Genomic DNA, 47,964 nt, shown 5'->3' with positions numbered 1-47,964 from the left:
ATCATCATCCATCGCCTCCGCGAACGCCGGCGGCACCTCCACAGCCGGCTCCACCGGCCCGGCCTTCTCCACGACCCGCTGGATGAAACCCTCGATCCGCGCGAACGCCGACTCCGCCTCGCGCAGCGCTTCCTCGCTGTACTCGATCATCGACCGGTAATGCGGGGTGCCCAGGTAGTAGCGCAGCACGATCGGCCGCCAGTGCTTGACCATCTCCGAGACCAGCACGGAGTTGCCCAGGGACTTCGACATCTTCTCGCCGCTCATGGTCACCCACGCGTTGTGGGCCCAGTACCGGGCGAAACCGTCGCCGAAGGCCTTCGCCTGAGCGATCTCGTTCTCATGGTGCGGGAAGATCAGGTCCAGGCCGCCGCCGTGGATGTCGAAGTCCTCCCCCAGGTACTTGTGGGCCATCGCCGAGCACTCCAGGTGCCAGCCCGGCCGCCCACGGCCCCACGGCGTCTCCCACGACGGCTCACCCGGCTTGGCGGCCTTCCACATCGCGAAATCACGGGGGTCACGCTTACCCGTCTCACCCTCACCCGAAGGCTGGAGGAGGTTGTCCAGCTCCTGGTTGGACAGCTCCAGATAACCGGGGAACGAACGCACGTCGAAGTAGACGTTGCCGTCCACCGCGTAGGCGTGGCCGCGCTCGATCAGGCCCCGCATCATCTCGATCATCTCCGGCACATGGCCGGTCGCACGCGGCTCCACCGTCGGCCGCAAGCAGCCCAGCGCGTCATAGGCGGCATTGAACGCGCACTCGTTCTCGTAGCCGATCGACCACCACGGACGGCCCTGATCGACCGACTTCGCGATGATCTTGTCGTCAATGTCGGTCACATTGCGCACGAACGTCACATCGAAGCCACGGTAGGTGAACCAGCGACGCATGATGTCGAAGTTCAGACCCGAGCGAATATGCCCGATATGCGGCGCGGCCTGCACGGTCGCGCCACACAGGTAGATCGAGACACAGCCCGGGACGAGCGGGGAGAAGTCGCGGATCTGCCGGGCGCTGGTGTCGTACAGGCGAATGGTCACGGCACCAGGGTAGTGGGCCGCGAGGGGTGCCCAGGGCAAAGCCCGGCCTGCAATAAACGGAGCGAACCCTACCGATGCCCTCCGTATGCGTTCCGCATCCATGAAGCGGCGCGCTTTGCCCCTTATCTGCTTTATGCGCCGTAAATACGATCACTTCTGGTAGCTTCCCGGGCACACCTCGACTTCGGCTTTCCCGACCTCCCGGCAGCCGCCGCGGACCCAGGAGGGGCGTTGCACTCCACTCTGCCGGTACAGCAGGAGCATCCGGACCGACGCCCGCCGCCGGCCCCCGGAACGCGTCCGGCCGGGGGCGGCGGGCAGGGCGGCAGGCTGCCGGCGCTGGACGGGCTGCGGCTGTGCGCGGCGCTGATGGTCGTGACCTACCACTACGTCGCCTTCGACAGCGGCGCCTGGCCGCGGCCCGCACGGACGATCTTCCCCGTGGCACACCTGCCCGCCGCCTACGGCTGGCTCGGCGTCCAGCTGTTCTTTCTGATCAGCGGCTTCGTGATCTGCATGAGCTGCTGGGACAAGAGCGTCGGCGACTTCGCCGTCTCACGCGTCACCCGGCTCTACCCCGCCTACTGGTTCGCCGTGCTGGCCGTCACGCTCGTGGTCTCCCTCTGGCGGTCGCCGGTGAACGCGGTGCCCTCCCTGCGGAACGTCGCCGTCAACCTGACGATGCTGCAGGACCCCCTGGGAGTGGAGCCGGTCGACGGGGTCTACTGGACCCTCTGGATCGAGCTGCGCTTCTACCTCCTGTTCGCGCTCGTCCTCCACAAGGGGCTGACGTACCGGCGGGCCGTGGGCTTCTGCGCGGTCTGGGCCTTCGCCGCGGTCGTCGCGAAGGCGTCCGGCGACCGCGCGCTCGCCCTGGTCCTGATGCCGCACGACTGCTGGTACTTCATCGCGGGCATCGCCTTCTACCTGATGTACCGCTTCCGGCCCGACCCGGTGCTCTGGCTGATCGTCGTGGGCTGTCTGCTCATCGCCCAGCACGACCTGCTGGGCGCCCACGCGCGGGCGGAGGGCTACATGGGCCACCACGTCCCGCGCTGGCCGACGACGCTGCTGCTCACCCTGTTCTTCCTGGCCCTCGCGGCGATCGCGCTGGGCTGGACGCACCGCGTGAGAGGGCGCTGGCTGTCCACGGCCGGGGTGCTGACGTATCCCCTCTATCTGATCCACGAGCGCATCGGCTGGGCCGTCATCCACCGGGCCGACGGCCATCTGCCGCGCTACGTCCTGCTGCCCGCCCTGGTGGCGGCCATGCTGCTGGCCGCCTGGCTGGTGCACCGGCACGTGGAGCGCCCGCTGGCCCGGCTGCTGTCGCGCGGCCTCCAACGGGCGACGGCGCAGGCCCGGACGGCCGACAGGGAGGTACGGACCGGGTAGCGGGCAGGGAAGGGAAAACCCGGAGGAGACAACCGTCACGGCCCGCGCGAGCGCATTCTGTGTCAGCATGCCAGCGCGACGGCCCCGCATAGGATGAGCCGACAAGGCAACCGGAGAGGACGACATGCGTTTCGCCAGCCGAGGCCAACTCGATGGCGGCCGGACAGCCGTCCGACAGCAGTCCACCCCCAGACCGAGGTTGTACGTCCTGGACGGGCTCCGCCTTCTGGCGGCCCTCATGGTCGTCGCCTTCCACTACACCGCCCTGCGCGGCGGCTGGGGCCGGCCCGCTCACGAAGTCTTCCCCCACCTGGAGATCGTCACCCGCTACGGGTGGACGGGCGTGGAGGTCTTCTTCCTCATCAGCGGCTTCGTCATCTGCATGAGCACGTGGGGACGCTCGCTGGGCGACTTCGTGGTGTCACGGGCCTGCCGGATCTACCCCGCGTACTGGGTCGCGGTCCTGCTGACCGCCGGTGTCGTCGCGCTGTGGCCGCAGGTGCGCAGCGTGAAGAACTGGGACGTCGTCCTCACCAACCTCACGATGCTCCAACAGGGCATGGGCGTCTGGGACGTCGACGGCGTCTACTGGACGCTGTTCGCCGAGCTCAAGTTCTACGTGCTCTTCGCGATCGTCGTGGCGACCGGCGTGACCTACCGCAAGTGCGTGCTGTTCTGCGGCCTGTGGACGGTGGCGGCCGTCATCGCGCCCTCCGCCCACATCAAGTTGCTCGACATCTGGGCGATGCCGCTGTTCTCGCCGTACTTCGTCGCCGGCATCGCCTTCTTCCTGATGCACCGTTTCAAACCCACGGCGCTGCTGTGGGGCATCGTGGGCCTGTCCCTGCTGCTCGCCCTCCACGGGGTGCCGAAGCGGGTCGCGGACAACGCCGACGGGGTCGTCCCGACCTGGCCGGCCACGCTGATCATCGTCCTCGCCTTCGTGCTGATGGCCCTGATCGCGAACGGCGCCCTGGACCGGGTGCAGTGGCGCTGGCTGGCCACGGCGGGCGCGCTCACCTACCCGCTGTACCTGCTGCACCAGTACATCGGCATGACGATCATCTACGGGCTGCGCAGCCATGTGCCGGCCGCGCTGCTCGTCGGCGCGCTGACGGCCGTGATGCTGGGGGCCGCCTATCTGATGCACCGCTGTGTCGAGCAGCCGCTCGGCAAGCGGCTGCGCACGGCGCTGCTCAAGGGCATGGAGGAGATGCGCCGCGAGTCCGTCGCGCCCGGTGCCGGCCGCGGCCGGGGGCCCGCCGCGCTGCGCGACAGCCTGCCGCTGCTGAAAGAACCCCGCCGGTACGACCAGCCCGAGCCGGACCGCGTCGGCGCCGCCAAGTCCTCCGACGGCGCCTGAGGCGGACCCCTACAGGGAGCCGACGACCTTGCGCGCCGTGATGCGGACGACGACGCGCTCGGCGTCCTCGGCCGCAGCGGGGTTGAAGTCGGCGTAGTCCTTGCCCGTGTACTTGCGTGCGAGCTCGTTGATGAGCGCGTCGCCGCCCTCGAAGGTGATGTCGGCGGTGCCGCGCACCTCGGCGTAGGTGTAGGGCGCGTTCGGCGGGTTGATCAGGACCGTCACGCGCGGGTCGTGGCGGAGGTTCTTCTCCTTGCGCCGCCCCAGCGTCGTGGAGACGAGCAGGTCGTCACCGTCGCGCTTGATCCATGTGACGGACAGCTGGGGGCTCCCGTCGGGCTGGATGGTCGCCACGGTGGCGAAGACGGGGTTGTCGTCGATGTACTTCTTCAGATCCTCGGAGAGCTCGGCTGGCACGGTCGGGTCCTTCCGTCGCTGACATCGCGTCCAAGCGCACCGTATTCCCGGCGGCGGGGATACGGTGCGCGGACGCGCGGTGCCTTAAGCGGCGGAGGGGTAGACCAGGGCGGTGGCGATGGCCGCGAGGCCCTCCGCGCGGCCCGTGAGGCCCAGTCCGTCGGTCGTGGTGCCCGAGACGGAGACCGGGGCGCCGACGGCCGCGGAGAGGGCCTTCTGGGCCTCCTCGCGACGCTTGCCGATCTTGGGTCGGACGCCGATCACCTGAATGGCGACGTTGCCGATCTCGAAGCCGGCGGCGCGCACGATGCGGGCGGCCTCCGCCAGAAGGGTGACGCCGGCCGCGCCCGACCACTCGGGCCGGTCCGTGCCGAAGTGGGCGCCGAGGTCGCCGACGCCGGCCGCCGAGAACAGCGCGTCACAGGCGGCGTGCGCGGCGACGTCGCCGTCGGAGTGCCCGGCGAGGCCGTGGCTCGCGCCCTCCCAGAGCAGGCCCGCGCACCACAGCTCGCGGCCCTCCTCGAAGGCGTGGACGTCCGTGCCGACGCCCACCAGGGGCAGCACCGGGCGGTTGGTCTCAGAAGCCATCGTTGGCCCTCCTGCGGGCGAGTACGGCCTCGGCCAGCACCAGGTCCAGCGGCCGGGTGACCTTGAAGGCCTCTTCATGGCCGGGGACGACCACGACCTGGACGCCGAGGCGCTCGACCATGCCGGCGTCGTCCGTGGCGCCCTCGCCCTCCAGGGCGACCTTCTCGTGCGCCTCGACGAGCGTGGCGCGGTCGAAGCCCTGCGGGGTCTGGACGGCGCGCAGCAACGAGCGCTCCGGCGTGCCCACCACGGGCTCCGGCTCACCGGCGCGCTCGCCGGTGCGGGGCTCGACCTGCTTGACGGTGTCCGCGAGCGGCAGCGCCGGTACGACCGCGGGCGCGCCGGCCCGTACGGCCGCGGCGACGGCGTCGACCGTGTCGACGGGCACCAGCGGGCGTGCGGCGTCGTGGACGAGGACGGCGGTGATGTCGTCGGGGAGGGCCGCGAGGCCCAGCCGGACGGACTCCTGGCGGGTCTGCCCGCCGGGGACGACCACGACCTCGGTGCGGGTGCTGTCGCGGTCGGCGAGCGGGTACTCGTCGAGGAGGTTGCGGACCTCGGCGGCGCCGTCGGACGGGGCCACCACGACCACGAGCGAGACGGCGCGGGAAGCCGTCATGGCCCGGACCGCGTGGACGAGCATGGGGGTGCCGCTGAGGGCGCGCAGCGCCTTGGGGGCGCCCGGCCCGAGCCGTACGCCCCGGCCGGCGGCCGGAATGACGGCGGCGGTGCGCTCAGGGGGCCCCGAGGTGACGTGGGTGACCGGTGCGGCGGCTCGATCAGACATTGCGTTCGCGTTCAGGTTTGCTTCCTCGGCCGAATTGGGTATGGCCTCAGCGTGCCGGGCACGATGCCCCGACCAGCCCCTTCCGTGACGACTGGCCGGGACGGCTGCCCGGGCCCGGCACGCCAAGTACGGCGATACGGACGACAGGTACGTACAGAGCTAGAGATGCCAGAGCAGAGATGCCGCAGCGCCCGGCGGATGACTGACGTCATCGCGCGGGCACCGCGGCACTTCTATACGTCCGGTTGTGTCCGGCCTCCGGCGGCCGAAGACGTCCCCGTCCCGGCCGGACAACCGACACCTGGGTGCGTCAGGACGCGAGAACCTCGTCGAGCAGGGCCTCGGCCTTGTCCTCGTTGGTGTTCTCCGCGAGGGCCAGCTCGCTCACCAGGATCTGCCGCGCCTTGGCGAGCATGCGCTTCTCACCTGCGGAAAGACCGCGCTCACGCTCGCGGCGCCACAGGTCGCGAACGACCTCGGCGACCTTGATCACGTCGCCCGACGCGAGCTTCTCGAGATTTGCCTTGTAGCGACGGGACCAGTTCGTCGGCTCTTCCGCATACGGTGCGCGCAGCACCTCGAAGACCCGGTCAAGCCCGTCCTGGCCGACCACATCGCGAACACCGACGAACTCTGCATTGTCCGCCGGCACCCGAACCGTCAGGTCACCCTGGGCGACCTTCAGCACCAAGTAGGTCTTGTCCACGCCTTTGATCTGGCGAGTTTCGATGGCCTCGATCAGCGCGGCCCCGTGATGGGGATAGACCACGGTGTCGCCAACCTTGAACGTCATGTGACAGGTACCCCTTCCGTGGCTATCCAGTCTAACACGGGCAGAGCATGTTCTGAATGGCGTTTCCGCAGGTCAGGGCATATCTCGGGGCTTGACAACAGCAACCGGAACGTGCTGCGGGAGCCTTCCGGAAGCGGGTATTCGCAGGTCGGAGCGGTTGTCCGGGCAAGGCGAAAGCCACACGTTACACGTGTCGGACAGGCCCCGCGAGCGGCTGAACGTCCCGTTTTGCCGGGGTCCGGTCGGCGGACTTCCGGTACTCCGTTCGGGGCCCGCCCGTCTTCCCCACGGGTAATCCCGAATTGATCAAGCCCGACTTGATCAATTCCGGAACTCCTTCCCCGCCCCTTCCCTTCCTCTTCCCGCCCCGTTCCTCATCCGCCTCCGCATTCCGCGCCGATAATCCGACGCGACGGCTTCCGGGGCCTTCCCCGGGGTGCAAGATCGACCGGTGGTTCATATTCGGCCGCGCCGCCGCCGGAGGAGCGAGTTGACCATGGGGGCGGGTCGGGTGCGGCGGCCGCACGACGGCTCGGTAACCTAAGCCCGCTGACACAGACCCTTATCTCGTGCGTACCTCGTACTCGTACTTCGTCAAGGAGATGCCGCCGCCGTGAGCAGCAGCCTTCGACGCGGCGCTCTCGCCGCTTCCGCCCTCGTGCTCTCGATCGCCTCGCTCACCGCCTGCGCGGCGGGCAACAGCGCGCAGACGCTGGAGGTCAAGCCGGACAACGCCGCCACCTCGGTCGGCGACGTGAAGCTCCAGAACATCAACGTGATCACCCAGCCGAAGCAGGACGCCACCGGTCCCGCGGTGATCACCGGCCAGATCTTCAACAACGGCCGCAAGGACCAGACGCTCCGCTCGGTCAAGCTGCCCGGCAAGAACGTGGACGTGAAGCTCACGCCCGCCAAGGGCAAGTCCGGCGAGATCGTGGTGCCGGCGGGCGGTTCGGTGCTGCTGGGCGGCAAGGACAACGCGTCCGCCGTGCTGCCCAAGGGCCGTGAGGGGCTCAAGGACGGCGAGTCGCAGCCGCTGGTCTTCAACCTCAGCTCCACGGGCGACGTGAAGATCTCCGCGTTCGTCGTGCCCGCGACGAGCTACTTCAAGGAGTGGGGCCCGGAGGAGATGCCGGCCCAGAGCAAGCCGGGTGGCAAGCCCGCCAAGCCCGGCAACGGCGCCACGAGCCCGTCCGGCGCGGACGGGGGCCAGCAGAACGGCCAGACCGGCCAGCCGGCCCCGAACGGCCAGCAGAACGGCCAGAACGGCGCCGCCAACCCGGCCACGCCCGCCGCGGGCCAGCCGTCGCAGCCGGCCGGCGGCCAGCACACCGCCGGTCACTGAGAACGGGCGAGGGGCCCGGAAGCTTCGGCTTCCGGGCCCCTCCGCATATGGGCCGCGGCACGGGCCGCGGCTCGCGCGCCGCGGCCTACGGCTCGAACTTGTATCCGAGGCCGCGGACCGTGACCAGGTAGCGCGGCGCGCCCGGGTCCGGCTCGATCTTGGCGCGCAGGCGCTTGACGTGGACGTCCAGCGTCTTGGTGTCGCCCACGTAGTCGGCGCCCCAGACGCGGTCGATCAGCTGCATGCGGGTCAGCACGCGCCCGGCGTTGCGCAGCAGCATCTCCAGGAGGTCGAACTCCTTCAGGGGCAGGTCGACCTTGCCGCCGGAGACGGTGACGACGTGCCGGTCGACGTCCATGCGGACGGGGCCGGCCTCCAGCGCGGCCGGGGTGACCTCCTCCGGCTCGCCGCGGCGGCGCAGGACGGCGCGGATGCGGGCCACCAGCTCCCGGGACGAGAAGGGCTTGGTGACGTAGTCGTCGGCTCCTATTTCGAGCCCGACGACCTTGTCGATCTCGCTGTCCTTGGCCGTCACCATGATCACGGGCACGTTGGAGCGGCCGCGCAGCTGCCGGCAGACCTCGGTGCCGGGCAGGCCCGGCAGCATGAGGTCGAGCAGGACCAGGTCGGCGCCGTTGCGTTCGAACTCGTCCAGCCCGTCGGGCCCGGTGGTCGCGATGGCGACCTCGAAGCCTTCCTTGCGGAGCATGTAGGACAACGCGTCGCTGAAGGATTCTTCGTCCTCGACGACGAGCACTCGGGTCACGGGATGACCTCCGGTCGGGTCTTTGGGGTACACAGCGCGGTGGGGATATAGGCGGCGGTCTCGTCCACGGCGACGAGGGTCACGGGAGGGCCCGCCGGGACGGCCCGGCGGGAGCGGGGTTGTCGGGGAGTGCGGGGGCGGCGTACGCCTCGTCGTCGAGTTCGCCCTCGCCCTCGTCGGCCCCGGGGTCGCCGGGTCCGAGCAGCGGGCGGTTGCGTTCGCGCAGGTCGCGCTCGCGGTCGCGGACGGCACCGGCCTCGGGCAGCCGCAGGGTGAAGGTGGAGCCCTGGCCCTCGGCGCTCCAGACGCTGACCTCGCCGCCGTGCGAGGCGACCACGTGCTTGACGATGGACAGGCCCAGGCCCGTACCGCCGGTGGCGCGGGAGCGCGCGGGGTCGACGCGGTAGAAGCGCTCGAAGACGCGCTCGCGGTCCTTCTCGGAGATGCCGATGCCCTGGTCGGTGACGGCCAGCTCGATGAGGTCGCCGCCGGGTGCGGAGACGCGGCGGGCCGCGATGCCGACGCGCGTACGGGCGGGGCTGTAGTTGACGGCGTTCTCGACGAGGTTGCCGAGGGCGGCCGCGAGCTGGCCGCGGTTGCCCCAGACGTGCAGGTCGGCGGTGCCGCCGGCGGCCATGGTGATCTGTTTGGTGCCGGCCTGGTGGCGGCAGCGGTCGATGGCCTCGGCGACGAGCTCGCCGACGGGCACCGGCTCGGCGTCCTCCAGCGGGTCGTCGTTCTGCACCCGGGACAGGTCGATGAGCTCCTGCACCAGGTTGGTCAGCCGGGTCGCCTCGATCTGCATCCGGCCTGCGAAGCGGGTGACCGCCTCGGGGTCCTGGGAGGCGTCCATGACGGCCTCGGAGAGCAGGGACAGGGCGCCGACCGGCGTCTTGAGCTCATGGCTGACGTTGGCGACGAAGTCGCGGCGGACGGCCTCGATGCGGCGGGCCTCGGTGAGGTCCTCCACCAGCAGCAGCACGAGCCGGGAGCCGAGCGGGGCGACCCGGGCCGAGACCGCGAGGGCGTCGCCGCGGCCGGTGCCGCGCCGGGGCAGGTCGAGCTCGACCTGGCGTATCTCGCCGTCGCGGCGGGTGTCGCGGGCCATCTGCAGCATGGGCTCGACGGCGAGCTTGCCGCCGCGCACGAGCCCGAGGGCGTACGCGGCCGAGCTGGCCTTGACGACGGCGTCGGCCTCGTCGAGGACGACGGCGGAGGAGCGCAGCACCGACAGGACGGTGTCCACGCCGGGCGGCAGCACGGCGTCGGTGTGCAGGGAGCTGCGGGTGGGCCGGGCCTGGTCGCGCTCGCTCCAGCGGAACGCCAGCATGGCGATCACGCCGGTGCACACTCCGGCGATCGCTGCTGCTGCGGCGACGGCCGCGTCCACGTTCATGAGTCCAGGTTATGCGGGGGCGCCGACACGGCCACAGCCAAATGGGGGCCGTCTCGAACATACGTTGCCGAGAGTTCACCTTGACGTCGGTGGTGGTTCACTCCGGCGGTCGGCGGCCGTCGCGTTCCGGCCGGAACGTGGCAGTGTGAACGGGCGGAGACCCCCCGGCCACCGGTAGTACTCAAGGCGAGAGAAGGTCAGGCAATGCGGGACGCGTACCACGAGGAGCTGGATTCGATCGGCGAGGGCCTCGTCGAGATGGCCCGGCTCGTGGGCTCCGCGATCGGGCGCGCCACCACGGCGATCCTGGACGCGGACCTCAAGCTGGCGGAGTCCGTGATCGCTGCGGACACCAAGGTCGACGATCTGCAGCGGGACCTGGAGGCGCGGGCGATCGCCCTGCTGGCCCGGCAGCAGCCGGTGGCCACCGACCTGCGGATCGTCGTCACGTCGCTGCGCATGAGCGCCGACCTGGAGCGCTCCGGCGACCTCGCCCAGCACGTGGCCAAGCTGGCCCGGCTGCGCTTCCCGGAGACGGCGGTGCCGCGCGACCTGCACGCCACGATCCTGGAGATGGGCCAGCTGGCGCAGCGGCTGATGGCGAAGGCCGCCGAGGTGATCATCACCAAGGACGTGGACCTCGCGCTGCAGCTGGAGCAGGACGACGACGCGATGGACCTGCTGCACCGGGCACTGTTCCAGCACCTGATGGACGACCGCTGGCAGCACGGCATCGAGACGGCCGTCGACGTGACGCTGCTGGGCCGCTACTACGAGCGCTTCGCCGACCACGCGGTCTCGGTGGCCAAGCGCGTGGTCTACCTGGTGACGGGCGAGCACGCGGACGAGCTGACCCAGTCGGAGGGGCGGCAGGGCACGCCGGAGGCTCCGTAGCACCGGCGCCCCGCAGCGTCCTGCGTCCCGAATGCTCCAATGCGCCTCCATGCGCCCGTACATACGTACGCGAGGGGCATTGACGGTCGGCCCGGGCGGTTCTTGACTGGGTGGGAAGGCAGACACCCTTCTAGGAGGAAACCGAATGAGCGGCTGTCAGTGTGGTCCCGGGTGCTCGTGCGGCTGCCAGAGCGGCGGCTCCTGCCAATGCGGCGGCAGTTGCAGCTGACACGTCCCGCATGTCACTCACACGCAGAAAAGTCGGCCCCCGTCCGGTAGCTACCGGACGGGGGCCGACTTTCTGTGCACGTGAGTGGGGCTACTTCTTCTTGCCCTGGTTCTTCACGGCCTCGATGGCGGCCTTCGCGGCCTCCGGGTCGAGGTAGGTGCCACCCGGCTTGACCGGGCGGAAGTCGGCGTCGAGCTCGTAGGCGAGCGGGATGCCGGTGGGGATGTTCAGGCCCGCGATGTCGGCGTCGGAGATGCCGTCGAGGTGCTTGACCAGGGCGCGCAGGGAGTTGCCGTGCGCGGCGACCAGGACCGTGCGGCCGGCCAGCAGGTCCGGGACGATGCCGTCGTACCAGTACGGCAGCATGCGGACGACGACGTCCTTGAGGCACTCGGTGCGCGGGCGCAGCTCGCTGGGGATCGAGGCGTAGCGCGGGTCGTCGCTCTGCGAGAACTCGGTGCCGTCCTCGAGCGCCGGCGGCGGGGTGTCGTACGAGCGGCGCCAGAGCATGAACTGCTCCTCGCCGAACTCCGCGAGGGTCTGGGCCTTGTCCTTGCCCTGGAGGGCGCCGTAGTGGCGCTCGTTCAGCCGCCAGGAGCGGTGGACCGGGATCCAGTGGCGGTCGGCGGACTCCAGTGCGAGCTGCGCGGTGCGGATCGCGCGCTTCTGCAGGGAGGTGTGGACCACGTCGGGGAGCAGGCCGGCGTCCTTGAGCAGCTCACCGCCGCGGACTGCCTCCTTCTCGCCCTTCTCGTTGAGGTTGACGTCCACCCAGCCGGTGAACAGGTTCTTCGCGTTCCATTCGCTCTCGCCGTGGCGGAGGAGGATCAGCTTGTACGGTGCGTCGGCCATGCCCATGAGCGTAATCGACCGCCCGAGCGGCTCGCGCCCGGGACGTTTGACGGCGACCGTCAATTGATTGGCATGCACAAGATCAGCCAAGTAAGTTGCGAATCACAGGTTGGGGACTTACGCACGGGGGACAACGCATGTCGATCGCCAGCATCCGCACAGCCGCGAGGCAGAGCGTCTCGGGGCTGCCACGGGAGTTCTGGTGGCTGTGGACGTCGACGCTGATCAACCGGCTGGGTTCCTTCGTCGCCACATTTCTGGCCCTCTACCTCACCCTCGACCGCGGCTACTCCGCCTCCTACGCGGGTCTGGTCGCGGCCCTGCACGGGCTCGGCGGAGTGATCTCCTCCCTCGGTGCCGGCGTCATGGCCGACCGGTTCGGGCGGCGGCCCACGCTGCTGATCGCCCAGGTCTCGACCGCCCTCTCGGTGGCGCTCCTGGGCTTCATGCAGCAGCCCGCGACCATCGCCGCCGTCGCGTTCGTCGCGGGCATGGCCGCCAACGCCTCGCGGCCGGCCGTGCAGGCGATGATGGCCGACATCGTGCCCGCCGAGGACCGCGTCCGCGCCTTCGCCCTCAACTACTGGGCGATCAACGTCGGCTTCGCCTTCTCCTCGCTCGCGGCCGGTCTGATCGCCGAGCACAGCTACCTGATCGGCTTCCTCGGCGAGGGCGTACTGACCCTCGTCTGCGCCCTGCTGGTCTTCTGGAAGCTGCCCGAGTCCCGGCCGGAGCCGACGGACGCGGCGGGTGCCGGGGCCGGGGGCGAGCCCGCCGTCAGCCTGTGGACCGTGCTGCACGACCGGCGCTTCATGGCCGTCGTCGGCCTGTCCTTCCTGATGGCCTTCATCTTCATGCAGCACTCGGTGGCCCTGCCGGTGGCCATGGGCGCCGACGGCTTCTCGCCGGGCGACTACGGCACCGTCATCGCGGTCAACGGCGTGCTGATCGTGGCCGTGCAGATCCCCGTCACCCGTCTCCTCGAGCGCCGCGACCCGCGGGCGCTGCTGACGATCTCCGCGCTGCTCGCGGGCTACGGCTTCGGGCTCACCGCGTTCGCCGGGTCGATCGGCGTCTACATGCTGACCGTCGTCGTCTGGACCCTGGCCGAGGTCGTCAACTCCCCCACCCAGATGGGGCTCGTGGTGCGCCTGTCGCCGTCCCACGGCCGTGGCCGGTACCAGGGGATGTACACCATGTCGTGGTCCGTGGCCGCGCTGGTGGCCCCGCTGGTGGGCGGAGCGGTGATCGACCGCTTCGGGGCGGACGTGCTGTGGGGGATCTGCGCGGTGGTGGGGACCGTGGCGGCGGCGGGGTACTGGCTGCTGATGCGGGGGCTTCCGACGGATGCCGCCGAGGGGGCGGTGGCCCCGGAGCCGGCCCCCAAGGAGACGGAGCCGGCGGCGGCGTGAGGGAACGGGGCTCCGGTCACTCCTCGCGCGTCAGGCGCGTGAACGCGTCGAGGTTGCGCGTCGATTCGCCGCGCGAGGTGCGCCACGCGTACTCCTTGCGGATGGCGCTCGCGAAGCCCATCTCCAGCAGCGTGTTGAAGCTGCCGTCCGCGTGCTCCAGCACCGTGCCGAGGATCCGGTCGATCTCCTGCGGCGTCACGGCGGCCAGCGGCAGCCGGCCCACGAGGTAGACGTCGCCGAGCCGGTCGACGGCGTAGGCCAGGCCGTAGAGCTTGGTGTTGCGCTCCAGCAGCCAGCGGTGCACCGCCTCGTGGTTCTCGTCGGGGCACCGTACGACGAAGGCGTTGACCGACAGGGAGTGGTTGCCGACGACCAGGGAGACGGTGGTCGACAGCTTGCGCGTGCCGGGGAGCTTCACGACGTACGTGCCGTCGGACGGGCTCTCCCATTCGAGGCCCGCCTCGTCGAGCGTCTGCTCGACGGTGGTCTTCGCGTCAGACATGTGCCGAGCGTAGGCGACGGCGGCGCTCGCCGATCGCCGCGGTGTACACCTCGGCGGTCGCGGCGGCGGCCGCGCCCCAGCCGAAGGACTGGGCGTGCCGGGCGGCGGCCGCGCCCATGCGGTCCGCGAGCTGCGGATCCTGCGCGAAGCGGCCCAGCGCCGCGGCGTAGCCGGCCGGGTCGTGACCGTCTATCAGGAAGCCGCTGACCTCGTCGCGCACGGCCACGGGCAGGCCGCCGACGGACGCCGCGACGACGGGCGTGCCGCAGGCCTGCGCCTCGATGGCCACCAGGCCGAAGGACTCGCTGTAGGACGGCATGACCAGCACCGACGCGGCCCGGTACCAGTCGGCGAGCTGGTCCTGGCCGACCGGCGGGCGGAAGCGGACGACGTCGGCGATGCCCAGGCGGGCGGCCAGCTTCTGCAAGCCCTCGGGCTTGGCCATGCCGCTGCCGCTGGGGCCGCCGACGACCGGCACGACGATGCGCGAGCGCAGGGCGGGCTGCTGGTCCAGGAGCTCGGCGACGGCGCGCAGGAGGATGTCGGGGGCCTTGAGGGGCTGGATGCGGCCGGCGAACAGCGGGACAAGGGCGTCGGCCGGCAGGCCCAGGCGTTCGCGGGCCGCGGCCCGGCCGTCGGCGGGCCGGAAGCGGTCGAGGTTGACGCCCGGGTGGACGACGGCGACCTTGGCGGGGTCGGCCTCGTAGTGGTGGACCAGCTCCTGCGCCTCGCCGTCGGTGTTGGCGATGAGCCGGTCGGCGGCCCGGACGATCTGCGTCTCGCCGATCACGCGGGCGGCGGGCTCGGGTGTGTCGCCGGCGGCGAGGGCGGCGTTCTTGACCTTGGCCATGGTGTGCATGGCGTGGACCAGCGGCACCCCCCAGCGTTCGGCGGCGAGCCAGCCGACGTGCCCGGAGAGCCAGTAGTGGGAGTGGACGAGGTCGTAGTGGCCGGGCCGGTGGCCGGCCCACGCCTGCATCACGCCGTGCGTGAAGGCGCACAGCTGCGCCGGCAGCTCCTCCTTGGCCAGGCCCTCGTAGGGGCCGGCGTCGATGTGCCGGACGAGCACGCCGGGGGCCAGCTCGACGGTGGGCGGGAGGGCGCCGGTGGTGGCGCGGGTGAAGATCTCGACCTCGATGTTGATGTCGGCCAGTCGCTTGGCGAGCTCGACGATGTAGACGTTCATGCCGCCCGCGTCGCCCGTGCCGGGCTGGTGCAGGGGGGAGGTGTGCACGCTCAGCATCGCCACCCGGCGGGGGCGGCGGGCGGTGCCGAGGCGGCGCAGCTGGGGCTTGGGGAACGTGCCGAGCGTCCGGCCGCGGCGGGCGCCGAGCCTGGATGCGTACTGGCTCACCGTATGTCCTCCGTCTGCCGAGGGTCCGTCCCTGGGGGCACTCACCACCTGTCAACCAGTGTGAACAACGCGGAGGCGGGCTCCCCTTCCCACTTTGCCAAACAGTGACCCAGCCCTCTTTTCCGGCCTTAGCGCCTGGTCAGCGCGGCTCCGACGGCGAGCTGCGCGCCGGCCGTGACCAGGAGCGCGGTCATGGGGGCGGCCCAGCCGCCGGTGGCGCCGTGCAGGAGGCCGACGGCCAGGGGGCCGAGCGCGGCCAGGAGGTAGCCGGCCGACTGCGCCAGCGTGGACAGGGCGGTGGTCTCCGCCGGGCTGCCGCCGCTCTGTGCGATCACGGCGAGCACCAGCGGGAACGAGCACAGCCCCAGCCCCACCAGCACCGCCCATACCCAGGCCAGCGCCACGGGAGCCACCAGCAGTCCGCCGAACCCCGCGAGCATCGCCAGCGACACGGCGACGAACGCGCCGCGCAGCCGGTCCGGGCTCCCCGCCCCCTTGGTCGAGGCCAGCATCACGAACGACATGGGGATGCCCACGGCCTGGGTGAGCGCCAGCACGGCGCCCGCGCCGGACTCCGACATGCCCTGGCCGGACAGGAGCGAGGGCAGCCAGCCGACGACGGCGTAGGCGTTGAGGGCCTGGAGCCCGAAGTAGGCGGTGACCAGGACGCCCGTCCGGGTGCGGGCCACGGACCGCAGCGGGATCCGCTCGGCGGGCCCGGGGGCGCCTGGGGCGCGCGAGGGGGCGCGTACGCCCGCCCACACCGCCGTCGCCACGAGCGCGGGCAGGGCCCAGACGGCGAGCCCGAGCGAGGGCGAGCCCACCGCGTCGGCCACCGGAACGGCCACGGCGGAGGTCAGGGCCGCGCCCAGGGCCAGGGCGGTGGTGTAGAGGCCGGTGAGCAGGCCGGTGCGGTGGGGGAAGTGGGTCCGTACGAGCGTGGGCAGCAGGACGTTGCACAGGGCGAGCCCGGACATGCCGAGCACCGTGCCGGCGAGCAGCGCCCCCGTGTGCGGCACGGCCCGCACGGCGAGCCCGGCGGTCAGCGCGAGGAGCGCCAGCAGGACGGTCCGTTCGGCGCCGAACCGCCGAGCGAGGGCTCCCGTGCCGGCGCCGGCGGCGGCGAAGCAGAGGGTGGGCAGGGCGGTCAGCAGCGCGGCGCCGGTGGCCGGGAGGCCGGGCGAGACGCGCAGGGCGTCGAGCAGGGCCGAGGCGCTGCTGATGCCCAGGCGCAGGTTGAGGGCGACGAGGACCACGGCGAACGCGGTGAGCAGGCCCGCCCTGGTGCGGGTGGTGGGCACGGTGGCTGCGGGCGTCGTGGCAGTGTCGGTCATGACATCAAACGTAAGACGTCTGACGTTTGATGTCCATGCCGATCGGGCGGGTACGGTGTCGGCATGACTCTGGAACCGGTGCGCCGTCCCGCGCTGTCCGACGAGGTCATCGACCGGATCCGGGCCCGTATCGCCTCCGGCGAGTGGCCCGTGGGCACCCGCATCCCGCCCGAGCCGGAGCTGATGCGCCAGCTGGGCGTGGCGCGCGGCACGCTGCGCGAGGCGGTGCGCGCGCTCGCCCACACCGGCCTCCTGGAGGTGCGGCGCGGCGACGGCACGTACGTCCACGCGACCAGCGAGCTGTCCGGCGCGGTGAGCCGCCTCTACGGCGGCAGCGGCCTCGGCCAGCTGCTCGAGGTGCGCGAGGCGCTGGACGCGCAGGCCGCGCGCCTGGCCGCGGTGCGGGCCGACGACGCGGCGCTCGACGCGCTCGCGGCGTGCCTGGAGCGGCGGGCGGCGGCCTGGCGGGCCGGGGACTTCGAGGCGTGGGTCGCCGCCGACTGGGACTTCCACGCCGGCGTCGCCGACGCCTCCGGCAACCCCCTGCTGGCCGAGCTCTACCGCGACCTCGCCGGCCCCCTGCGCTCGGCCATGGCCGGCACCTGGTCGACGCCCGGGTTCCAGGGCGCGGACCCGGTGGGCCACGAGACGCTGCTGGCCGCCCTGCGCGAGCGCGACCCGGCGCAGGCCGGCCGGCAGGCTGGGGCCAACGTCGCCGACACGCGGGAGTGGGACGCCCGCGGGCGGGCTTAGGCTCTATGCCCATGGCCGCCCGTACCACCCCGCCCCACCGCCCGATCGGTTCGGCGACGCGCGGCACCACCAACCCCAACCGGCTGCGCCGCATGGACCGCTGGATCGCCGCCGCCCACGCGGGCGCCCTGCGGCGCAGCGCGGACCCGGTCGCCGTGGACCTCGGCTACGGCGCGGCGCCGTGGACGGCCGTCGAGTTGCTGGAGCGGCTGCGGACGGTACGGGCCGACGCGCAGGTCGTGGGCATCGAGATCGACCCGGCGCGGGTCCTGGCTGCCCGACCGTACGAACGCCAGGGCCTGTCCTTCGCGCACGGCGGCTTCGAGGTGCCGCTGCCGGGGGGCCGCCGCCCGCTGCTGATCCGGGCCGCGAACGTCCTGCGGCAGTACGACGAGGGCCAGGTCGAGGAGGTCTGGGACCGGCTGTGCGGCCGGCTCGCCCCGGACGGGCTGCTCGTCGAGGGCACGTGCGACGAGATCGGCCGCCGCCACGTCTGGGTCGCGCTCGGCCCGGAGGGCCCGCGCACGATCACGTTCGCGGCCCGGCTGGGCTCGCTGGGCACGCCGTCCGACCTCGCCGAGCGCCTTCCGAAGGCGCTCATCCACCGGAACGTGCCGGGGGAGCCGGTGCACGCGTTCCTGCGGGACTTCGACCGGGCGTGGGCGGCGTTCGCGCCCTACGGTGCGCTCAGTGCCCGTCAGCGCTGGATCCGCACGGCGGCCGCGCTGCGGGCGGACTGGCCGGTGACGGACGGGCCGGGGCGCTGGCGGCAGGGCGAACTGACGCTGGCCTGGTCGGCCCTGGCCCCGAACGGCTGAGTTTCCCCTACCCGCCCCTTCCCGTAACCGGGGCTCCGCCCCGGACCCCGGTCCTCAAACGCCGGACGGGCTGGATTTCAGAAACGCATCCACCAGCGGCCGGTCCCGGTCATGCGTGAGCCACACCCGCGCCTCCGCAGGCGGCAGCCACAGGATGCGGTCCACCTCACGGCTGGGCTCGAAGGAGCCCCCGAGCGCCTCGGCCACCCAGTAGTGGACCTCCTTGGGGCGCCCCTCCACCACATAGCGGGCGGTCGGCAGCGCCTCACCCAGCACGCAGCGCATCCCCGTCTCCTCCAGCACCTCGCGCACCGCCCCCGCCCTCGCGCTCTCGCCGCGCTTGAGCTTGCCCTTCGGCAGCGACCAGTCGTCGTATTTCGGTCGGTGGACGAGCGCTATCTCGACCCGCCCGCACCTGCGCCACAGCACGCACCCCGCCGCCAGCACGGTCCCCGTCCCGGCGCCGTTCACGGCGTCGCCACCGTCAGCCGCTGCCAGATCCGCCCGAAGGCGTAGCGCGCCGCCTCCACCTCGTGGCGCTGGTCGGCGTGCAGCACCCCGAGCGCGTAGGCCGTGGCCGGGGCGATGCGGGGCGTACGGGCGGCGGCAGCGGCGGCGGCCGCCGCCTCGGCGGCCTCACGGTGCCGGTCCAGGGCCTGGCCCGCGCCCAGCAGCCGCACCGACAGCGAGGGCTCCACCTCGTCCTGGTGCTGCTCGTCGAGCACCTCCTGCGCGTACCGCCGCAGCCGCACCAGCCGGCGCACGTGGTGCCAGGGAGCGTCCTGCCGCCCCTCCGCGGGCGGGGCGTCGGCGGCCGGCGTCGCGGCGAGGCCGCAGGCCAGCGCCTCGGCGTTGTACGGCAGCCCCGCCACCGACAGCGGCAGGGCGTCCACCGCGTCCATCAGCCGCCGGTGCGTCTGCTCCGCCAGGCAGGGCAGCGCCTCCCGGGCCAGCAGGTCGTGCGCGGCGGGGTCCAGCGGCACCTCGGAGGCCAGCACGGCGACCGCGTCCGCCACCGCGTGGAAGCGCGAGGTGCCCAGGGCCTGCAGCGCCGCCGAGTGCGCGCGCGTACGGGCCAGGGTCAGCTGCCGGTCCAGCAGCGCACCGGCCCGCGCCGCACCGACCGTCAGCCCTCCCCCGGCGGCCGCACCCGGCGCGGGCTCCACGCCGTCCGCCCCCGACAGCCGGTGCAGCGCCCCCCGCAACCGCGCCAGGCGGGCGGCGTACGCGTACTCGCGCCCCAGCACATCGGTCAGCCACACCAGTTCGCCGCGCAACGGATCCGTCCACGCGGTATCCGTCAGCGGCCGGTACACGTGCAGCGCCCCGGCGATCCGGCGCGCCGAGCGCCGCAGCAGCCGGACCGCCTCGCCCGCGTCCTCGGCGTCGGAGCCGCTCTCCGCGTGCAGCCGCAGGCTCCGCAGGAACTCCGTGGCATGGGCCTGCAGATAGCCGGCGAGGACGTTCGCCGCCGTCATGGCGCCGCCCTCCGGGGCGTGCGGGCCCGCCACCGCGGGCGCCCCGGACCGTTTCGTCGTCATCGTTTCCTGCCCCCCGGGCGCGGTGACCGTAACCGGAGGGTCATGGGGTCGCTGAGCCACGCCGGCGCCTCCGGGCGTCTATGAGCATCTCCTGCACGTTCCGCAGCGGCTGCCCCTCGGCGTCCGTGGCCTGCCGCGTCCAATTGCCGTCCGGGCCGAGGTGCCAGGACGCGGTGCGGTCGGACACCCCGAGCTCCAGCAGCCTGCTGAGCGAGGCCCGGTGCCCGGGATCGGTGACGCGCACCAGCGCCTCTATTCGCCGGTCGAGGTTGCGGTGCATCATGTCGGCGCTGCCGAGCCACACTTCGGGCTCGCCGCCGTTGCCGAACGCGAAGACCCGCGAGTGCTCCAGGAACCGCCCGAGGACGCTGCGCACGCGGATGTTCTCCGACAGGCCCACCACGCCGGGGCGCAGCGCACAGATGCCGCGCACCCATATGTCCACCGGCACCCCGGCCTGCGCCGCGCGGTACAGGGCGTCGATGACGGCCTCGTCGACCATCGAGTTGACCTTGATGCGGATGGAGGCGGGACGGCCCGCCCGGTGGTGCGCGGCCTCCTTGGCGATGCGCGAGATCAGCCCGTCGCGCAGCGATCTGGGGGCGACCAGCAGCCGCCGGTAGCTCTCGCGCCGCGAGTAGCCGGAGAGCCGGTTGAACAGGTCGGAGAGGTCGGCGCCCACCTGCGGGTCGGCGGTCAGCAGCCCGAAGTCCTCGTACAGGCGCGCCGTCTTGGGGTGGTAGTTGCCGGTGCCCACGTGCGCGTAGCGGCGCAGCGTCTCGCCCTCCTGCCGCACCACCAGCGACAGCTTGCAGTGCGTCTTGAGGCCCACCAGCCCGTAGACGACGTGGCAGCCGGCCTCCTCGAGCTTGCGGGCCCACTTGATGTTGGCCTGTTCGTCGAAGCGCGCCTTGATCTCGACGAGGACGAGCACCTGCTTGCCGGACTCGGCCGCGTCGATGAGCGCGTCCACGATCGGGGAGTCGCCGGAGGTGCGGTACAGCGTCTGCTTGATCGCCAGGACGTCCGGGTCGGCGGCGGCCTGCTCCAGGAAGGCCTGCACGGAGGTGGAGAACGAGTCGTACGGGTGGTGCAGCAGGACGTCCCGCTCCCGCAGCGCCGCGAAGACGTCGGGGGCGGAGGCCGACTCGACCTCGGCGAGATCACGATGGGTCCCCGCCACGAATTTTGGGTACTTCAGCTCCGGCCGGTCCAGCGCCCCGATGGCGAAGAGGGCGGTGAGGTCGAGCGGGCCGGGCAGCGGGTAGACCTCGGCGTCGGAGATCTTCAGCTCGCGCACGAGCAGGTCCAGGACGTACGGGTCGATGGTCTCCTCGACCTCCAGCCGCACCGGCGGGCCGAAGCGGCGCCGCATGAGCTCCTTCTCCAGCGCCTGGAGCAGGTTCTCCGCGTCGTCCTCCTCGACCTCCAGGTCCTCGTTGCGCGTCACCCGGAACATGTGGTGCGCGAGCACCTCCATGCCGGGGAACAGCTCCTCCAGGTGGGCCGCGATGACGTCCTCCAGCGGGACGTAGCGCTGCGGGGACGCCTCCAGGAAGCGCGGCAGCAGCGGCGGCACCTTCACGCGCGCGAAGTGGTCGTGGCCGCTGACGGGGTTGCGCACGACGACGGCGAGGTTGAGGGAGAGCCCGGAGATGTACGGGAAGGGGTGCGCGGGGTCGACGGCCAGCGGCGTCAGCACGGGGAAGATCTGCTGCCGGAAGAGGGTGAAGAGCCGCCCCTGCTCCTTCTCCGTGAGCTCCGGCCAGCGGATCAGGTGGATGCCCTCCTCGGCGAGCTCGGGGGCGACGTCCTGCTGGTAGCAGGCCGCGTGCCGGGCCATGAGCTCGCGGGAGCGGGTCCAGATCAGCTCCAGGACCTCGCGGGGCTGGAGCCCGGAGGCGGAGCGGGTGGCGACGCCGGTGGCGATGCGGCGCTTGAGGCCGGCGACGCGGACCATGAAGAACTCGTCGAGGTTGCTGGCGAAGATCGCCAGGAAGTTCGCTCGTTCGAGCAGGGGCGTGGCCGGGTCCTCGGCCAGCTCCAGCACCCGCTCGTTGAACGCCAGCCAGCTGCGCTCGCGGTCCAGGAAGCGCCCCTCCGGCAGCGCCTCCCCGTCCACGGCGATCTCGCCGTCGTAGGCGCCCAGGCCCTCGGTCAGGTCGGGTACGCCCGCCACGACAGCCGCCTTCGGCCGGTGGGCTGCGATGAACCCCACCGAATCGGAGGTGTCGCGTGCCTGGGCGCTGGCGCCGGACGACTGGCTCATGCCTCCATTGTTCCGCGCCGGGGGCGGTACGGGCGCGTCGGAACGGGACGCGGGGGCGGCGCGTAGCCTTCGATCGGTTGCTCGGGGCGCGGCGGGCTGCATTGGGCAAGGCTCGCAACCGAGGTTGAATCGCGGGTAACGCGCACGTGACGCCCGGGGGTCGCCCCCATCAAGAGCGCCGGGGCCCGCTCACGGGCACTGCCGCCGCACCAGCCGGAAGGCGAGGGCGCCCACCAGTACGGCCAGGGCCACGGCGATACCGGTCTCCAGCCACTGCATCGGCCACAGGTGGGAGGCGGGGTGGTAGTCCAGGTACCAGCCGGTGGCGTCGTGCCGCGCCACGCACTCGTCGGGGCTGACGCCCACCCCGCAGTCCGGCTCGGGGATGCGCCCGCCGCTCCGGCCGATCATGCCGCGCTCGACGATCCAGTCGTCGGCGTCGCCGATCAGCCCCGGCATCTCCCTGGACAGCTCCGTGACCGGGCCGGTCAGCTTCTGCCGCAGGGGTTCCAGCACCACCCCCGCCACCAGGGAGGTGGCCAGCGAGGCCACGACCATGGCCGCCACCGTGCGCCGCAGCAGCAGGCCGGCCACGGCTCCGACGGCCACCCCGAGCAGGCACTGCGCGACGGGAACGGGCCCGATCATCTCGTACGACCGGAACCACCACTGTCCCGGCGCCATCCGCACGGGCAGCTGCCGCCACGTCCAGGTGTAGACGGCCGCCAGCAGCGAGACGCCGGCCAGCACCGCCGCGCCCGGTACGGCGAGCTTCACCGCGAGCCAGCGCCCCGGCGAGACGGACTGCGTCCACGCCAGCTTGTACGTCCCGCTCTCCAGCTCGCGCGCGATCAGGGGCCCCGCGACGAACGCCGCGACGACCATCGGCAGGAACTCGATGACGATGCCGCCGTAGTGCAGCGGATCGGCGAGGTTGTCGCGGAAGAAGTCGAGGGTCTTCTCCGAGGGCCTGCAGTCCGCAGTCAGCGTGCACGCGTCCTTCAGGTCGTGCGCGCGGACGTAGTCGGTCATCTCGGAGCGCAGCACCACCAGCGCCGCGAGGAAGGCGGTCAGCAGCCCCAGCGCGGCCCACGCCGTGACGCGGTGCTGGCGCAGCACCAGCCAGATCATGCCGCGCGGCCTGAAGCCGCGTCGTGCCTCCCGTGCTTCGGTCACCGTCGTGGTCGTCATGCCGCCGCCTTCGGGGAGCCCTCGCGCGGCTCGGCGCTGGGCGCGACGAGCGCGGGGGCGCCGGACGCGCGGAGGTGGGCGAGGACCAGTTCCTCCAGGGACGGCTCGGCGGTCTCCCAGTGGCCCCGTACCGGGCCGTCGGGCCGTATGAGGGCGGTGAGCTGGCGTCCGGTGGTGCGCGCCTCGACGATGGTGTGGGGCGCGAACTCCCGTGGCGTGCCGGCGTCCTCGTACCGGCCCATGACCAGGCGGTGCGCGGAAAGGAGGTCCTCGACCTCGCCCGCGAGGCGCACCCGGCCGTCGGCTATCAGCAGGAGGTAGTCGCAGACGCCGTCGAGCTCGGCCAGGACGTGGGAGGCCATGACGACGGTCGTGGAGTGCTCGGCCGCCTCGGCCATCAGGGCGGCCGCCGTCTCGTGGCGCACGAGGCGGTCGAGGTCGCCCATCGGCTCGTCCAGCAGCAGCAGTTCGGGCCGCTTACCGAAGGCGAGGGCGAGCGCCACGCGGGTGCGCTGACCGCCGGAGAGGGAGCCGACGCGTGCGGACGTCGAAAGGTTTCCGCTGCGTACGAGCCGCTCCGCGGCGGCCTGGTCCCAGCGGCCGGGGTTGAGCTCGCGGCCCATCCGCAGGGTGTCGGCCACGGTGAGGTTCGGGTACAGCGGCCTGTCCTGGGCGAGGTAGGCCACGCGGGGGCGCACGCCCGGGTCGCCCGGCGCGCCGCCGAGGACGCCCAGCCGGCCCCGGGTGGGCCGGCGCAGTCCGGCGGCCAGCGCCAGCAGGGTGGACTTGCCCGCGCCGTTGGGCCCCACGAGCGCGCAGACCCGCCCGGCGGGCAGCCGGAACGAGCAGTCGCGCAGCGCCCAGCCGCGCCGGTGCTTCACCCCCAGGCCGACGGCCTCCAGGGCGGTCCGGTCGGGGAGATAGGTCAGGTCGGTCATGCGGTCCCCTCGCTCGTGCGGTGCCGTTCCCGGGCCGCCGGATCCCCACCGCGGTGGTCATCGCGGTGGTCATCGCGGTCGTCGAAGCGGATCTCGTCGAGGAGGGAGGCGACCAGCGCGGCCACGTCCTCCCGGTCGAGTCCGGCGGCGCGGGCCCGGTCCATCCAGTCGGCCAGTTCGGCGCGCAGCGGCGAATCGGCGGCGGCTCCGGGCCGCGCCAGCGAGCGCCGTACGAACGTCCCCAGTCCGGGGCGCGCCTCGACCAGGCCCGCGCGGTCGAGCTCGCGGTAGGCCTTCAGGACGGTGTTGGGATTGATGGCGGTGGCCGCGACGACCTCTTTGGCCGTGGGCAGCTTGTCGCCGGGCCCGAGCAGACCGAGCCGCAGGGCCTGTTCGACCTGCCGGACGATCTGCAGATAGGTGGCGACACCACTGCGCCGGTCGATGCGGAACTCGACCACGCACCTCACCCTTCCACTAATTGAATAGTGAAAGGGTGATGAGGCGATCTTGACGCTGTCAACCGACGAGGGGCAGGACGAGGAGATCCACTGGGGATCTCCTGGAGATCTACCGAATAGGCGTCAGCTCTCGGTCCGGTACATCAGGTCCGTCTCGTGCGTGGCGAACCCGAGCCGCTCGTACACCGCCACGGCCGGCAGGTTGTCCGCGTCCACGTAGAGCATCGCCGTCGGCAGGGCCTGCGCCGCGAGGTGCCGCAGCCCCACCGCGGTCAGCGCCTTGCCCAGGCCGCCGCCCTGCGCCCCGGGCCGTACGCCCAGCACGTACACCTCGCCGAGGCCCTCGTCGGCGTGGATCTTCGTCCAGTGGAAGCCGATGATCTCCCCTGCCCGCTCGGCCAGGAAGAAGCCCTTCGGGTCGAACCAGGCCTCGGCCTTGCGGTCGTCCAGGTCGCGCTGGGTCAGCGAGCCCTGCTCGGGGTGGTGCGCGAAGGCCGCCGCGTTCACCGCGAGCCAGGCCGCGTCGTCCTCGCCGGAACGGAACGTGCGGACCGTCACGCCCTCGGGCAGTACGGGATCGGGCAGGTCCAGGTCGTGCAGCGTGCGCCGCATCTGCCGCAGTTCGCGGAACAGGCTCAGCCCCAGCACCTGGGCCAGGTGCCGGGCGGCGGGGTGGCCGCCGTGCGCCCACACGCGCAGCCGCTTGCCGGATTCGGTCAACAGGGCGACACCCAGCGCCCGCCCGTGCCCGCGCCCCCGGTGGTCGGGGTGGACCACGAGCTCCCCCGCCGGGGCCTCCACCGGGTCGCTGTCCTCCAGTTGGCCGTAGCCCACCAGCACCTTGTCCGCGTCGCTCAGCAGGACGTGCCGCACGCCCTCGCGCCGCCCCTTGAGCTGCAGACGCCCCTGCTCCGAGACGGCCGGCTGACCGTCCACGGCCGCGGCCTCCCCGATCAGCCGCAGTACGTCGCGCACCTGTTCCGGCGCCAGTTCCTCCAGCACCGCGATCCGCCGCTGTCCGCTCACGTCACTCACCACGTCGCTCATGGTGCGAGCCTACGACCCGGGGGTGGCCTCGTCGGGCTCGGGCGCCTACCGGTCGGCACCCGCCGTTCAGCGTCTGCTGTTCAGGAAGCCGATGGCCGTGGCGCCCCACCAACCCACCTGGGAGACGAGGACGGTGACGGCCGAGCGGACGAGCACGCCCCGGGAAACGGGGCCGGCGCCGGTCAGGCGGGGTTGGAGGGTCCAGGCGTGGATGCCGTTGAGGGCGACCAGGAGGACGAGGCCGAGCTTGACCTGCGTGAGCGGGGAGCCGGGGGCGGGGTGGAGCAGGGCGCCGCTGCCCACGAGCCCGGCCAGGCCCAGCCAGATGGGCAGGTGAACGGCGTCGGCCGTCCGGAGGACCTCCGACAGGGGGCGTTTGCCGAGCAGCCACAGCAGGCCCAGCCAGTCGACGGTCAGCACGGCGCCGAAGCCGACGAGCAGGCAGGCCAGGTGCACGAAGAGCGCGACGTCGTGGAGGAGGGGGTCCGCCCGCAGGTGGACGGCCGTCCAGACGGCCGCCGCCCAGACCGCGCACACGCCCGCCGCCGCGACGGCGACCAGCACGGATCTGCTGACCACGGGGGCAGGGGAGGTGGAGGCGGCGGCCGGGACGGTCACGTGCGGGGGTTCCTTCTGTGCGGCGATACGGGCTGCTGTGCGGGCGGGGCGTGGTCGAGCAAGGCCGGCCCCCCACAGGCCGAACGCCACAGGCAAGGCCCCCGCCCCCAGGGAGGAAGGAAAGCCTTGCCTTAGTAAGTTCGCCCTCAATAGGCCACAGCCGCCACTTTCCCGTCAAGTGGCGTGATCCTTTCGTTGCCGACGACGCGTGCCGTACGGCCGAGCGGTACCAATTCGTCACCTTGACCCACCTGCCGGGCTACGCGCGTCGACCGTATGCTGCGCCCGACCGATAAACCCCCAAGCACCTTCTCAATAAGGGGAACGCATGCCCGCGAAGACGCTGCCTCGACGCAAGCGCCTCGCCCTCACGCGGCTGACCGCCACCGCCGCCGTGCTCGCCGCCACCGCCGGGACCCTGGCCGTCTCCGCGACCCCGGCCGGCGCCCGCGACCAGGGCCGCACCGTGGACGTCCAGCTGCTCTCGTTCAACGACCTGCACGGCAACCTCGAGCCCCCGCAGGGCTCCTCCGGCACCGTGACGGAGACCCAGGCCGACGGCACGAAGAAGGTCATACCGGCCGGCGGCGTGGAGTATCTCGCCAACTCGCTGCGCACGGCCCGCAAGGGCCACGAGTACTCCATCACCGCGGCCGCCGGCGACATGATCGGCGCCAGCCCGCTGATGACCGGCCTCTTCCACGACGAGCCGACCATCGAGGCGCTCAACAAGATCAAGCTGGACGCCACCTCGGTCGGCAACCACGAGTTCGACGAGGGCCGCGCCGAGCTGCTGCGCATGCAGCGCGGCGGCTGCCACCCGAAGGAGGGCTGCTTCGAGAAGGGCAAGACCTTCCAGGGCGCCGACTTCCCCTACCTCGCGGCGAACGTCACCGACGAGAAGACCGGCCGGCCCATCCTCAAGCCGTACACGATCTGGAAGCACAAGGGCGTCAAGATCGGCATCATCGGTCTCACGCTCGAGGGCACCCCGGACGTCGTCACGGCCGAGGGCGTCAAGGGCCTGAAGTTCCGCGACGAGGTCGAGACCATCGACAAGTACGCCAAGGAACTCGACCGCCAGGGCGTGAAGTCGATCGTCACCCTCATCCACGAGGGCGGCATGCCGGCGTCCGGTTCGTACAACTACGACTGCGACACCCCCGGCGCGGGCGCGGGCATCTCCGGCGCGATCGTCGACATCGCCAAGAAGGTCACCCCGAAGGTCGACGCCTTCGTCACCGGCCACACCCACCAGGCCTACGCCTGCACCATCCCCGACCCGTCGGGCACCCCGCGCACGGTGACCTCGGCCGCCTCCTTCGGCCGCCTGTACACCGACACGACGCTGACGTACGACCGCCGCACCAAGGACATCGTCCGTACGACGGTCAAGAGCCCGCGCGCCAAGAACCACGTCGTGGACCGCGAGCAGCCCAAGGCCGCGGACATGACCAAGCTCATCGACCGCTGGAAGACCCTGGCGGCCCCGGTCGCCAACAAGCCGGTCGGCTACATCTCCGCCGACATCAACGGCCGCGGCTCGGAGGCGTACGAGCAGCCGCTCGGCGACGTCATCACGGACGCCCAGCTCGAGGGCACCTCGGCCCCCGACAAGGGCGGCGCCCAGATCGCCTTCATGAACCCCGGCGGCGTCCGCTCGGACCTGGCCTTCAAGGCCTCCGGCGCCGAGGGCGACGGCGTGGTGACCTACGGCGAGGCGTTCACCGTCCAGCCCTTCACCAACATGATGCAGACCAAGGACCTCACCGGCGCCCAGCTCCTGGCGGCCCTGCAGCAGCAGGTCAGCGGCCCGAACGAGGCCCAGCCGAAGATCCTGCAGGTCAGCAAGGGCCTGACCTACACCCTGGACCTGACGAAGAAGGGCGCCGACCGCATCGTCGCGTCCTCGGTCAAGCTCAACGGCACGCCGATCGAGGCGGGCAGGACCTACCGCGTCGCGGCGAACGAGTTCCTCATGGGCGGCGGCGACGGCTTCCCGGCCTTCAAGGACGGCACCAACAAGCGCGTGGGCTCCTCCGACCTGGACGTCTTCGTGGCGTACCTGCAGGCGCACTCGACGAAGGAGGCGCCGCTGGCGCCGCCGAAGGGTGACCGGATCACGATCGTGAAGTAACCGTGTGAGGGGGTGCCCGCGTGCCGCGTCGGCGGCGGGCACCATCCGGATGTCCGGCGGCGAGGCCGCGCCAGGTCTCACGTGGCCTGCGGAGGCGGCCCAGCACCGCCGACAGCGCACGGGGGTCCCCGGCGGGATCGAGCTGATCCCCCAGCGCCCGCCACACGGCCTCGTAGTCCCAGCACGCCTGCCGGACCGCGCCCTGCGCCACCAGGTGGGAGAGGGCGCCGTCCCGCCGGACCGCGGCGAGCCACTGCTCACTGCGGCTGATCGGCGAGAACGCGGTGGGCGAACCGGTCCTCGCGCTCTTCAGGTCCTGGCTCAGGATGGTCAGACGCTGCGCTATCGACGCGCCGAACAATTCGACCCAGCCATCGGACCTTCCGTGCTCGAACCACGCCGCGTCCAGGAGGTCGTCGAGTTCGGGAAGGCCCGCCGGCAGCCCGCGGCGGATCACAAGAGCCGGCTCGGCGACTCCGCGCACGGCCTGCAACAGCCTTTCCCGGTCGCGCCAGTCGCATCCCCGGTTCCTGGCGAACTGATAGACGCGTTCCCACATCTCGACTTCGCTGGCGAACCACCGGGCGAGCTCGGGGAACTCGACGGGAAGCCGTTTCCTGCGGTCGTGCCACGTGTGTTCCATGACTTCTGCCGTCGCCCGGAGGACGGCGTGATGGCAGGCCATGATCTCGGCCGTCAGAGGCCGCTCCGACCTGTGGCGATCGGGAGCGGCATGCGGGTAGGTCTCCCGTTCGAAGCGCACGAAACGAGGCTGCCGACGCAGCGCGACCAGGTCGGGGTCCTCGGTGAGCAGCCATGACCCCGCGAGGTACTGAGAGCTGCTGCGGTCGGTCCGCGTCGCGTCCTCGAGTGCCCGCACCGCGTACCTCGCGAGTTCTCCGCCGTCCTTTCTGTGGAACTGGTGGTTCATGGCCGCCGCGTAGACGCAGGCCGCGTTGTAGCTGTCCTGCCAAGGGCGGCGGGGCAGGACGTTCCATTCCCTCGCCCACCGCGTCAGGAAGTGTCCCAGCGGCCGGTCCAGGACCCGCTGCACCCGCTCGTCGAGCTGTTGCGCGCTCTCGAGCCATACCGGGCTCGCCTGGAGACCGGAGGACCAGTACCGCGGATAGTGTCCGTCCATCGCCCAGGCCAGCCGCAGCGGCGCCCAGACCTGCTGATTGAGCCGGAGCGAGGCCCATGTGAGAGTGCCGCGGTAGCGAGCGACGACAAAGGGGAGAAGGCTGGACCAGGGGGTGTCGCGGACGATCTGATTCATCTCCTCCGCGCAGGCGCGCTGGAAGACGACCCGGATGGTCTCCCTGTCCTGATGCGCGTCGAGGAGCCCGGTGAGCCATCCCCTGATCAGCGGCTCGTCCGCCCCGAACGACAGTCCGCCGGGATGGGTGCTGCCGAGGAAAGCGCGCCAGTAGCGATCGACGAACGCCGGCGTCATCGCCTGACGGATTTCCTCGCGGGCCCGTGCGCGCCGTGGGCAGTAGTCGTCGCCGTAGCGGGTCGTGCACCACTGCTTGGCGGTCTGCTCGGCGATTCCGAGCACGACGGCGTAGCGGAAGCGGACCTCGAGAAGCCCGTTCCGCCACCACCGGTAGCGCCGTCGCCACCTGAGAGGATTCCAACGCCCCATGGTGAGGCGCCGGTCCCGCTCCTCCTCGGTGCAGCCGTCCAGGAGCATCGCGCCGTAATACGTCTCGAGAGCGTCGATGTGCAGCCACAGCTTTTCCTGGATGCCCGCTATCTGCGTGCGCAGGTACAGGTTCGACGGATCGAGCCGCAGCGCCGTGTAATAGCGCTCCAGGGCAGCATCGAACTTCCGCTCCTTGCTGAGGCGCCGCCCCTCCTGGTACGCGGCGAACAATTCGGGCTGCAGACACCGCCCGTGCCACTCCTGCCACGGCGGCCGCTTGCCCGCGCGCGTCACCGGCACCAGCGAGGACATCACCCAGTTCCCGGCCAAGCGCACCACGTCGTCCCAGGTGGCCGCCCAGAGCGTCTCCGTGCGGCTGCCTCTCATGGCATACGAGGTGACGGTGATCGTGACACCGCACCGCGCTTCCTGTGCCTGTTCACGCAGCACGCCACGGACCGTGTAGGCGACCTTGGGCCGAATCCGGCTGAAGAGCCTCAGCAGGCTCGTGCCGAACTTCTTCGGCTCGATGTCGACGTCCCCCAGGAGATCGATGAAATTGTCCGCGGGAGGCTCGGCGGGGAGTGCGGTGGGAGGGTAGAGATTCGTCTCCGACAAGTACTTGCGCAACTGGGCCGTGAGCCCCTCGACTTGGGGCTCGACTTCGGGCCCCGAGGCGACGAGCTTCTGCACATCCACCGGGCCGGGCCGGTAGGCGTTCCGGGCGAGCATCGCCCGGCGCCACATCACGAAGAAGACGATCAGCATCAGCAGACAGCCGATGCGCTGACTCAGCGGAGCCCCGCCCTTCCCCTTCAACAGGGCAGCGACTCCGCCGACTATCTGCATGACCCACTCGGTGATTGCCTGAACCGGCCCCCACCATGCCGGGTCCGCCTGCCACGCATGCGCTTGCGCACCGACGGCGCGGACCCCGAGGACCAGAAGGACGAACGCCAGCACGGCGAGGGCCGCCGTCCGCTTCACGTGCGGCACAGGCAGCAGCGAAGCCTCCGTACTCGACTGTCTCTCCGGCCGTGAGGACATGCCGACCCTCCAACCGCTCGGGCCGTCACTTCCAGTCTTCTACGAATCCCCGGCGCGGCAATTCGAGCGGAACGGGTGCGAAGCGGGTGCCTGTCACACCCCCCGCCTAGGGTTCGCCCCATGAACGATCAGATATGGGCCGGTGTGCGCGAGCGCGTGCTCGCGCTCGCCGGTGGGCACTTCCTGGGCGCCCCGCTGACCGCGGACGAACTGTCCGAACTGGAGGCCCAGATCGGCGTGGCCCTGCCCGACGAGTACCGCGGGTTCCTGCGGCACGTCGGGGCGGGCGGTTACGCGATCTTCGGCGTACGCCGGGTCGACGGCCGCTGGCGCTGGGAGGGCGACGGGGCCTGCCTCACCGAGCTGTCGCGGCTGGCCGAGCCGTTCCCGGTGAAGGGTCCGCACGCCGACCGCTTGGCGGAGCTGGCAGCGGCCTGGCCGGACGAGGACGACTTCGACGACCCGAGCGCGCACGAGGCCGCCTACGACGCCTGGGCCGAGGAGTGGGAGCCCCTGCTGTGGTCGGCCGACCGGACGCCGGGCGCGGTGGCGATCGCGCACCTCGGCTGCGCCCTGCGCGAGTGGCTCATCGTGAGCGGCCCGGAGCGCGGACGGATCTGGTCGGACCACCGTGCGGACGGCGTGGACATGGCCCCGCTCCTCGACGACAAGGGCGAGCCGATGACGTTCGCGCGCTGGTACCTGGCCTGGCTGGAGGAGGCCGAGTCCGCCGCCAGCGGTTGCTGAGCCCAACAGGCGCGCACGCGGGGCGCGCACTACCGCGCGGCGAGCGACCGCCGTTTGGCGGATGGCCTGACGGAAAGGTCTGGCACGCCCACCACGCGTGATCGACAGGAGAGCCCCTTGAAGACCGTGCAGTGCGCCCTGGTCACCCTCGCCTCCACCGTCCTCCTCACCGCGGGCGCCGCCGCGCTGGCGGCCCCGGCGCAGGCCGATGTCCACGCCAGCGTTGTGGAGTTGATCGGCGCGAACTTGAACGGCGCCGTCGGCCTCACCGGCCCGGGTGGCGTCACCATCATCGAGCTGCCCAACCTCGTGGAGCCCCTCGTCTGACGGCACGGCCGTTCCGCCCCCGGAGTACCGCTACGCCGCTACGCGGCTCCGGGGGCCGGTGCGCCACCACACCTGTACGAGTGGAACCGGGCCGGAAGTGCAGAGGGCAAGCGGGCCGTCCGGGGACGATGACGGCATGCCGGTAGACCCGCACAGCGGCCAGTCCGCGCCTCTCGTCCGCTGCAACCGTTGCCACAACCCCATGTGGTGGGACACGACACCGGGCCAGCCGCCCTGCTGGTACTGCTCAGCGTGCGACCACCCGCCCGAGCGGAAGATCAATGCCGCCGCCATGCCGGCCCCGTGCCCCATGGGCTGCAGCAGCCCCATCACGGAGATCCGCAACAACGTGAAGCGGTACGTCTGCCATTAGGCGGTACGCCGGTCCCCCGCCTTGACGGTGCGCAGGAATGCGCGCAGGACGGCGGGAGTGACGGCCAGGACGGTGCCGGGGTCGTCGCTTTCGCGTAAGCGCAGACCGCCATTCGCCTCGGCGGCGACATTCAGGCAATTCGATGCATCGCCGCTGTAGGTGGACTTTTGCCATCGATATGTAGACACGCTTCCGGCCCTTCAGATGGTGCGCGAGAGGTTATGGATGAAGGCCCGCGACTCAGCCGGCTCCAGAGCGGTCTCTTCCATGCCATCCAGGATTGCCCGGTACTTGGCCAGTTGGGCCTCGGCGTCAATGAACTGACAGCCGTGGGCTACATCTAGCTGCACTGTATCGAGCTGGGCCACAGGCCCAAAGACGTAGTCCGAGGACTGCCCGGCACCTGCGAAGGCCCCCACGGTAAACGGGATCACCCGGATCGCGACATGATCCAGTTCGCTCATCTCGATGAGGTGGCGAAGCTGCCCGCGAACCGTCTCCGTTCCGCCGAACCCCATTCGCAGCGCTGCTTCGTGGATGACTGCTGCATAGCGGACCGGGCTATCGCGGTGCAGAACCCCCTGCCGCTTCATCCTGTACGACAGGCGATGCTCCACCTCGTACGCGCGCATCGGCGGCACCGCGGCTTGAATGACCGCCCTCGCGTAGTCCGTGGTCTGCAGAAGGCCAGGAATATGGATCACCAGCGCGACCCGCACGCCATGCGCATGATGCTCCAGCTCGGCCAAGTCCGCGAAGCTCGCCGGCAAGTACTCGCGGTACTCGTCCCACCAACCGCGCGTGCGCCCGCCCGTCATGTCGGCCAAGGCATCGGTGAACTTGTCGTCCGCGCAGGCGTAGCTGCGGGCCATCGCCCGGACCCGGTCGGCACTCACCGCGTGACGACCGGCCTCGATCATGCTCATTCGCGCCTGCTGGAAGCCGAAACGCGCAGCGGCGGCCGTTGACGACAGGCCTGCTCGCTCGCGGAGCTTGCGCAGCTCCGCGCCCAGGCGGCGCTGCCTGAGAGTTGGGGGAAGGCTGGGTGGCATGGGCCCCACTGTAGGGCCGCCGCAGGGCACGGTTCCGTCACCCACACGAGGGGCTTTTCATAGCCCTACGCGCGAACCGCTGTTAGGTATACGGCCGATGGGCCTACCGTCGAGGCAAGCCACTCCCCACGCGGCCCGCCGCACCAGCGGAAGCGCACCCCGCCCTGCCCACCCGGCAAGGGCTGGGCATTGACACCGCGCGGCAATGCGACAACCTCCCCGCAAGGAGCCACCCATGGCAACCGTATCGCCGGAGAACCGCTGGTCCTACTCGCTCATCCTTCCGCATGACCCCCGATCCGTACGGATCGCCCGGCTGGCGTTGCGCGGCGTGCTCGAAAGCCACGGCATGGGCGAACTCGCGGACGTGGCCGAGCTCGTGGTCAGTGAGTTCGTCACGAACTCCTACCTGTCCGCCGACGGGCCCGCCGAGGTCCGGCTGAAGGAGGTCGGCGACGGCCGAATCCGTATCAGCGTGTGGGACACGAGCCCGGAGATCCCGGCGCAGTTCGAACGGCCCGGCCGCAGGGGCAAGGGCGCGCCGCCCTGGCCGGCGGACGGGGAGGGCGGGGTGGACGACGGGACCAGCGGGCTGTCCATCGTGCGGCACTGCGCGGAGAGCTGGGGCAGTTGGTCGCTCAGGCAGTCGCTGCCGGGCGTGGCCGGGAAGCTGTTGTGGTGCGAGGTGAGCCCCAGGTCCGGCTCGCTCGGCATGGCGGCGTGACGGCGAGCGGCCCAAGCGGCGTCCCGCGCCGCCCGCGCGGGACGCATTACGGAACTATTCGGGGCGTTCCGGACCACCCCCGCACCCCCCTTCGATACGGTTCCGGGCGAAATCGCTAGCCCTGCCACCCCTTCCGCTTTCCGAACGGCCCGGGATACCACTGACCCATGGAAACCCCCCAGTTGGCCCACTGGTACGTCGATTCCCGCTGCACCAACTGCGACGTGGCCCGCCAGCTCGCCCCCGACCTCATCCACGAGGTCGACGGACGCGCCGAAGTGGTCCGCCAGCCCCGCGACGAGGCCGAGGTGCGGCAGCTGCACGCCGCCGCCTACGCCTGTCACACCCGCTCCATCCGCCACAGCGACCAGCGGCTCGACCCCGACCTGGACCCCTTCCCGCTCCTCCTGGACACCGACCTCTGGCTGTGCGGGCACAATTCACCGCACACCGCGGCCGCGAACTCCTACCTTCTCCGCCGCCCCTCCGGCGCCCTCATGATGATCGACACCCCCCGGTGGAGCACCGCGCTCGCCGCACGGTACGAGGCGCTGGGGGCCGTCACCGACGTCCTGCTCACGCACCGGGACCACGTCGCCCACGGACGTCAGTACGCGGACCGCTTCGGCGCGCGGCTGTGGATTCACGAGGGCGACCTCGACGCCGCCCCGGACGCCGACCGCGTGCTGCGCGGGACGGATCCGGCCGAGATCGGCGAAGGGGTGATCGCCTACCCGGTGCCGGGGCATACGCGCGGCAGCGTGCTGTACGTCGCCGACGAGCGGTACTGCTTCGCCGGTGACAGCTTCTACTGGTCGCGCGCGACCGGCGACCTCGAGGTGGCGGACAGCGTCACCTGGTACTCCGTCGTGGAGCTCGGCGCGTCCCTGGCCCGTACCGCCGCCGGCGGGTTGCGCTTCGAGTGGGTCCTTCCGGGGCACGGCGACCGCAAGCGACTGCCCGCTCAGGAGATGAGCGAGCGGCTGTGGCAGTTGGCCGAACGCACCCAGCGGCTACAGCCCCGGCCCGTCGACTTCACCGCCATCCGCTGGTAGCGGGGCGCGTCCCCGTCTCACCGCTCGCCACATCCCTACCGCACACGTCGCGTGATCGTCGCGACTCCCCCGAGCGCGTTTCATGGGCACCACGCTAGAGCGCGACCTCGGCCAACACGAAAATCCCCGGCACAACGGCCGAAAACCGTCCCGCCTCTTGCGCGTATCGATGCTAAGACTCCCGTTCGAACCACGCGTCAGGAATTTGTCGGGTACTCGCGGTAGCCCTTGCGTACGGGGGCGGCACGCATGGTGGGATGTGGCGATGCGAACCCCCACGCGCATACCCCGTCCCCCCAACCCCTACGAGGAACTGGCCGCCCTCGCCGACCCCGATCCCCTCGGCCCCGACCAGGCCTACGACGAACCGGCGGAGCCGCCGCTCTTAGCCGCGGGCGACGACGAACCCTGGTCGCCGCCCGACCACCGGCGCCGCGGTCGCCGTCGCAGGCAGCGCGGCAGAGGCCGGAGGCGGCCGCCCAGCCCCCTACGCACGTACCGCCGTGCCGCGAAGTGGCTGTTCGTCCTGGTCGCCGGTGCGGCGTTCCTCGTGCTGGCGGACCGCTGCGCGGTGATGTACGCGGAGAAGAAGGCACAGCAGCAGCTGCAGCGGACCCTGCACCTGGCCGCCGAGCCCCAAGTGGACATCCACGGCTTCCCGTTCCTCACCCAGGTGCTGGCCAAGCGCCTGAAGGAAGTGGACATCACGGTGCCCGACGTGGCCGCCGACCGGGTGTCGCTCGCGAAGGTGCGGGCGAGCGCCCGCGACGTGCGGCTCACCGGCAGTCTGCCGATGGGCATCAACGGTGCCGTCGTCGGCGACCTCGGCGGCAGCGTGCTGCTCTCGTTCGAGGACATGAACCGCGAACTGGGCGCCTCCCAGGTGCGCTTCAGCGATCGCGGCGGCAACGCCATCGGCGCGGACGGCCGGCTCTCGCTCGCCGGTCAGGAGCTGCGGCTGCGGGGCCAGGCCCAGCTGCGCCGCGACGGCGACCGGGCGGTGTCCACGGAGATCGACGGCGTGAGCCTGGACATCCCGCGCGTCGCGACGTACCGCCCCGGGCCGGCCGCCGGGTCCGATGCCGGCAGGAGCCTCACCCTGCACCGCGAGACCGCCGACCGGATCGCCCGCGACGCCGCCCGGGTCAAGGAGCTGCTGTCCGTGCCGGCCGTCGCCGCCCGGCTCGGGGTGACCGAGGAGGACCTGGCCACGGCCCTGCGCAGCGAGGAACGGCTGCGTGAGATCACCGGGGCGCCGCGCTTCGTGGAGGAGCTGACGAGGATCAATCTCGTCGACGTCGTCCTCGAGCACCCCTGGCTGCTGGAGAAGCTCGGCATCGACCCCAAGCTGCTCACCGCCCTCACCCAGCTCCAGCCGCCCGCCCTCACCGACCGTCTCTCCCTCTCCTTCCGCCTCCCCCCACAGGCCCCCGACCTGCACCTGAGCGAGGTCACGGTCCAGCGGGACGGCATCCGGGTGGAGCTGTCGGCCTCCGGTCTGGCGGTCGGCCGGGGCGGCGTCAGGTGAGGGCCGGAGGTTCCGTCGCCGCACCCGGCAACCGGACGCACGCCACCGCGCCGCCGCCCTCGGCCGCGTGCACGGCCACCTCGCCGCCCGCCTGCTGGACGGTCTGGGCGACGATCGACAGGCCCAGGCCGCTGCCGGGCAGACTGCGGGCGGTCGGCGAGCGCCAGAAACGGTCGAACACATGCGGGAGTTCATCGGCCGGGATGCCCGGTCCGTGGTCGCGTACGGTCAGCTCGCCCTTCACCAGACGGACCTCGATCACACCACCCGGCGGGCTGAATTTCACGGCGTTGTCGAGTAGGTTCACCACGGCCCGTTCGAGCGCGGCCGGCTCGGCCCGTACGTACCACTTGTCGATCTCCGCATCGATCGACAGCCCGGCCCCGGCGGCCCTCAGCCGCGCCCGGCCCACCGCCCGTTCGACCGCCTCGTGCAGCGCGACCACCTGCAGCGGGCCGCTCGCACCCGGACCGTCGGGGCGGGAGAGCTCCTGCAGGTCGCCGATCAGCGCGGCCAGCTCCGCCATCTGCGCCCGGACGCTCGCCAGCAGCTCCTTGCGGTCCTCCGGCGGGATCGCCCGGCCCGTCTCCTCGCTGCGCACCAGCAGGTCGATGTTCGTGCGCAGCGACGTCAGCGGGGTGCGCAGCTCGTGTCCCGCGTCCGCGATGAGCTGCTGCTGACGGTCGCGGGAGGAGGCGAGGGCGGCCGTCATGGAGTTGAACGAGCTCGAGAGGCGGGCGATCTCGTCGTCGCCCTCCACCGGGATGCGCACCGCCAGGTCCTCGGTCCGGGCGATGTGCTCCACCGCGCCCGTGAGCCGGTCCACCGGCCGCAGCGCCGCCCGTGCGATCCACAGGCCGGCCGTCGCCGCGCCCAGCACCCCCACCCCGGCGGTGATCACCAGCACCAGCGCCAGGGCGTTGAGCGGTTTGTCGATCTCGCTCACCGGCTGGGCGATGGAGACGGCCGTGTTCGGCAGCCGCTCGCTGCGGTAGGTCGCGACGCGCATCTCCTGCCCGTCCGTGGCCCGGCTGTCGTGCAGCACCACGTCGTCCACGCGCCCCGTCGCGACTGCCAGGTCGTCCTCGGTCACCCGGATCGCGGCCTTGCCCGGCGTCGTGCAGACCAGGCCGCCGGCCGTGACGACCTGGATGGTGTACGAGCCGGGGGCCGGCGGCAGCCCGGAGGGGTTGGTGCCGCAGGTCTGGACGAGCCCCTGGACGGACCTGTCGTCGACGCGCTGGCTGGTGAGGGTCGTGTCCCGCTGGTGGCTCAGCTGCTGCTTGGTGACCAGCCAGCACGCCCCCGCCGCGAGCGCCACGGCCACCGCGACGGCCGCCGCCGTCAGCAGCGCCAGCCGCGAGCGCAGCGGCAGTCGGCGGAATCTGGTGATCACTCGGCGCCGCCCTCGGCCCGTAGGACGTACCCCACGCCGCGCACCGTGTGCACCAGCCTGGGCTCGCCGCCCGCCTCGGTCTTGCGGCGCAGGTACATCACGTAGACGTCCAGCGAGTTGGACGAAGGCTCGAATTCAAACCCCCATACGGACTTCAGGATCTGTTCCCTCGTCAGCACCTGCCTCGGGTGCGCCATGAACAGCTCCAGCAGCGTGAACTCCGTGCGCGTCAGCTCCACCCGGCGGCCGCCGCGCGTCACCTCGCGCGTCGCGAGGTCCATGCGCAGGTCGGCGTAGGACAGGGCCTGGGTGTCGGAGGGGGCCGCGGTGGCCGCCGTCGCGTAGGAGCTGCGCCGCAGCAGCGCGCGGATGCGGGCCAGCAGCTCGTCCAGCTCGAAGGGCTTGACCAGATAGTCGTCCGCGCCGGCGTCGAGGCCGGTCACCCGGTCCCCCACGGTGTCGCGGGCGGTCAGCATCAGGATCGGTACGGTCACGCCGGAGGCGCGCAGCCGCCGGGCGGCGGTGAGGCCGTCCATGCGCGGCATCAGTACGTCGAGCACGATCAGCTCCGGGTCGTACGCCGCGACCTTCTCCACGGCGTCCAGGCCGTCGACGGCCAGCTGCGTGCCGTAGCCCTCGAAGGCGAGGCTGCGGCGCAGCGCCTCGCGGACGGCGGGCTCGTCGTCCACGATCAGGATGCGGGCGGGCTGGTCGCCGTGCTCGGCGGGGCTCATCTGCTTACCTCACGGGTGTACATCGGTGACGGCGGACGTTCTCAGCCTCGCACGCCCTCCCGTGCGCCGGGCTCAGCTGCCACTGCCGCCGCCCGCGCGCAGCTTGGCCAGGTCGGCCTTGACCGTGTTGACCGGGATGGCGAAGCCGAGGCCGATGCTGCCCGCCGAGTCGCCCGCGCCCGCCGAACCGGCCGGCTTCATGGCCGAGTTGATGCCGATGATCTCGCCGTTCATGTTGATGAGCGCGCCGCCGGAGTTGCCGGGGTTGAGGGAGGCGTCGGTCTGGATGGCCTTGTACGTGGTCTTGGACGAGCCGGTGTCGCCGTTGTACTGGTTGCCGCCGAACTCGAACGGCCACTGCGGTACGCCGCGCTCCTGCTGGGCGCGGCCCTGCTCCTTGGAGACGGTGACGTCGCGGTTGAGGGCGGAGACGATGCCGCTGGTGACGGTGCCGGTCAGGCCCTCGGGCGAGCCGATGGCGACGACCTGGTCGCCGACCCGCACCTTGCCGGAGTCGCCGAGGGTGGCGGCCTTCAGGCCCTTGGCGTCCTGGATCTTGATGAGGGCGAGGTCCTTGTCGGGGTCCGTGCCGACGACCTTGGCGGTCTTGGTGGTGCCGTTGCTGAGGATGACGCGGACGGTGTCGGCGCCGGCGACGACGTGGTTGTTGGTGATCACTTCACCGTCGCCGGTGACGATCACGCCGGAGCCGGTGGACTGGCCGGAGGAGGTGCCTGCCTTGATCTCCACGATGCTGGGGCTGACCGCGCTCGCCACCGCCGCGACGCCGGTGCCCTTGGTGGAGGCGTTCTGGACGGGGGTGGACTGGCCGGTGCCGTGCGATCCGCCGGCCAGCTCGCCGACGACCGCCGCGGCGCCGCCGCCGGCGACGGCCGCCACGAGGGCGACGGCGGCGAGCAGCGCCGCCGGGCGCTTAGCCCGGGGCCGGCCCTCGGCCCGGTGCCCGGGGGCCGGCGCGGGGGCCGGCGCCTGCGCCTGCTCCTCGAAGTGGGCGTAGGGGCTGTAGGCCGGGCGGGCCGGGTACTGGGGCTCGTTTTCCGTCATGGGTATGACTGTGCTCCGTGCAGATGAGAACAGTCTGAGTACGCACTGAGAAGGGGTGCAGAAGGTTGTTCGGTCCCCGTAAGAGCGCGAAGTGTGCCCCGGCAAAATCCAGCCCGTCCGGCGTTTGAGGACCGGGGTCCGGGGCGGAGCCCCGGCGTCAGCCGCCGCAGCCGCAGGAGCGGCGGACGACCAGTCTCGACGGGAACTGCTTCAGCCGCTCCCGCCGCGAGCCGGCGACCCGCAGGCCGTCGTCCAGGACGAGATCCACCGCGGAGCGGGCCATGGCCTGGCGGTCGGAGGCGACGGTCGTCAGGGGCGGGTCCGTGAGGGCCGCCTCCTTCACGTCGTCGAAAGCGGCCACGGCCAGCTCGCCGGGCACGTCGATGCGCAGCTCGCGGGCGGCCCGCAGGACGCCGATGGCCTGGTCGTCGGTGGCGCACATCAGGGCCGGCGGCCGGTCGGGGCCGGCGAGCAGCTCGAGGGCGACCTTGTACGCGTCGTAGCGGTTGTACGGGGCCTGGAAGAGCCGACCCTCGAGGGACTTGCCGGCCTCGCGCATCGCGCGGCGCCAGCCCTCCACATGGTCGGTGACGGGGTCGCCCACGGTGGGCGTGACCTCCGTGCCGCCGAGGCAGGCCACGTAGGGGTGGCCGTGCTCCAGGAGGTGGCGGGTGGCGAGCTGGGCGCCGCCGATGTCGTCCGTGACGACGGCCACGTCGTCTATGGCGTCGGGCCTGCGGTGCATCAGGACGATGCGGGCGTCCCAGGCGTCGATCTCCATGGCCGCGGTCTCGCTGGGGCCCTGGCTGATCAGGATCAGGCCGGAGACCCGCATGCCCAAGAAGGCCCGAAGGTAGTGCACTTCGCGCTCGTCGAGATAGTCGGAGTTCCCGACGAGGACCATCTTCCCGCGCTCGGCCGCCGCCTGCTCGACCGCGTGCGCCATCTCCGCGAAGAAGGGCTGGCGCGCGTCCGGGACGATCAGGCCTATGAGGTCCGTCCGTCGTGACGCCATCGCCTGGGCGACCCGGTCCGGCCGGTACCCCAGCTCCTTGATCGCGGCCAGCACTCGCTCCCGCGTCGCCGGTGCCACCGGGCGCGGTCCATTGTTGATGACGTAGCTGACGACCGCGGTCGACGTCCCCGCAAGCCTCGCCACATCGTCCCGCGTCACCTTGGCCACGCGCGGCAGTCTACGCGGGTCCACCTACCGTTTCACCGGGCGAACGGTCTCGGTTTCGACAGTCCGCGGCTGCTCCTTCCGCACCGGGCGGCCCTGCTTCGCGCTCGGCTCGGCCGTCTCCTTGGGCTTGGCCTCCTCCGCCGGGCGCTCGGTCTTCTCCGGCAGCACGAAGCGGTACCCGACATTGCGGACCGTGCCGATGAGGGACTCGTGCTCGGGGCCGAGCTTGGCGCGCAGCCGCCGGACGTGGACGTCCACGGTGCGCGTACCGCCGAAGTAGTCGTAGCCCCAGACCTCCTGCAGCAGCTGCGCCCGGGTGAAGACGCGGCCGGGGTGCTGGGCGAGGTACTTCAGGAGCTCGAATTCCTTGAAGGTCAGGTCGAGGACCCGGCCCTTGAGCTTGGCGCTGTAGGTCGCCTCGTCCACGGAGAGGTCGCCGGTGCGGATCTCCATGGGGCTGTCGTCCATGGAGATCTGCTGGCGGCCCATGGCCAGCCGCAGCCGGGCCTCGACCTCGGCCGGGCCCGCGGTGTCCAGGAGCACGTCGTCGACGCCCCAGTCGGCGGTGACGGCGGCCAGGCCGCCCTCGGTGACGACGAGGATCAGCGGACAGCCGGGGCCGGTGGAGCGCAGGAGCTGGCACAGGCTGCGTACGTGGGGCAGGTCACGGCGGCCGTCGATCAGTATGACGTCGGCGCCGGGGGTGTCCACGAGGGCCGGGCCCTCCGCGGGGGCCACCCGGACGCTGTGCAGCAGCAGGCCGAGCGCGGGCAGCACCTCGGTCGACGGCTGGAGGGCATTGGTCAGGAGCAGCAAGGAGCTCATCGGCCGCCTCCCGCCTCGGTCGTCGTGCGCCGTGTCCGGCTCTTGCTCTTGTCTCGTGCGCTTCGCTCGCCCATTGCGTCGGTTCCTCCTCGGTCCCTGCGAGGACGGTGGGGCACTGCTCGTCGTCCGAATGCACAAAAGGACCCGGGGGCTACTCTGCCCGGATCCTCTCTGCCCAGCAGAATAACCCAGATGACTTTCGGAGGGACGGACGATTTTGCACGAGCTTGTGTTTCGTCGATCACTTCGAGTGGTCATCGCACTGCGCTCTTGACACGGGACCGCGTGCGGGCGGATGCGGCGTGAGCACCCCTTCGGGTCCAGTCTGCCGCGCCGCACACGGCCCCGGCCCCGCACGCGCACGGGCCATACGGTGCAGCACGAGGGGCGCACCGGGGCACGCGCCGGAGCACGCGCCGGTACGCCCCCGGGCGCCCGTACCGTTCCGCTAGACCTCTTCCACCGCCACCGGCTGGGCGAACTGTGCCGCGTACAGCCGGGCGTACGCGCCGTCCGCGGCCAGCAGCGACTCGTGGGTGCCCTGCTCCACGATGCGGCCGGATTCCATCACCAGGATCACGTCCGCGTCGCGGATCGTGGAGAGCCGGTGCGCGATGACGAAGCTCGTGCGGCCCGTGCGCAGCTGGGCCATCGCCTGCTGTATGAGCACCTCGGTGCGGGTGTCGACGGAGCTCGTGGCCTCGTCGAGCACCAGGATCTCCGGCTCGGCCAGGAACGCCCGGGCGATGGTGATCAGCTGCTTCTCGCCGACGCTGACGTTGGAGCCCTCCTCGTCGATGACGGTGTCGTAGCCGTCGGGGAGGGTGCGCACGAAGCGGTCCACGTGGGTGGCCCTCGCCGCTTGGACGATCTTGTCCATCGAGGTGCCCTCGGGCGCCCCGTAGGCGATGTTGTCCGCGATGGTGCCGCCGAAGAGCCAGGTGTCCTGGAGCACCATGCCGATGTGGGAGCGCAGGTCCTCGCGGCGCATGGCCGCGATGTCGACGCCGTCGAGCGTGATGCGGCCGCCGGCCACCTCGTAGAACCGCATCAGCAGATTGACCAGCGTGGTCTTGCCCGCGCCGGTGGGGCCGACGATGGCGACGGTCTGTCCCGGCCGCACGGTCAGGGACAGGTCCTCGATGAGGGGCTTGTCCGGTTCGTAGCGGAAGGAGACCTTCTCGAAGGACACCTGGCCGCTCACATGGCCGGGCCGCGGCGCCTCCTCGGCGTCCGGGGACTGCTCCTCGGCGTCCAGCAGCTCGAAGACGCGCTCGGCGGAGGCGACGCCGGACTGGACCAGGTTGGCCATGGAGGCCACCTGGGTGAGCGGCTGGCTGAACTGGCGCGAGTACTGCACGAAGGCCTGCACGTCACCGATCGACAGCGAGCCGCTGGCCACGCGCAGACCGCCGACGACGGCGACGAGTACGTAGTTGAGGTTGCCGATGAACATCATCGCGGGCTGGATCAGACCGGATATGAACTGGGCCTTGAAGCCCGCGGTGTACAGCTCCTCGTTCTCCTTGCGGAAGGTCTCGGCGGACTCCTTCTGCCGGCCGAAGACCTTCACCAGGGAGTGGCCGGTGTACATCTCCTCGATGTGGCCGTTGAGCTTGCCGGTGGACTTCCACTGGGCGACGAACTGCGGCTGCGCGCGCTTGCCGACCTTGGTGGCGACCACGATCGACACCGGCACGGTGATCAGCGCGACCAGCGCCAGCAGCCAGGAGATCCAGAACATCACGGCCAGCACGCCGACGATCGTCAGGACCGAGGCCATGATCTGGCTCAGCGTCTGCTGCAGCGTCTGCGCGATGTTGTCGATGTCATTGGTGGCGCGGGAGAGGACCTCGCCGCGCTGCTGCTTGTCGAAGTAGCTCAGCGGCAGCCGCCCGAGCTTCTCCTCGACCTCCTCGCGCAGCCGGAAGACGGCCCGCTGGACGACGTTCGTGGCGATGCGGGCCTGGATGAACGCGAACAGCGAGGCGCCGACGTAGATCAGCAGCACCCACAGCAGCACCGTGCCGACCGCGTCGAAGTCGATCCCCTGCCCGGGGGTGAAGTCGACGCCGCTCAGCACGTCGGCGATGCGGCCGTCGCCCTGCGCCCGCAGGTGCTCCAGGGCCTCGGCCTTCGAGGTGCCGGGCCGCATCCGGTGGCCCACGACGCCGGCGAAGATCAGGTCGGTGGCATGGCCGAGGATCTTCGGGCCGATGACGGACAGCGCGACGCTGACGACGCCGAGGGCCAGCGCCACGGTGATGACGGCCCGCTCCGGGCGCAGCTGGGCCAGCAGCCTGCGGCTGGAGCGGCCGAAGTCCATGGACTTCTCGGTGGGCTGTCCACCCATGAAGCGTCCGATACCGGCCGCCGGCGCCGGGCCTCTGCGCGTGGCGCCCCGGCCTTCGCCGGGACCGGCCTCCTCGGCCGCTGCGGTGCCGGCAGCGGGGCTGCCGGGTTTGTCGGGGGACGTCACGCCGCCTCCTCCTCGGTGAGCTGGGAGAGCACGATCTCCCGGTACGTCTCGTTCGTCCCCATCAATTCGGTGTGGGTACCCGTACCGACGACCCGGCCCTCGTCCAGGACCACGATGCGGTCGGCGTCGCGGATGGTCGACACCCGCTGCGCGACGATCAGGACCGTCGCGTCGCCGGTCTCCCGGGCGAGGGCGGCCCGCAGGCGGGCGTCGGTGGCGTAGTCGAGCGCGGAGAAGGAGTCGTCGAAGAGATAGATCTCCGGCCTGCGGACCAGGGCGCGGGCGATCGCCAGGCGCTGGCGCTGGCCGCCCGAGACGTTGGACCCGCCCTGGGCCACCGGCGCCTCGAGCCGCCCGTCCATCGCCTCGACGAAGTCGCGGGCCTGCGCGGTCTCCAGCGCCTGCCACAGCTCCTCGTCACTCGCGTCGGGGCGCCCGTAGCGCAGGTTGGAGGCCACGGTGCCGCTGAAGAGGTACGGCTTCTGCGGTACGAGCCCCACGGCCTCGGCCATGACGACCGGGTCCAGGTCCCGTACGTCCACGCCGTCGACGAGGACCGTGCCGGCGGTGGCGTCGAACAGGCGCGGGATCAGGCCCAGCAGGGTCGACTTGCCGCTGCCCGTGGAGCCGATGACGGCCGTGACCTCGCCGGGCCGGGCGGCGAGCGAGACGTCCTTGAGGACGGGCTCCTCGGCGCCCGGGTAGCCGAAGGCGACGCCGCGCAGCTCCAGATGGCCGCGCCCGCGCAGCTCGGTGACCGGCGCGGCCGGCGGCACCACGCTGGAGTCGGTGGTCAGGACCTCCTGGATGCGCTCCGCGCAGACCTCGGCGCGCGGCACCATCATGAACATGAAGGTGGCCATCATGATGGCCATCAGGATCTGCATGAGGTAGCTGAGGAACGCCGTCAGGGCGCCGATCTGCATGCCTCCGTCGTCGATGCGGTGGGCGCCGAACCACACGACGGCGATCGAGGAGAGGTTCACGACCAGCATCACGGACGGGAACATCAGCGACATCAGCCGCCCGGCCCGCAGCGAGACGTCCATCAAGTCGTCGTTGGCGCCCGTGAATCGTTTCCGCTCGTGGGTGTCGCGGACGAAGGCGCGGATGACGCGGATGCCGGTGATCTGCTCGCGCAGCACCCGGTTGACGGTGTCGATGCGCTCCTGCACCCCCCGGAACAGCGGGCGCATCCGCCAGATGATCAGCGACACGATGAGCGCCAGCGCCGGGACGATCGCCAGCAGCAGCGCGGAGAGCGGTACGTCCTGGTTGAGCGCCATCACGATGCCGCCGGCGCACATGATGGGCGCGGACACCATGAGCGTGAACGTCATCAGGGCCAGCATCTGGACCTGCTGGACGTCGTTGGTGGTGCGGGTGATCAGCGAAGGCGCGCCGAAGTGCCCCATCTCGCGCGCCGAGAAGGACTGCACCCGGTCGAAGACCGCGCCCCTCAGGTCGCGGCCGACCGCCATGGCCGTGCGGGCGCCGTAGTACACGGCGCCGACGGCGCACACGACCTGGGCGAGGGTCACGGCGAGCATCAGCCCGCCGGTCTGGAGGATGTAGCCGGTGTCGCCCTTGACGACGCCTTTGTCGATGATGTCCGCGTTGAGCGTGGGCAGGTAGAGCGTCGCGAGCGTCTGCACGAGTTGCAGCAGCACGACTGTCGCGATGGCCCCCGAGTAGGGCCTCAAATGGACCCGGAGAAGTCGTACCAACACAAAGGCAGCCTATGCGAGCAGCCCTCCACACGGCCCCTCCTTTACCGGCTGGGGACCGTGCCCGTCCGGCACCCGTCATCATGGGGGGCGGCAAGAAGCCGGAATGAACGGAACCGAAAAAGAGGGGTCGCCGTGGCGACGACACACCCGGCACGGCCGGCACGGCTGCCGGCACAGCCGGCGCCGCCGGAACCACCGGCCGGCACGATCCGGTACTGGGCCGCGGCCAAGGCCGCCGCCGGTACGGCCGAAGAGCCGTACACGGCACGGACGCTCGCGGACGCGCTGGACGCGGCACGGCGGCGGCACGAGGACGAGCCGGAGTTCGCGCGGGTGCTCTCGCGCTGCTCCTTCCTCGTGGACGGCGACCCCGTCGGCACGCGCGACCACTCGACGGTCCAACTGGCCGAGGGCGGCACGGTCGAGGTGCTCCCGCCCTTCGCAGGAGGGTGACCCCGCCAGCATGAGCGATCAGTATCACCACAATTCGTACGATCCCCACCGGCCCTATGAGCCCTACGGGCCGTACGAGCCTCGTACGGATCACCAGGAGCAGGCGGGACAGCCGGCGTACGACTACCCGTACGACTCCCAGGCCCCGGCGCAGCAGCACCAGCCGCAGACGCCCGCCGCCTGGCCCCAGCACGACTGGCCGGAGCAGGACGGGCCCGTCACACAGACCTGGCAGACCCAGACCTGGGACGCGCAGAGCTGGCAGCAGCAGGCGCCGGCACCGGCCCCGGCACCGGCCCCGGCCCCTGCCCCGGTCGCCGAGCCGGCGTACGAGTCGCCGTGGCCCGTCGGCGGTGCCGCCGGCGCCGCGGCCTGGGCCCAGGAGCAGCAGCCCGCACCCGCGGCGCACGCGTCCCTGGCGGACGCCTACGCTCCGGCCGCGGCGGCGCACCCCGAGCCGGAGGCGGAGCCGGAGCGGCCGATGACGGCCGCCGAGAAGGCCAGGGCCGAGGGCCGGCCGCAGATCCTCTCCCCGGGGCTCCAACCGGCGCTGATCACGTCCTTCCTCGCCGTGCTGCTGGCCGTCACGGCACCGCTGGCGCGGCCCGCGCTGGCCGTGCCGCTGGTGCTGCTGCAGGCGGTGACGGCGGCCGGCTGGTTCCGGCTGAACGGCATGTGGCCGGCCCGGCAGGGCATCGCGCTGGCGTTCCTCGGCGGCGTGGTCGCCGACATCGGCCTGCTGGCCACGGACACGGCGAAGGCGCCGACCGTCCTGCTCGGCACGCTGGGCGTATGGATTCTGCTGGTCGTCGTGCTCCAGCTGCGCAGCCACGCCTCGCCCGACGAGCGGCTGTACGGGCTGACCGCCGCGACCGCCTCGGCCGCCCTGGCGGTCATGGCGGGCGGTCATCTGGCTGCGGACTCCGACGCGGTCGTCGTCGGCTCGATCGGCGTGGCCGCGGCCGTCCTGGCGCGCGCCCTGCCGCTGCCGTCCGTCGCCTCCCCCGTCGTCGCGCTGATCGCGGCCGCGGGCGCGGGCGTGGCGGCCGGCCGGCTGACCGACATGGGCGCATCGGCCGCGCTGCTGGGCCTGGCGGCCGGCGTCTGCGCGCTGATCGGCCTGCGGGTGGCGAGCTACGACTACCCGTCGCGGTTCGTGCACATGACGGCGGGCGTGGCCCTGCCGCTGACGATCGCCGCACCGGCGGTGTACGTGCTGGGACGAGCGCTGGGATAGCCCTCAAACGCCGGAGGGGCTGCGACCCAGCTGATCCCAAGCCCCCACACACGGGGGAAATCCGGCTTGAGACACCGCGACTGGAAGACGGTCACGCAATATGGCGTCTCGCCCGCGAAC

Annotated in this window: 45 protein-coding genes; 16 read left to right on the top strand and 29 right to left on the bottom strand. The window is 71.7% G+C overall.

From position 1 onward, the window contains the following. Positions 1–1,044: cysteine--tRNA ligase (gene cysS / locus AB0G59_RS27705; protein ID WP_360917036.1), on the bottom strand; the 1,044-nt coding region annotated here is incomplete at its 3' end. 231 nt (positions 1,045–1,275) lie between these two features. Between cysS and AB0G59_RS27700 the strand changes: the two genes are divergently transcribed. Together AB0G59_RS27700 and AB0G59_RS27695 are read left to right on the top strand one after the other, a co-directional pair. Beyond that, a complete protein-coding gene (locus AB0G59_RS27700; protein WP_360917033.1) occupies positions 1,276–2,439 on the top strand; it encodes an acyltransferase in 1,164 nt (387 codons plus the stop codon). Between the two features lie 124 nt (positions 2,440–2,563). After that, entirely contained in the window at positions 2,564–3,802 is a 1,239-nt protein-coding gene (locus tag AB0G59_RS27695) for an acyltransferase (RefSeq protein ID WP_360917030.1), read from the top strand. A 9-nt stretch (positions 3,803–3,811) separates the two neighbouring features. Here AB0G59_RS27695 and AB0G59_RS27690 read toward each other — a convergent pair whose 3' ends face one another. The 4 genes from AB0G59_RS27690 to AB0G59_RS27675 form a co-directional block, all read right to left on the bottom strand. Beyond that, positions 3,812–4,219 (bottom strand): PPOX class F420-dependent oxidoreductase, encoded by a 408-nt coding sequence (locus AB0G59_RS27690; protein WP_360917027.1) that lies wholly within the window; start codon positions 4,217–4,219, stop codon positions 3,812–3,814. Between the two features lie 84 nt (positions 4,220–4,303). After that, complete coding sequence (gene ispF / locus AB0G59_RS27685; RefSeq protein WP_071964887.1) at positions 4,304–4,807, bottom strand: 2-C-methyl-D-erythritol 2,4-cyclodiphosphate synthase; 504 nt, start codon at positions 4,805–4,807, stop codon at positions 4,304–4,306. Then, complete coding sequence (gene ispD / locus AB0G59_RS27680) at positions 4,797–5,594, bottom strand: 2-C-methyl-D-erythritol 4-phosphate cytidylyltransferase (protein WP_360917024.1); 798 nt, start codon at positions 5,592–5,594, stop codon at positions 4,797–4,799. Before ispD ends, ispF begins: the two co-directional genes overlap by 11 nt. Positions 5,595–5,904: 310 nt before the next feature. After that, a complete protein-coding gene (locus tag AB0G59_RS27675) occupies positions 5,905–6,387 on the bottom strand; it encodes a CarD family transcriptional regulator (RefSeq protein ID WP_003953493.1) in 483 nt (160 codons plus the stop codon). 613 nt (positions 6,388–7,000) lie between these two features. On the opposite strand from AB0G59_RS27675, the gene AB0G59_RS27670 reads away from it, so the two are divergent. Next, a complete protein-coding gene (locus tag AB0G59_RS27670) occupies positions 7,001–7,732 on the top strand; it encodes a DUF461 domain-containing protein (RefSeq protein WP_360917021.1) in 732 nt (243 codons plus the stop codon). Between the two features lie 85 nt (positions 7,733–7,817). Here the strand turns inward: AB0G59_RS27670 and AB0G59_RS27665 are convergent, their stop codons facing one another. Both AB0G59_RS27665 and AB0G59_RS27660 read right to left on the bottom strand, forming a co-directional pair. Continuing rightward, positions 7,818–8,498, bottom strand: a complete 681-nt coding sequence (locus AB0G59_RS27665) for a response regulator transcription factor (protein ID WP_071965810.1) — start codon at positions 8,496–8,498, stop codon at positions 7,818–7,820. A 79-nt stretch (positions 8,499–8,577) separates the two neighbouring features. Further along, positions 8,578–9,894 (bottom strand): ATP-binding protein, encoded by a 1,317-nt coding sequence (locus AB0G59_RS27660; protein ID WP_360917018.1) that lies wholly within the window; start codon positions 9,892–9,894, stop codon positions 8,578–8,580. Between the two features lie 204 nt (positions 9,895–10,098). On the opposite strand from AB0G59_RS27660, the gene phoU reads away from it, so the two are divergent. Continuing rightward, the gene (gene phoU / locus AB0G59_RS27655; protein WP_360917015.1) at positions 10,099–10,788 is read left to right on the top strand and encodes a phosphate signaling complex protein PhoU; all 690 of its coding nucleotides are present in this window, start codon (positions 10,099–10,101) and stop codon (positions 10,786–10,788) included. 319 nt (positions 10,789–11,107) lie between these two features. Here phoU and AB0G59_RS27650 read toward each other — a convergent pair whose 3' ends face one another. Next, a complete protein-coding gene (locus AB0G59_RS27650; RefSeq protein WP_360917012.1) occupies positions 11,108–11,869 on the bottom strand; it encodes a phosphoglyceromutase in 762 nt (253 codons plus the stop codon). Between the two features lie 137 nt (positions 11,870–12,006). On the opposite strand from AB0G59_RS27650, the gene AB0G59_RS27645 reads away from it, so the two are divergent. After that, complete coding sequence (locus tag AB0G59_RS27645; protein ID WP_360917008.1) at positions 12,007–13,281, top strand: MFS transporter; 1,275 nt, start codon at positions 12,007–12,009, stop codon at positions 13,279–13,281. Between the two features lie 16 nt (positions 13,282–13,297). Here AB0G59_RS27645 and AB0G59_RS27640 read toward each other — a convergent pair whose 3' ends face one another. From AB0G59_RS27640 to AB0G59_RS27630, 3 genes are all read right to left on the bottom strand, one after another. Next, the gene (locus AB0G59_RS27640) at positions 13,298–13,783 is read right to left on the bottom strand and encodes a YbjN domain-containing protein (protein ID WP_360917006.1); all 486 of its coding nucleotides are present in this window, start codon (positions 13,781–13,783) and stop codon (positions 13,298–13,300) included. Continuing rightward, the gene (gene mshA / locus AB0G59_RS27635) at positions 13,776–15,137 is read right to left on the bottom strand and encodes a D-inositol-3-phosphate glycosyltransferase (RefSeq protein WP_360917004.1); all 1,362 of its coding nucleotides are present in this window, start codon (positions 15,135–15,137) and stop codon (positions 13,776–13,778) included. Before mshA ends, AB0G59_RS27640 begins: the two co-directional genes overlap by 8 nt. Positions 15,138–15,265: 128 nt before the next feature. Beyond that, the gene (locus AB0G59_RS27630; RefSeq protein ID WP_360917001.1) at positions 15,266–16,471 is read right to left on the bottom strand and encodes an MFS transporter; all 1,206 of its coding nucleotides are present in this window, start codon (positions 16,469–16,471) and stop codon (positions 15,266–15,268) included. 63 nt (positions 16,472–16,534) lie between these two features. Between AB0G59_RS27630 and AB0G59_RS27625 the strand changes: the two genes are divergently transcribed. Then, a complete protein-coding gene (locus AB0G59_RS27625; protein WP_360916998.1) occupies positions 16,535–17,224 on the top strand; it encodes an FCD domain-containing protein in 690 nt (229 codons plus the stop codon). Positions 17,225–17,235: 11 nt separating this feature from the next. Then, positions 17,236–18,042, top strand: coding sequence for a class I SAM-dependent methyltransferase (locus tag AB0G59_RS27620; protein WP_360916995.1), 807 nt, complete (start codon positions 17,236–17,238; stop codon positions 18,040–18,042). A 54-nt stretch (positions 18,043–18,096) separates the two neighbouring features. On the opposite strand, the gene AB0G59_RS27615 is transcribed toward AB0G59_RS27620, so the two are convergent. The 8 genes from AB0G59_RS27615 to AB0G59_RS27580 form a co-directional block, all read right to left on the bottom strand. Continuing rightward, entirely contained in the window at positions 18,097–18,513 is a 417-nt protein-coding gene (locus AB0G59_RS27615; RefSeq protein WP_360916992.1) for an NUDIX hydrolase, read from the bottom strand. Further along, a complete protein-coding gene (locus AB0G59_RS27610; RefSeq protein WP_360917045.1) occupies positions 18,510–19,520 on the bottom strand; it encodes a CHAD domain-containing protein in 1,011 nt (336 codons plus the stop codon). Before AB0G59_RS27610 ends, AB0G59_RS27615 begins: the two co-directional genes overlap by 4 nt. A gap of 103 nt (positions 19,521–19,623) precedes the next feature. After that, positions 19,624–21,852 (bottom strand): RNA degradosome polyphosphate kinase, encoded by a 2,229-nt coding sequence (locus AB0G59_RS27605; RefSeq protein WP_071965900.1) that lies wholly within the window; start codon positions 21,850–21,852, stop codon positions 19,624–19,626. A 189-nt stretch (positions 21,853–22,041) separates the two neighbouring features. Then, entirely contained in the window at positions 22,042–23,043 is a 1,002-nt protein-coding gene (locus AB0G59_RS27600; protein ID WP_360916988.1) for a translation initiation factor IF-2, read from the bottom strand. Next, entirely contained in the window at positions 23,040–23,981 is a 942-nt protein-coding gene (locus AB0G59_RS27595; protein ID WP_360916985.1) for an ABC transporter ATP-binding protein, read from the bottom strand. Before AB0G59_RS27595 ends, AB0G59_RS27600 begins: the two co-directional genes overlap by 4 nt. Then, positions 23,978–24,442 carry a GntR family transcriptional regulator gene (locus tag AB0G59_RS27590; RefSeq protein ID WP_360916982.1) on the bottom strand — a complete coding sequence of 155 codons (465 nt, stop codon included), beginning with the start codon at positions 24,440–24,442 and terminating at the stop codon, positions 23,978–23,980. Before AB0G59_RS27590 ends, AB0G59_RS27595 begins: the two co-directional genes overlap by 4 nt. A gap of 123 nt (positions 24,443–24,565) precedes the next feature. After that, on the bottom strand, positions 24,566–25,489 hold the full coding sequence (gene mshD, locus AB0G59_RS27585) for a mycothiol synthase (RefSeq protein WP_360916979.1): 924 nt from the start codon (positions 25,487–25,489) through the stop codon (positions 24,566–24,568). 66 nt (positions 25,490–25,555) lie between these two features. Beyond that, positions 25,556–26,107 carry a hypothetical protein gene (locus AB0G59_RS27580; protein ID WP_360916976.1) on the bottom strand — a complete coding sequence of 184 codons (552 nt, stop codon included), beginning with the start codon at positions 26,105–26,107 and terminating at the stop codon, positions 25,556–25,558. A 328-nt stretch (positions 26,108–26,435) separates the two neighbouring features. On the opposite strand from AB0G59_RS27580, the gene AB0G59_RS27575 reads away from it, so the two are divergent. Continuing rightward, complete coding sequence (locus AB0G59_RS27575) at positions 26,436–28,244, top strand: bifunctional metallophosphatase/5'-nucleotidase (RefSeq protein ID WP_360916973.1); 1,809 nt, start codon at positions 26,436–26,438, stop codon at positions 28,242–28,244. On the opposite strand, the gene AB0G59_RS27570 is transcribed toward AB0G59_RS27575, so the two are convergent. Then, the gene (locus AB0G59_RS27570; RefSeq protein WP_360916970.1) at positions 28,228–30,885 is read right to left on the bottom strand and encodes a hypothetical protein; all 2,658 of its coding nucleotides are present in this window, start codon (positions 30,883–30,885) and stop codon (positions 28,228–28,230) included. The genes AB0G59_RS27575 and AB0G59_RS27570 overlap by 17 nt on opposite strands. 171 nt (positions 30,886–31,056) lie before the next feature. Here AB0G59_RS27570 and AB0G59_RS27565 point away from each other — a divergent pair, with 171 nt between their 5' ends. From AB0G59_RS27565 to AB0G59_RS27555, 3 genes are all read left to right on the top strand, one after another. Next, complete coding sequence (locus tag AB0G59_RS27565) at positions 31,057–31,683, top strand: SMI1/KNR4 family protein (protein WP_360916967.1); 627 nt, start codon at positions 31,057–31,059, stop codon at positions 31,681–31,683. A 117-nt stretch (positions 31,684–31,800) separates the two neighbouring features. Beyond that, positions 31,801–32,010 carry a hypothetical protein gene (locus tag AB0G59_RS27560; RefSeq protein ID WP_360916964.1) on the top strand — a complete coding sequence of 70 codons (210 nt, stop codon included), beginning with the start codon at positions 31,801–31,803 and terminating at the stop codon, positions 32,008–32,010. 136 nt (positions 32,011–32,146) lie between these two features. After that, positions 32,147–32,383 (top strand): hypothetical protein, encoded by a 237-nt coding sequence (locus AB0G59_RS27555; RefSeq protein WP_360916961.1) that lies wholly within the window; start codon positions 32,147–32,149, stop codon positions 32,381–32,383. Here AB0G59_RS27555 and AB0G59_RS27550 read toward each other — a convergent pair. Both AB0G59_RS27550 and AB0G59_RS27545 read right to left on the bottom strand, forming a co-directional pair. Next, complete coding sequence (locus AB0G59_RS27550; protein ID WP_360916958.1) at positions 32,380–32,571, bottom strand: DUF397 domain-containing protein; 192 nt, start codon at positions 32,569–32,571, stop codon at positions 32,380–32,382. The two genes, AB0G59_RS27555 and AB0G59_RS27550, sit on opposite strands and share 4 nt — an antisense overlap. A 12-nt stretch (positions 32,572–32,583) precedes the next feature. Continuing rightward, positions 32,584–33,435, bottom strand: a complete 852-nt coding sequence (locus tag AB0G59_RS27545; RefSeq protein ID WP_360916956.1) for a helix-turn-helix transcriptional regulator — start codon at positions 33,433–33,435, stop codon at positions 32,584–32,586. Positions 33,436–33,670: 235 nt separating this feature from the next. Between AB0G59_RS27545 and AB0G59_RS27540 the strand changes: the two genes are divergently transcribed. The 3 genes from AB0G59_RS27540 to AB0G59_RS27530 all read left to right on the top strand — a co-directional run bounded on the left by AB0G59_RS27540 (position 33,671) and on the right by AB0G59_RS27530 (position 36,742). Continuing rightward, the gene (locus tag AB0G59_RS27540; protein ID WP_360916953.1) at positions 33,671–34,159 is read left to right on the top strand and encodes an ATP-binding protein; all 489 of its coding nucleotides are present in this window, start codon (positions 33,671–33,673) and stop codon (positions 34,157–34,159) included. Between the two features lie 167 nt (positions 34,160–34,326). Beyond that, positions 34,327–35,214, top strand: a complete 888-nt coding sequence (locus AB0G59_RS27535) for a ferredoxin (RefSeq protein WP_360916950.1) — start codon at positions 34,327–34,329, stop codon at positions 35,212–35,214. Between the two features lie 265 nt (positions 35,215–35,479). Next, a complete protein-coding gene (locus tag AB0G59_RS27530; RefSeq protein ID WP_360916947.1) occupies positions 35,480–36,742 on the top strand; it encodes a DUF2993 domain-containing protein in 1,263 nt (420 codons plus the stop codon). Here AB0G59_RS27530 and AB0G59_RS27525 read toward each other — a convergent pair. From AB0G59_RS27525 to AB0G59_RS27495, 7 genes are all read right to left on the bottom strand, one after another. Beyond that, on the bottom strand, positions 36,735–38,138 hold the full coding sequence (locus AB0G59_RS27525) for an ATP-binding protein (protein WP_360916944.1): 1,404 nt from the start codon (positions 38,136–38,138) through the stop codon (positions 36,735–36,737). The genes AB0G59_RS27530 and AB0G59_RS27525 overlap by 8 nt on opposite strands. Then, positions 38,135–38,872 carry a response regulator transcription factor gene (locus tag AB0G59_RS27520; protein WP_360916941.1) on the bottom strand — a complete coding sequence of 246 codons (738 nt, stop codon included), beginning with the start codon at positions 38,870–38,872 and terminating at the stop codon, positions 38,135–38,137. The genes AB0G59_RS27525 and AB0G59_RS27520 overlap by 4 nt, the downstream gene beginning before the upstream one ends. 72 nt (positions 38,873–38,944) lie before the next feature. Beyond that, entirely contained in the window at positions 38,945–39,937 is a 993-nt protein-coding gene (locus tag AB0G59_RS27515) for a trypsin-like peptidase domain-containing protein (RefSeq protein ID WP_360916938.1), read from the bottom strand. A 157-nt stretch (positions 39,938–40,094) separates the two neighbouring features. After that, positions 40,095–41,120, bottom strand: coding sequence for a LacI family DNA-binding transcriptional regulator (locus tag AB0G59_RS27510; protein ID WP_360916935.1), 1,026 nt, complete (start codon positions 41,118–41,120; stop codon positions 40,095–40,097). Positions 41,121–41,144: 24 nt separating this feature from the next. After that, entirely contained in the window at positions 41,145–41,945 is an 801-nt protein-coding gene (locus AB0G59_RS27505) for a response regulator transcription factor (protein WP_360916932.1), read from the bottom strand. A gap of 448 nt (positions 41,946–42,393) precedes the next feature. Beyond that, complete coding sequence (locus tag AB0G59_RS27500; protein WP_360917042.1) at positions 42,394–44,298, bottom strand: ABC transporter ATP-binding protein; 1,905 nt, start codon at positions 44,296–44,298, stop codon at positions 42,394–42,396. Positions 44,299–44,420: 122 nt separating this feature from the next. Beyond that, the gene (locus AB0G59_RS27495; RefSeq protein ID WP_360916929.1) at positions 44,421–46,154 is read right to left on the bottom strand and encodes an ABC transporter ATP-binding protein; all 1,734 of its coding nucleotides are present in this window, start codon (positions 46,152–46,154) and stop codon (positions 44,421–44,423) included. 165 nt (positions 46,155–46,319) lie between these two features. On the opposite strand from AB0G59_RS27495, the gene AB0G59_RS27490 reads away from it, so the two are divergent. Together AB0G59_RS27490 and AB0G59_RS27485 are read left to right on the top strand one after the other, a co-directional pair. Continuing rightward, the gene (locus AB0G59_RS27490; protein ID WP_360917039.1) at positions 46,320–46,607 is read left to right on the top strand and encodes a MoaD/ThiS family protein; all 288 of its coding nucleotides are present in this window, start codon (positions 46,320–46,322) and stop codon (positions 46,605–46,607) included. 10 nt (positions 46,608–46,617) lie between these two features. Further along, the gene (locus tag AB0G59_RS27485; RefSeq protein WP_360916926.1) at positions 46,618–47,844 is read left to right on the top strand and encodes a hypothetical protein; all 1,227 of its coding nucleotides are present in this window, start codon (positions 46,618–46,620) and stop codon (positions 47,842–47,844) included. The last annotated feature ends 120 nt before the right edge of the window (positions 47,845–47,964 follow it).

Source organism: Streptomyces sp. NPDC021096 (assembly GCF_040641275.1).
Lineage (GTDB): Bacteria > Actinomycetota > Actinomycetes > Streptomycetales > Streptomycetaceae > Streptomyces.
The sequence above is the reverse complement of the archived record's forward strand: the minus strand, read 5'-3'. Positions and strand labels throughout refer to the sequence as shown.

What these genes read in the sequence shown, in the direction of transcription:
- AB0G59_RS27695 (WP_360917030.1), top strand. Translation starts at nt 2,564, where the DNA reads ATGCGTTTCGCCAGCCGAGGCCAACTCGATGGCGGCCGGACAGCCGTC.
- ispF (WP_071964887.1), bottom strand. Translation starts at nt 4,807, where the DNA reads ATGGCTTCTGAGACCAACCGCCCGGTGCTGCCCCTGGTGGGCGTCGGC.
- ispD (WP_360917024.1), bottom strand. Translation starts at nt 5,594, where the DNA reads ATGTCTGATCGAGCCGCCGCACCGGTCACCCACGTCACCTCGGGGCCC.
- AB0G59_RS27675 (WP_003953493.1), bottom strand. Translation starts at nt 6,387, where the DNA reads ATGACGTTCAAGGTTGGCGACACCGTGGTCTATCCCCATCACGGGGCC.
- AB0G59_RS27660 (WP_360917018.1), bottom strand. Translation starts at nt 9,894, where the DNA reads ATGAACGTGGACGCGGCCGTCGCCGCAGCAGCAGCGATCGCCGGAGTG.
- phoU (WP_360917015.1), top strand. Translation starts at nt 10,099, where the DNA reads ATGCGGGACGCGTACCACGAGGAGCTGGATTCGATCGGCGAGGGCCTC.
- AB0G59_RS27650 (WP_360917012.1), bottom strand. Translation starts at nt 11,869, where the DNA reads ATGGCCGACGCACCGTACAAGCTGATCCTCCTCCGCCACGGCGAGAGC.
- AB0G59_RS27645 (WP_360917008.1), top strand. Translation starts at nt 12,007, where the DNA reads ATGTCGATCGCCAGCATCCGCACAGCCGCGAGGCAGAGCGTCTCGGGG.
- AB0G59_RS27640 (WP_360917006.1), bottom strand. Translation starts at nt 13,783, where the DNA reads ATGTCTGACGCGAAGACCACCGTCGAGCAGACGCTCGACGAGGCGGGC.
- AB0G59_RS27630 (WP_360917001.1), bottom strand. Translation starts at nt 16,471, where the DNA reads ATGACCGACACTGCCACGACGCCCGCAGCCACCGTGCCCACCACCCGC.
- AB0G59_RS27625 (WP_360916998.1), top strand. Translation starts at nt 16,535, where the DNA reads ATGACTCTGGAACCGGTGCGCCGTCCCGCGCTGTCCGACGAGGTCATC.
- AB0G59_RS27620 (WP_360916995.1), top strand. Translation starts at nt 17,236, where the DNA reads ATGGCCGCCCGTACCACCCCGCCCCACCGCCCGATCGGTTCGGCGACG.
- AB0G59_RS27610 (WP_360917045.1), bottom strand. Translation starts at nt 19,520, where the DNA reads ATGACGGCGGCGAACGTCCTCGCCGGCTATCTGCAGGCCCATGCCACG.
- AB0G59_RS27605 (WP_071965900.1), bottom strand. Translation starts at nt 21,852, where the DNA reads ATGAGCCAGTCGTCCGGCGCCAGCGCCCAGGCACGCGACACCTCCGAT.
- AB0G59_RS27600 (WP_360916988.1), bottom strand. Translation starts at nt 23,043, where the DNA reads ATGACGACCACGACGGTGACCGAAGCACGGGAGGCACGACGCGGCTTC.
- AB0G59_RS27595 (WP_360916985.1), bottom strand. Translation starts at nt 23,981, where the DNA reads ATGACCGACCTGACCTATCTCCCCGACCGGACCGCCCTGGAGGCCGTC.
- mshD (WP_360916979.1), bottom strand. Translation starts at nt 25,489, where the DNA reads ATGAGCGACGTGGTGAGTGACGTGAGCGGACAGCGGCGGATCGCGGTG.
- AB0G59_RS27575 (WP_360916973.1), top strand. Translation starts at nt 26,436, where the DNA reads ATGCCCGCGAAGACGCTGCCTCGACGCAAGCGCCTCGCCCTCACGCGG.
- AB0G59_RS27565 (WP_360916967.1), top strand. Translation starts at nt 31,057, where the DNA reads ATGAACGATCAGATATGGGCCGGTGTGCGCGAGCGCGTGCTCGCGCTC.
- AB0G59_RS27555 (WP_360916961.1), top strand. Translation starts at nt 32,147, where the DNA reads ATGCCGGTAGACCCGCACAGCGGCCAGTCCGCGCCTCTCGTCCGCTGC.
- AB0G59_RS27545 (WP_360916956.1), bottom strand. Translation starts at nt 33,435, where the DNA reads ATGCCACCCAGCCTTCCCCCAACTCTCAGGCAGCGCCGCCTGGGCGCG.
- AB0G59_RS27540 (WP_360916953.1), top strand. Translation starts at nt 33,671, where the DNA reads ATGGCAACCGTATCGCCGGAGAACCGCTGGTCCTACTCGCTCATCCTT.
- AB0G59_RS27535 (WP_360916950.1), top strand. Translation starts at nt 34,327, where the DNA reads ATGGAAACCCCCCAGTTGGCCCACTGGTACGTCGATTCCCGCTGCACC.
- AB0G59_RS27530 (WP_360916947.1), top strand. Translation starts at nt 35,480, where the DNA reads ATGCGAACCCCCACGCGCATACCCCGTCCCCCCAACCCCTACGAGGAA.
- AB0G59_RS27520 (WP_360916941.1), bottom strand. Translation starts at nt 38,872, where the DNA reads ATGAGCCCCGCCGAGCACGGCGACCAGCCCGCCCGCATCCTGATCGTG.
- AB0G59_RS27515 (WP_360916938.1), bottom strand. Translation starts at nt 39,937, where the DNA reads ATGACGGAAAACGAGCCCCAGTACCCGGCCCGCCCGGCCTACAGCCCC.
- AB0G59_RS27505 (WP_360916932.1), bottom strand. Translation starts at nt 41,945, where the DNA reads ATGAGCTCCTTGCTGCTCCTGACCAATGCCCTCCAGCCGTCGACCGAG.
- AB0G59_RS27500 (WP_360917042.1), bottom strand. Translation starts at nt 44,298, where the DNA reads ATGGGTGGACAGCCCACCGAGAAGTCCATGGACTTCGGCCGCTCCAGC.
- AB0G59_RS27485 (WP_360916926.1), top strand. Translation starts at nt 46,618, where the DNA reads ATGAGCGATCAGTATCACCACAATTCGTACGATCCCCACCGGCCCTAT.